At 64.7% G+C, this 45,610-nt stretch carries 51 protein-coding genes; 46 read left to right on the top strand and 5 right to left on the bottom strand.

Going from position 1 to position 45,610, the window contains the following annotated elements; genetic code table 11:
• Positions 1-237: 237 nt before the first annotated feature.
• From G6N77_RS16540 to glmM, 39 genes are all read left to right on the top strand, one after another.
• The gene (locus G6N77_RS16540) at positions 238-4,329 is read left to right on the top strand and encodes a hypothetical protein (RefSeq protein WP_165183265.1); all 4,092 of its coding nucleotides are present in this window, start codon (positions 238-240) and stop codon (positions 4,327-4,329) included.
• A 435-nt stretch (positions 4,330-4,764) separates the two neighbouring features.
• Entirely contained in the window at positions 4,765-5,073 is a 309-nt protein-coding gene (gene rpsJ / locus G6N77_RS16535) for a 30S ribosomal protein S10 (protein WP_003803825.1), read from the top strand.
• A gap of 17 nt (positions 5,074-5,090) precedes the next feature.
• A complete protein-coding gene (rplC, locus tag G6N77_RS16530; RefSeq protein ID WP_165183264.1) occupies positions 5,091-5,741 on the top strand; it encodes a 50S ribosomal protein L3 in 651 nt (216 codons plus the stop codon).
• A gap of 4 nt (positions 5,742-5,745) precedes the next feature.
• Positions 5,746-6,576: a 50S ribosomal protein L4, sunset domain variant gene (rplD, locus tag G6N77_RS16525; protein ID WP_165183263.1), complete on the top strand. Its 831-nt coding sequence runs from the start codon at positions 5,746-5,748 to the stop codon at positions 6,574-6,576.
• Complete coding sequence (gene rplW, locus G6N77_RS16520; protein ID WP_038464693.1) at positions 6,573-6,878, top strand: 50S ribosomal protein L23; 306 nt, start codon at positions 6,573-6,575, stop codon at positions 6,876-6,878. Before rplD ends, rplW begins: the two co-directional genes overlap by 4 nt.
• 30 nt (positions 6,879-6,908) lie before the next feature.
• Positions 6,909-7,748: a 50S ribosomal protein L2 gene (rplB, locus tag G6N77_RS16515; RefSeq protein ID WP_165183262.1), complete on the top strand. Its 840-nt coding sequence runs from the start codon at positions 6,909-6,911 to the stop codon at positions 7,746-7,748.
• 12 nt (positions 7,749-7,760) lie between these two features.
• Positions 7,761-8,042: a 30S ribosomal protein S19 gene (rpsS, locus tag G6N77_RS16510; RefSeq protein ID WP_003803803.1), complete on the top strand. Its 282-nt coding sequence runs from the start codon at positions 7,761-7,763 to the stop codon at positions 8,040-8,042.
• 39 nt (positions 8,043-8,081) lie between these two features.
• Complete coding sequence (rplV, locus tag G6N77_RS16505; protein WP_044576432.1) at positions 8,082-8,447, top strand: 50S ribosomal protein L22; 366 nt, start codon at positions 8,082-8,084, stop codon at positions 8,445-8,447.
• Positions 8,448-9,287, top strand: coding sequence for a 30S ribosomal protein S3 (rpsC, locus tag G6N77_RS16500; protein WP_165183261.1), 840 nt, complete (start codon positions 8,448-8,450; stop codon positions 9,285-9,287).
• Positions 9,288-9,704, top strand: a complete 417-nt coding sequence (gene rplP, locus G6N77_RS16495; protein WP_165183260.1) for a 50S ribosomal protein L16 — start codon at positions 9,288-9,290, stop codon at positions 9,702-9,704.
• A 2-nt stretch (positions 9,705-9,706) separates the two neighbouring features.
• The gene (gene rpmC, locus G6N77_RS16490) at positions 9,707-10,030 is read left to right on the top strand and encodes a 50S ribosomal protein L29 (RefSeq protein WP_165183259.1); all 324 of its coding nucleotides are present in this window, start codon (positions 9,707-9,709) and stop codon (positions 10,028-10,030) included.
• Complete coding sequence (rpsQ, locus tag G6N77_RS16485; RefSeq protein WP_370875213.1) at positions 10,027-10,323, top strand: 30S ribosomal protein S17; 297 nt, start codon at positions 10,027-10,029, stop codon at positions 10,321-10,323. Before rpmC ends, rpsQ begins: the two co-directional genes overlap by 4 nt.
• 512 nt (positions 10,324-10,835) lie before the next feature.
• Entirely contained in the window at positions 10,836-11,204 is a 369-nt protein-coding gene (gene rplN, locus G6N77_RS16480) for a 50S ribosomal protein L14 (protein WP_054013196.1), read from the top strand.
• Between the two features lie 3 nt (positions 11,205-11,207).
• On the top strand, positions 11,208-11,570 hold the full coding sequence (rplX, locus tag G6N77_RS16475; RefSeq protein WP_165183258.1) for a 50S ribosomal protein L24: 363 nt from the start codon (positions 11,208-11,210) through the stop codon (positions 11,568-11,570).
• Entirely contained in the window at positions 11,567-12,151 is a 585-nt protein-coding gene (gene rplE / locus G6N77_RS16470; RefSeq protein WP_165183257.1) for a 50S ribosomal protein L5, read from the top strand. The genes rplX and rplE overlap by 4 nt, the downstream gene beginning before the upstream one ends.
• 103 nt (positions 12,152-12,254) lie before the next feature.
• Positions 12,255-12,653: a 30S ribosomal protein S8 gene (gene rpsH / locus G6N77_RS16465; RefSeq protein WP_165183256.1), complete on the top strand. Its 399-nt coding sequence runs from the start codon at positions 12,255-12,257 to the stop codon at positions 12,651-12,653.
• 20 nt (positions 12,654-12,673) lie between these two features.
• Positions 12,674-13,210, top strand: coding sequence for a 50S ribosomal protein L6 (gene rplF, locus G6N77_RS16460; protein WP_165183255.1), 537 nt, complete (start codon positions 12,674-12,676; stop codon positions 13,208-13,210).
• Between the two features lie 2 nt (positions 13,211-13,212).
• Positions 13,213-13,584 (top strand): 50S ribosomal protein L18, encoded by a 372-nt coding sequence (gene rplR / locus G6N77_RS16455; protein WP_165183254.1) that lies wholly within the window; start codon positions 13,213-13,215, stop codon positions 13,582-13,584.
• Positions 13,585-13,610: 26 nt separating this feature from the next.
• Positions 13,611-14,291, top strand: coding sequence for a 30S ribosomal protein S5 (gene rpsE / locus G6N77_RS16450; protein ID WP_262453050.1), 681 nt, complete (start codon positions 13,611-13,613; stop codon positions 14,289-14,291).
• A complete protein-coding gene (gene rpmD, locus G6N77_RS16445; protein ID WP_165183252.1) occupies positions 14,291-14,503 on the top strand; it encodes a 50S ribosomal protein L30 in 213 nt (70 codons plus the stop codon). The genes rpsE and rpmD overlap by 1 nt, the downstream gene beginning before the upstream one ends.
• Position 14,504: 1 nt before the next feature.
• A complete protein-coding gene (rplO, locus tag G6N77_RS16440) occupies positions 14,505-14,975 on the top strand; it encodes a 50S ribosomal protein L15 (RefSeq protein ID WP_262453052.1) in 471 nt (156 codons plus the stop codon).
• Positions 14,976-15,184: 209 nt separating this feature from the next.
• Positions 15,185-16,510, top strand: a complete 1,326-nt coding sequence (gene secY, locus G6N77_RS16435) for a preprotein translocase subunit SecY (protein WP_165183250.1) — start codon at positions 15,185-15,187, stop codon at positions 16,508-16,510.
• Between the two features lie 5 nt (positions 16,511-16,515).
• Positions 16,516-17,076, top strand: a complete 561-nt coding sequence (locus G6N77_RS16430; RefSeq protein ID WP_205678357.1) for an adenylate kinase — start codon at positions 16,516-16,518, stop codon at positions 17,074-17,076.
• Positions 17,077-17,175: 99 nt separating this feature from the next.
• Positions 17,176-18,012, top strand: a complete 837-nt coding sequence (gene map / locus G6N77_RS16425; RefSeq protein WP_165183248.1) for a type I methionyl aminopeptidase — start codon at positions 17,176-17,178, stop codon at positions 18,010-18,012.
• Between the two features lie 217 nt (positions 18,013-18,229).
• A complete protein-coding gene (locus G6N77_RS16420; protein ID WP_165183247.1) occupies positions 18,230-18,961 on the top strand; it encodes a glycerophosphodiester phosphodiesterase in 732 nt (243 codons plus the stop codon).
• Between the two features lie 19 nt (positions 18,962-18,980).
• On the top strand, positions 18,981-19,901 hold the full coding sequence (locus G6N77_RS16415; RefSeq protein ID WP_306987525.1) for a carbohydrate ABC transporter permease: 921 nt from the start codon (positions 18,981-18,983) through the stop codon (positions 19,899-19,901).
• 116 nt (positions 19,902-20,017) lie between these two features.
• A complete protein-coding gene (locus G6N77_RS16410) occupies positions 20,018-20,839 on the top strand; it encodes a carbohydrate ABC transporter permease (RefSeq protein ID WP_205678355.1) in 822 nt (273 codons plus the stop codon).
• A 52-nt stretch (positions 20,840-20,891) separates the two neighbouring features.
• A complete protein-coding gene (locus G6N77_RS16405; protein WP_165183245.1) occupies positions 20,892-22,250 on the top strand; it encodes an ABC transporter substrate-binding protein in 1,359 nt (452 codons plus the stop codon).
• A gap of 60 nt (positions 22,251-22,310) precedes the next feature.
• The gene (locus G6N77_RS16400; RefSeq protein ID WP_165183244.1) at positions 22,311-23,303 is read left to right on the top strand and encodes a P1 family peptidase; all 993 of its coding nucleotides are present in this window, start codon (positions 22,311-22,313) and stop codon (positions 23,301-23,303) included.
• 233 nt (positions 23,304-23,536) lie between these two features.
• Positions 23,537-23,758 carry a translation initiation factor IF-1 gene (gene infA / locus G6N77_RS16395; RefSeq protein ID WP_009358723.1) on the top strand — a complete coding sequence of 74 codons (222 nt, stop codon included), beginning with the start codon at positions 23,537-23,539 and terminating at the stop codon, positions 23,756-23,758.
• A 29-nt stretch (positions 23,759-23,787) separates the two neighbouring features.
• Positions 23,788-23,901: a 50S ribosomal protein L36 gene (gene rpmJ / locus G6N77_RS16390; protein ID WP_011775570.1), complete on the top strand. Its 114-nt coding sequence runs from the start codon at positions 23,788-23,790 to the stop codon at positions 23,899-23,901.
• Positions 23,902-24,093: 192 nt separating this feature from the next.
• Positions 24,094-24,471, top strand: coding sequence for a 30S ribosomal protein S13 (rpsM, locus tag G6N77_RS16385; RefSeq protein ID WP_054012280.1), 378 nt, complete (start codon positions 24,094-24,096; stop codon positions 24,469-24,471).
• Positions 24,472-24,576: 105 nt separating this feature from the next.
• Complete coding sequence (gene rpsK / locus G6N77_RS16380; RefSeq protein ID WP_054012279.1) at positions 24,577-24,978, top strand: 30S ribosomal protein S11; 402 nt, start codon at positions 24,577-24,579, stop codon at positions 24,976-24,978.
• A gap of 154 nt (positions 24,979-25,132) precedes the next feature.
• On the top strand, positions 25,133-26,143 hold the full coding sequence (locus tag G6N77_RS16375) for a DNA-directed RNA polymerase subunit alpha (RefSeq protein ID WP_165183243.1): 1,011 nt from the start codon (positions 25,133-25,135) through the stop codon (positions 26,141-26,143).
• An 85-nt stretch (positions 26,144-26,228) separates the two neighbouring features.
• Positions 26,229-26,927 carry a 50S ribosomal protein L17, sunset domain variant gene (gene rplQ / locus G6N77_RS16370; RefSeq protein ID WP_165183242.1) on the top strand — a complete coding sequence of 233 codons (699 nt, stop codon included), beginning with the start codon at positions 26,229-26,231 and terminating at the stop codon, positions 26,925-26,927.
• Positions 26,928-26,959: 32 nt separating this feature from the next.
• Entirely contained in the window at positions 26,960-27,877 is a 918-nt protein-coding gene (locus tag G6N77_RS16365) for a tRNA pseudouridine synthase A (protein WP_165183241.1), read from the top strand.
• Positions 27,878-28,136: 259 nt separating this feature from the next.
• Positions 28,137-28,580: a 50S ribosomal protein L13 gene (rplM, locus tag G6N77_RS16360; RefSeq protein ID WP_165183240.1), complete on the top strand. Its 444-nt coding sequence runs from the start codon at positions 28,137-28,139 to the stop codon at positions 28,578-28,580.
• A gap of 37 nt (positions 28,581-28,617) precedes the next feature.
• Positions 28,618-29,133, top strand: a complete 516-nt coding sequence (gene rpsI / locus G6N77_RS16355) for a 30S ribosomal protein S9 (protein WP_165183239.1) — start codon at positions 28,618-28,620, stop codon at positions 29,131-29,133.
• 212 nt (positions 29,134-29,345) lie between these two features.
• Positions 29,346-30,692 (top strand): phosphoglucosamine mutase, encoded by a 1,347-nt coding sequence (gene glmM, locus G6N77_RS16350; RefSeq protein ID WP_165183238.1) that lies wholly within the window; start codon positions 29,346-29,348, stop codon positions 30,690-30,692.
• A 121-nt stretch (positions 30,693-30,813) separates the two neighbouring features.
• On the opposite strand, the gene mscL is transcribed toward glmM, so the two are convergent.
• The 3 genes from mscL to coaA all read right to left on the bottom strand — a co-directional run bounded on the left by mscL (position 30,814) and on the right by coaA (position 33,228).
• Positions 30,814-31,206 carry a large conductance mechanosensitive channel protein MscL gene (gene mscL / locus G6N77_RS16345; protein ID WP_165183237.1) on the bottom strand — a complete coding sequence of 131 codons (393 nt, stop codon included), beginning with the start codon at positions 31,204-31,206 and terminating at the stop codon, positions 30,814-30,816.
• Between the two features lie 72 nt (positions 31,207-31,278).
• Positions 31,279-32,259 (bottom strand): M15 family metallopeptidase, encoded by a 981-nt coding sequence (locus G6N77_RS19675; protein WP_240902348.1) that lies wholly within the window; start codon positions 32,257-32,259, stop codon positions 31,279-31,281.
• On the bottom strand, positions 32,260-33,228 hold the full coding sequence (coaA, locus tag G6N77_RS16335) for a type I pantothenate kinase (RefSeq protein ID WP_262453067.1): 969 nt from the start codon (positions 33,226-33,228) through the stop codon (positions 32,260-32,262).
• A gap of 142 nt (positions 33,229-33,370) precedes the next feature.
• Here coaA and glmS point away from each other — a divergent pair, with 142 nt between their 5' ends.
• From glmS to G6N77_RS16305, 6 genes are all read left to right on the top strand, one after another.
• A complete protein-coding gene (glmS, locus tag G6N77_RS16330) occupies positions 33,371-35,293 on the top strand; it encodes a glutamine--fructose-6-phosphate transaminase (isomerizing) (RefSeq protein ID WP_165183235.1) in 1,923 nt (640 codons plus the stop codon).
• Between the two features lie 120 nt (positions 35,294-35,413).
• Entirely contained in the window at positions 35,414-35,761 is a 348-nt protein-coding gene (locus G6N77_RS16325) for a holo-ACP synthase (RefSeq protein ID WP_165183234.1), read from the top strand.
• A gap of 1 nt (position 35,762) precedes the next feature.
• On the top strand, positions 35,763-37,418 hold the full coding sequence (locus G6N77_RS16320; protein WP_165183233.1) for a bifunctional ADP-dependent NAD(P)H-hydrate dehydratase/NAD(P)H-hydrate epimerase: 1,656 nt from the start codon (positions 35,763-35,765) through the stop codon (positions 37,416-37,418).
• Between the two features lie 52 nt (positions 37,419-37,470).
• Complete coding sequence (gene glgX / locus G6N77_RS16315) at positions 37,471-39,576, top strand: glycogen debranching protein GlgX (protein WP_165183232.1); 2,106 nt, start codon at positions 37,471-37,473, stop codon at positions 39,574-39,576.
• Between the two features lie 79 nt (positions 39,577-39,655).
• Positions 39,656-40,693 carry an L-glyceraldehyde 3-phosphate reductase gene (gene mgrA / locus G6N77_RS16310; RefSeq protein ID WP_165183231.1) on the top strand — a complete coding sequence of 346 codons (1,038 nt, stop codon included), beginning with the start codon at positions 39,656-39,658 and terminating at the stop codon, positions 40,691-40,693.
• A gap of 149 nt (positions 40,694-40,842) precedes the next feature.
• A complete protein-coding gene (locus G6N77_RS16305) occupies positions 40,843-41,928 on the top strand; it encodes an inositol-3-phosphate synthase (RefSeq protein ID WP_165183230.1) in 1,086 nt (361 codons plus the stop codon).
• A gap of 118 nt (positions 41,929-42,046) precedes the next feature.
• On the opposite strand, the gene G6N77_RS16300 is transcribed toward G6N77_RS16305, so the two are convergent.
• Entirely contained in the window at positions 42,047-42,934 is an 888-nt protein-coding gene (locus G6N77_RS16300; protein WP_240902346.1) for a DUF559 domain-containing protein, read from the bottom strand.
• 239 nt (positions 42,935-43,173) lie between these two features.
• Positions 43,174-44,859: a glycoside hydrolase family 13 protein gene (locus G6N77_RS16295; RefSeq protein ID WP_165183228.1), complete on the bottom strand. Its 1,686-nt coding sequence runs from the start codon at positions 44,857-44,859 to the stop codon at positions 43,174-43,176.
• Positions 44,860-45,052: 193 nt separating this feature from the next.
• On the opposite strand from G6N77_RS16295, the gene G6N77_RS20480 reads away from it, so the two are divergent.
• On the top strand, positions 45,053-45,607 hold the full coding sequence (locus tag G6N77_RS20480) for a hypothetical protein (RefSeq protein WP_370875212.1): 555 nt from the start codon (positions 45,053-45,055) through the stop codon (positions 45,605-45,607).
• The last annotated feature ends 3 nt before the right edge of the window (positions 45,608-45,610 follow it).

Below are 45,610 nucleotides of genomic sequence, written 5' to 3'. Positions count from 1 at the left end.
CCGCGATGCATGGGATCGTTTTCAACGACCTAGCGAACCGCCGTATGCGAGGCCCGCACGTACGGTGGTGTGAGAGGAGGGGCGGGAAACCCGCCCCTCCTACTCGATTGTCTTCGCTGTCCCCCACGGGTGGCAGCTGGAACGTTATCCACAATTGATGGATTTACTATCCCCTGTCGTCTCAACTTGGCCTAGGCTGGAATTCGCCGCCAGTTCGCCCGCCAGCTAAGGATGAAGATGGGAAACTCCCAGCCTCCGCCGTTTCCTCCCGCAGTGCCCTGGGCTCAGCAGCTTGATGGTGCCTACCAGCAGGGGTTTCGCGACGGACACCTTGCCGGCTGGCACGACGCCGTGGCAGGGGGTGCTGCAGGCGCGGCGGCGGGGAATTCGGGAGCCGTGGGCGCTTCCGCATCGCCGCCTGCAGCTGTGCCGGCAGAACCCGTTTCATCTCCTGTGCAGCACCCCGGCCCTTCGCAGTGGCTCGGCGGGCCGGCTGTGCCGGCGGCTCCATTCGCCCACTTTGGGCCCGCGGTTGTTCAGCGGGCGCCAGCCGCGGGTCCCGGCGCCACCCTGAGTGCCCCGCCGGCGCCCCCTCAGCCGCTGGATCCTGCGGAGCTTGCCCGGAGGAAGGCGCGGCGCGAAGCCCAGAACATCAACATCACCCTTTACATTGCGAGCATGCTGCTGGTTGCCGCCTCCGCCCTGTTCGTGGCCAGCGCAGCGCCGGTGCCTGTGCGCCTCATCGGCGTCTGGCTTGTCACCGGCCTGCTGTATGGGGCCGGGCTGCTGCTCCATGGTGCCGTTGACCGGCTGAGGCCCGCGGCCCTGGCATTTGCCGGAACCGGACTGGCGATTGTGCCGTTCGCCGGGCTCGCCACCTTCAGCCTTGGCTTCCCGGATGCACCCGCCGTCTGGCTGGCAACGTCGCTGATCGGCACCATTGCCTACGTTGTGGCTGCCGTCAGGCTTTCGAGCCGCCTGGTTGTGTACCTCTCGATGGCCTTCCTGCTGTCCACCGCCTGGTCGTCCGTGGCGGTTCTGGGAGCTGCGCTGGCCTGGTATTTCACGGCCCTGGTCATCTTTTCCGCCGTACTGTTGCTGGCCGGACACCTTCTTCACCGGCGCGAGGTCCGCCCGGACGGACGGCCCAGCCTGTTCGCCCGGCCGTTGGCGGAGCTGGGACCCTGGTTTGCCCCAGTTGGGCTCGTTGCTTCGCTATTGTTCGCGCTGCAGCTCAACGCAGCCGACCATGCCATGGTGCTTGCATCCGGTGTGATCTTCTACGCGGTGATGGCATGGCTGGATGTTCCAGGGCCCCGTCGGTGGAATTTCCTCGGCCTGCAACTTTCGCTCGCATTGGCGGCGCCCTTCGCGGGCTGGATGGTGGGCGAATCCATGGCTTGGTCAGCCGGCTCCATGACGGTGGTGCTGTCCGTCCAGGCAGTGGCGCTGGCTTTCACCCGCACCGCGATGGGCAGCTGGCTGCGCAGTCCGCTGTGGGTGGACAGGGACGTCTTCATTGCCGTTTCCGCGGTGGCTGTGGCAGCAGTGCCATGGTCATATGGACTGGTTCCCGGTGCTGACGGTTCGGGGGGATGGGCATGGAGCCCCGCCGTTCCCATCGTCGTGGGGCTGGCCACCGGAATGGCAGTCGTTCCGGCGTTCCTGCCGAAAGGGGAGTGGCTGCCGCTCCCGGCTGTGGGTGCGGCCATCGTGGCGGCCTCCTTCCTCAGCGCCGAAGCCTGGACGGTGGTGCTGGCCGTGGTCCTGGCCTACCTGGTGTTTCGGCTGCTAACCAGCAGCACACCCCTGCTGCGCCGGTTCATGGCGGCAGCGGCAAGGTTTGCCGCCACAGCGCTGGCAGCTTCAGCCCTGGCCGCCTGGATTCCGGCGCAACCGGTGAAACTGGCCGCAATTCTTGCCGTGACGGCCGTCATTTCCGCCGGCCAGCTATTGGTGGACACCTTGATGGGGCGGATCGGCGTCCCCAACCCGGTGACCGACTGGTCGGGCCGCGCCTGGGCTGCCGTGGGCCTGGCGATGGCCCTGGCCCTCGCCAACCTCCACATGATCCAGGAATTCGGTGGAGGCCACCCCACGGATTCTGCCGTGGATCCTGCCTTTGCCCTGGCCGCGGCGGCCCTGACCGCAGCGGCATGCATCCATTCATTTGCCATGCTGCCGCGCATGGGGCCCTATGTTGCCGCGGAACTGGTCGCTCCCAGCGTCCTGTTGGTTGGGGCCCTCAGCGCAGAGTCTGTTTTCGGGGCCCCTGGCGCTGCTGCCGGCTGGGGCCTTTTGGTGCTTTTCCTGGCGGCCATGGGCCTGCGCCTTCGATTGCGTCAGGACCGCATGCACCGGTGGATCTATTGGTGGGGTGCCCGGGCGGCCTCCTTGATGGCTGCCGCAGCCTTGTACCGGACATGGGCAGCACACGTGTCCGGGCCGGCGTTCGGGGGCGGTCCGGTAACGATCGGGCAGGTCGTCCTCGTGGCACTGGTGCCGCAACTTCTTATTCTGGCTTGGGCCCACTGGCACGGATACGGCCCCCGGGGACTGTCCGTGGACATGCTGGCCACGCTGTGCCTGACAGTGCTGGCAGCCGGGCTGGGGGCGATGGATGGCCAGGACGGTTCATGGCCGGAGATCACGGCCGTTGCACTGGTGGTGGCCGCTGTGGCTGTGCTGGGGCACGTCGTGGCCGTGCGGCCCGACGGCGCACTGGCTGTGGCGTGGGCTTCGTCGGGCGCCATGTCCCTTGTCGCACTGTTCCACGTGGGGGACAGGCGCACGCTCGAAGCCGCCCTGGCCCTGATTGTGGTGGCTGCCGCAAGCTGCGCAGCCCGGGCGGTCCAGGCCACCCTGCGCGGAGCACATTTCCTGCTGGCCAGAATTGCCGCCACCATCCTGGCCGGTGTGCTCGTCACTGAATTCACCAAGAGTCCCGCCGTGCTGAGCCTGGCCATGGCGGCCATCCTGCTGCTGCAGTGGATTGCGCAGTGGGTGGCGATGCGCAGCACCTTCGCTGCCGGGGGAGAACCGCACATTCTGCGCTCCAGCGTGTGGCTGCTGCTGGCTGCACAGGCGGCCTTGCCCCTGACATACCTCCTGGAGGCCGGGGGACTGGGCGCCCCCGCCGGACACCGTTGGGTGGTGGTCCTGGAACTGGGACTGCTGGCGGGAACGTCCGTCGTGGCCCGGCAGGTGTTCCGCGCCCGCGGTGCATCCTACCTGGCCATCGCCGTCGTCGTGGGCGCCTCCGCCACCGTTGCTCCGGTGCTTTGGCCGGGTGCCACTGCCCTGATGCTGACGGGGCTGAGCGCAGCTGCCGTCGCTTGGCGGTGCGTCCACACCCCGCGGACAGCGGAATTCCGCTGGTACTGGGCGGCCGCCGTGGCTGCCTTCCTCCTGACGGCAGGCGCAGTGGACAGTGGCGCAGGGGTGGGGATCTTTGCCATCGTCTGGCTGGTGGCAGGTCTGGCACTTATATCCGGTGCCCAGCTGGAGCGACTGCCGTGGATGGCTCTTCCGGGTGCTCTTGCGGTCCTTTGGGCAGGGGTGCTGGTCCAGGCCCAGGTCTTTGACCTGACAGGACGGGCAGGGCTTTCCGCCCTGGCCGGGTTTGTGCTGGTCGTGGGGGCCCTCTACCTGGTCCGCCTGGTGTTGTGGGACCTGGTGCCGGCGTCGCCCAAACAACTTTGGAGCATTGTTGGCGTGGCGCTTGGTGGGGGTGTGCTGTTCTCGCTCGAGTCCATGGTCGATTCGGATGTCGTACTGGTTGGCGCCGCCGCCTTCACCGGCGTCGCAGCGTTGGCCTGCGTCGAGTCGCCTCCCCGCTGGCGGCCCCACGTTGTTGACGCAGCCGTGCTGGCGTCCGCGCTGGCCTGGTTCAGGGCAAGCTCGGTGCATGTCGACCTGGGGCTGTTCTGGTTTGTGGAGTGGGTGGCACTCGCCGTGGGTGCCCTCGCGGTGCTTCGCTTTGCGGGGAAACGCGCGGAGCATGGACGCTATCTGCTGATTGCCTCGGCGTCCTTTGCCAGCCTGGCCGGGCTCCTGACAGTCTTCAGCGGTAACACCCTGCAACAACTGCTGTCGCTACTGCTGTTCGTGGCACTGCTGGTGGGCGGCCTGGCGCTGGGGGAGCGCATCTTCACGGTCTGGGGTGCCATCGGGGTGGCAACAGCAGTCCTGTGGTACCTCCGGGGGTACACCTACGTATTACTGGCCCTTTTGGCCCTGGGACTCATAGCCCTTGCAGTGTGGCGCCTGAACCGGAAGAAGCCGTCGGAAGGTGCAGCCCAGCCCCGACAGGCACAGGAACTGCCGTGACATTCCCCACAGCAACAGCCGGCGGGCGCCCGCTGCGGCCGCGCAGCGCCGCCGGCTGCAGGATCCGGACGCGTCGGCCGGGGCCGACCCCGACTCCCCGGTTGGCAATTGTGGGCATATTCCGGCATACTTATTGAGTTGTTCAAGTGCCTTTTCGCGTCCCGGTCGAGATAATGCTCGATGCAGGGTCCAAGCTGAGGACCAAACATAACCCACCCTCGCAAGTTTTGCGGGTACGTGCGTGGCTTGTCCGCGACACGCCCGACCGCGGGGGTCGGAGCTTCGGCGGATTGAGGAACCCGGAACTGTCCGGATTCAGTTCGTTGGGAGCGCGGCACGAGAGATGCCGCTTTGAACAGGAAAAGTAAACAGTGTTTACGTCAACAGCATCGCTACTACAGGTTGCTTCGTTACAGGAAAGAGAGTCACGACGCCATGGCGGGACAAAAAATCCGCATCCGGCTGAAGTCATATGACCACGAGGTCATTGATGTTTCGGCTCGGAAGATCGTTGAGACGGTCACGCGCGCAGGCGCAACGGTAGTCGGCCCGGTGCCGCTGCCCACCGAGAAGAACGTTTACTGTGTAATTCGTTCCCCTCACAAGTACAAGGACAGCCGCGAGCACTTTGAAATGCGCACGCACAAGCGTCTGATCGACATCATCGACCCCACGCCCAAGGCGGTGGATTCGCTTATGCGTCTCGACCTGCCGGCTGACGTGAACATCGAAATCAAACTGTAGGGAGGTGCTGAGAAACTATGACCGCGACCCGAAACACTAAGGGCATCCTGGGCACGAAGCTCGGCATGACCCAGGTCTGGGACGAGAACAACAAGCTTGTTCCCGTAACCGTCGTCCAGGCCGACTCCAATGTCATCACCCAGCTGCGCAACGCAGAAGTTGATGGCTACACCGCAGTTCAGATCGGCTACGGCCAGATCGACCCGCGCAAGGTGACCAAGCCGCTGGCCGGCCACTTTGAAAAGGCAGGCGTCACGCCTCGCCGCCACGTGGTGGAACTGCGCACCGCAGACGCTGACAGCTACACCCTCGGCCAGGAACTCTCCGTTGAGATCTTCGAAGCCGGCCAGAAGGTCGACGTCGTCGGCACTTCCAAGGGCAAGGGCTTCGCCGGTGTCATGAAGCGTCACGGCTTCAAGGGCGCCCCGGCCTCGCACGGTGCACACAAGAACCACCGCAAGCCCGGTTCCATCGGTGGCGCCTCCACCCCAGGCCGCGTCTTCAAGGGCATGCGCATGGCAGGCCGCATGGGTGCCGAGCGCGTAACGACCATGAACCTGACGGTTCACGGCGTCAACGCCGAGAAGTCGCTGCTGCTGATCAAGGGTGCCGTCCCCGGTGCCCGCGGCTCGGTCGTCCTGGTACGCACCGCCGTGAAGGGAGCATAAGTAAATGGCTACTGTAAGAGTTGACCTGCCCGCAGAGATCTTTGACGTACAGACCAACGTGCCGTTGCTGCACCAGGTCGTCGTTGCCCAGCTCGCTGCTGCACGCCAGGGTACGCACAAGACCAAGACCCGCGCCGAAGTTTCCGGTGCCGGCCGCAAGCCGTTTGCCCAGAAGGGCACCGGCCGCGCCCGCCAGGGTTCCATCCGCGCCCCGCACATGACCGGCGGTGGCGTTGTCCACGGCCCGACCCCTCGTGACTACAGCCAGCGCACACCCAAGAAGATGAAGGCTGCAGCCCTGCGCGGCGCCCTCTCCGACCGGGCGCGCAACGGCCGCATCCACGTTGTTGCTGAACTCGTTGCTGGCACCACGCCGTCCACGAAGGCTGCCAAGGCAGTTCTGGCCGGCGTGTCCGACCGCAAGAACCTGCTGGTTGTCATTGAGCGCGCCAACGACGTTGCCGCACTGAGCGTTCGCAACATCACCAACATCCACGTCCTCTACGTTGACCAGCTCAACACCTATGACGTGCTTGTTTCCGATGACATTGTGTTCACGCAGGCTGCCTACGATGTCTTCGTTTCCGGCCGCGCCGCTGCCGAGGCTTTTGCCTCCAGCATGCTGTTGGTTGAAGATTCCGTGGACGCTGCCGATGCTGCCGAAGGCACCATCAAGGGCAACAAGGACTCGATGAAGTACCACGTGCCTGGTTCACGCTGGTACGACGCCACGGTGGCCGAGGTTTGGTTCGCAACGGTTGAGGAAGCCAAGGCCGCAGGCTTTGTTCCCGCCGGTGGCGAGTCGGCCCAGACAATTGAGGAGGACGCCAAGTGAGCGCCGTCACCATCAAGGATCCGCGCGACGTAGTGCTTGCACCCGTCGTCTCGGAAAAGAGCTACGGCTTGATCGACGAAGGCAAGTACACCTTCCTGGTCGACCCCCGCTCGAACAAGACCGAGATCAAGCTGGCCGTGGAGAAAATCTTCTCCGTCAAGGTCGACTCGATCAACACCATCAACCGTGCCGGCAAGCGCAAGCGCACCAAGTTCGGATGGGGACAGCGCAAGAACACCAAGCGCGCAATTGTTTCCCTTCGCGAAGGCACAATCGACATCTTCGGCGGTCCGCTTTCCTAAGCGGAGACCACTTTAACGAGGAAATAAACTATGGGAATCCGTAAATACAAGCCGACAACCCCGGGCCGTCGCGGCTCGAGCGTTGCCGACTTCACTGAAATCACGCGGTCGACGCCGGAGAAGTCTCTGGTCCGTCCCCTGCCCAAAAAGGGTGGCCGCAATAACACCGGTCGTATCACGACTCGTCACAAGGGTGGTGGCCACAAGCGCCAGTACCGCCTGATTGACTTCCGTCGCCACGACAAGGACGGCGTCAACGCACGCGTTGCTGAGATCGAATACGATCCCAACCGCACCGCACGCATTGCCCTCCTGCACTACGTTGATGGCACCAAGCGTTACATCATCGCCCCGAACAAGCTCAAGCAGGGCGACTTCGTCGAAGCCGGCCCCGCAGCTGACATCAAGCCTGGCAACAACCTGCCGTTGCGCAACATCCCCGTGGGTACTGTTATCCACGCTGTGGAGCTGCGTCCCGGCGGCGGTGCCAAGATGGCCCGTTCAGCAGGTGCGTCTGTTCAACTCGTCGCCAAGGAAGGCAAGTTCGCCCAGCTGCGTCTGCCCTCCGGTGAAATCCGCAACGTTGATGCGCGCTGCCGCGCCACCATCGGTGAAGTGGGCAACGCTGAGCAGTCCAACATCAACTGGGGCAAGGCAGGGCGCATGCGCTGGAAGGGCGTCCGCCCGACCGTGCGTGGTGTCGTGATGAACCCTGTCGACCACCCGCACGGTGGTGGTGAGGGCAAGACCTCCGGTGGACGTCACCCGGTCAACCCGAACGGTAAGCCGGAAGGCCGTACCCGCCGTCCCAACAAAGAGAGCGACAAACTGATTGTTCGTCGCCGTCGTACTGGCAAGAACAAGCGATAGGAGCCTGGAGACATGCCACGTAGCCTGAAAAAGGGTCCCTTCGTAGACCAGCACCTCTTTGTGAAGGTAGCTAGGGAAAACGAAAAGGGCACCAAGAACGTCATTAAGACCTGGTCCCGCCGCTCGATGATCATCCCGGACATGCTGGGTCACACGATCGCCGTGCACGATGGTCGCAAGCACATCCCCGTGTTTGTCACCGAGTCGATGGTCGGGCACAAGCTCGGCGAATTCGCCCCCACGCGGACATTCCGCGGCCATGTCAAGGACGACCGCAAGGGCAAGCGCCGCTAGGCGCTTAGCTTTTACGGCTAAGACGAGAGAAGGATAGCAATGGAAGCCAAGGCAAGTGCGCGTCATCTGCGCGTCACGCCTATGAAGGCCCGGCGCGTCGTCAACCTGATTCGTGGCAAGCAGGCGAATGAGGCATTGGCGATTCTGAAGTTTGCCCCCCAGGCAGCTTCAGAGCCGGTATTCAAGGTAGTCCAGTCCGCAGTGGCTAACGCCCGCGTTCTGGCAGATCGCGACAGCATCGCGTTCAACGAAAACGATCTGTACATCAGCGAAATCTTCGTTGACGAGGGCCCGACCATGAAGCGGTTCCAACCGCGTGCACAGGGTCGCGCCTTCCAGATCAAGAAGCGCACCAGCCACGTCACCGTGGTTGTCGCTACCCCCGAGAAAGAGGAGGCTCGCTAAGTGGGACAGAAAGTAAACCCGCACGGGTTCCGTCTCGGGATCACCACGGACCACCGTTCACACTGGTTCGCGGACAGCAACAAGCCCGGGCAGCGGTATAAGGACTTCGTAAAGGAAGACATCCAGATCCGCGCACTCATGTCCACGGGCATGGACCGGGCCGGCATTTCCAAGGTTGAGATCGAGCGGACCCGCGACCGTGTACGTGTGGACATCCACACCGCACGTCCGGGCATCGTCATCGGCCGCCGCGGAGCTGAAGCAGACCGCATCCGCGGCGAGCTCGAAAAGCTCACCGGCAAGCAGGTTCAGCTGAACATCCTGGAAGTGAAGAACCCGGAAGCAGACGCTCAGCTTGTTGCCCAGGGCATCGCCGAGCAGCTGACTTCACGTGTGGCCTTCCGCCGCGCCATGAAGAAGGCCATGCAGTCCGCACAGCGCACCGGCAGCGTCAAGGGCATCCGTGTCGCTTGTGCCGGTCGACTGGGCGGCGCTGAAATGTCCCGCACCGAGTTCTACCGCGAAGGTCGTGTGCCCCTGCACACCCTGCGCGCCAACATCGACTACGGCTTCTTTGAAGCCAAAACCGTGTTCGGCCGCATCGGTGTCAAGGTCTGGATCTACAAGGGCGATGTCACGAGCAAGGAACTGGCTGCCCAGGCAGCCGCAGCTCCCGCCCGTGGCCGTGGCCCGCGTCGTGACGGCGATGACCGCGGTCCCCGCGGCCCCCGCGCCGGTGGCGACCGTCGTCGCAACGACCGTCCCGAGCGCACCGAGGCTGCTGCCCCGGTGGAGGCTCCCGCAGCTTCAGCTCCGGCAGTAGAAGGAGGGCAGGCTTAAATGCTTATCCCACGTCGAGTAAAGTTCCGCAAGCAGCACCACCCGGGTCGTTCCGGGCAGGCTACTGGCGGAACCACGGTCACGTTTGGTGAGTGGGGCATTCAGGCCCTGACGCCCGCCTACGTCACCAACCGCCAGATCGAGTCCGCTCGTATCGCCATGACCCGCCACATCAAGCGCGGTGGAAAGGTGTGGATCAACATCTACCCCGACCGCCCGCTGACGAAGAAGCCTGCTGAAACCCGCATGGGTTCCGGTAAGGGTTCCCCCGAGTGGTGGATCGCGAATGTCAAGCCCGGCCGTGTTCTCTTCGAACTCTCCGGTGTATCAGAAGAGGTAGCTCGCGAGGCACTGCGCCTGGCAATCCACAAGCTGCCGTTGAAAGCACGCATCGTGCGTCGCGAAGGTGGTGAGTAGAGATGTCAGTTGGTTCCAAGGAACTTGCCCCTGCACAGCTTGACGGGTTCGACAACGAGCGTCTTGTTGAAGAACTCCGGAAGGCCAAGGAGGAACTGTTCAACCTGCGTTTCCAGTCCGCCACCGGTCAGCTGGAAAGCCACGGTCGCTTGCGCGTTGTAAAGCGCGACATCGCCCGCATCTACACAGTGCTGCGCGAACGCGAGCTGGGCATTCGCCCGGACGTCGCCGCTGCCGCACCGGTGGAGAAGGCCTCCAAGAAGGCTGACAAGGAAGCCAAAAAGGCCTCCAAGAAGGCTGAAAAATCTGAGGAGGACGCCAAGTGAGCGATTCTGTGAACAACATTGAAGAAGGCGTCACGGCGCCTGTCCGCAACGAGCGCAAGAAACTGCGCGGCTACGTCGTCTCCGACAAGATGGAAAAGACCATCGTCGTCGAGGTCGAGGACCGCGTGAAGCACGCACTCTATGGCAAGGTTCTGCGCCGCACCTCCAAGGTGAAGGCCCACGATGAAGAGAACAGCGCCGGCATCGGCGACCTGGTCCTCATCAGCGAAACCCGGCCGCTCTCCGCTACCAAGCGGTGGCGCCTGGTCGAGATCCTCGAGAAGGCCAAGTAAACCTTCAGCTTCGTGCTGATTGATTACCCCTGTGGTGGGCCCGTCACCGTTCGCGGTGGCGGGCCCACGCTGCGTTAATGCCCGACGGCGGCCGGCCGTGGAGCCGGCCCCAGCGGCCGGTCCCGCAGCACCTGGCCGAGCGGGCACTTAACGTGGATGTGCCGCTGCAACACCCCCGTTAAGTGCCCGTTGGGCCGGGGTGGGCGGCAAGCGCAAGGTGTGGTATCGCCGTCGTGCTAGGATTGTCTATTGCTGCGCCTTTTCTGTGCCGCCGTTTTCGGCAGTGGCAGTGGGTGCGCAATTACCTCGTAAATGCTCGTGCCACTACAAACTGCCGTTCGAATCATGGATCAGTCCATCAACCGGTGCGGAAAGTGCAGTTGGCATGAGGCATTTAGGCGTGTGCTGGCAAAATCCAGGCACGTCGAGAGACATCCCGATCAATACGTTCCGCAAGGCTTGTCCACAGCTGGATTGTGGCCAAGAACCGGCGCGACGAACAGGAGACACTAGTGATTCAGCAGGAGTCGCGGCTTAAGGTCGCCGACAACACGGGGGCCAAGGAAATCTTGACCATCCGCGTTCTCGGTGGGTCTGGGCGCCGCTACGCAGGCATTGGCGACACAATTGTCGCTACCGTCAAGGACGCAATTCCCGGCGGAAACGTAAAGAAGGGTGACGTCGTCAAGGCTGTCATCGTTCGTACCAAGAAGGAACGCCGCCGTGCGGATGGTTCCTACATCAAGTTCGACGAGAATGCAGCAGTGCTTCTCAAGAACGACGGGGACCCCCGTGGAACCCGTATCTTCGGCCCGGTTGGCCGTGAACTTCGTGACAAGAAGTTCATGAAGATCATCTCGTTGGCTCCGGAGGTGCTGTAACTGATGGCAAAAATCAAGAAGGGTGACCTGGTTCAGGTCATCACAGGCGGCAAGCCCGAACGTGGCGGCGACCGTGGCAAGCAGGGCAAGGTCCTGAAGGTTTTCCCCGAGACCAACCGCGTGTTGGTTGAAGGCATTAACCGCGTCACCAAGCACACCAAGGCCGGCCAGACGGAACGTGGCACCAACACCGGTGGCATCGAAATCGTTGAGGCACCCATTCACATCTCAAACGTTGCCGTGGTGGACCCGTCCACCAAGAAGCCGACCCGCGTTGGCTACCGCATCGAGACCGTTGAGCGCGATGGCCGCGAGCGTCAAGTACGCATCCGCGTTGCCAAGGCCTCGGGGAAGGATCTGGCATGAGCGCCGCAGTTGCAGAGAACACGCCCAAGATCACGCCCCGCCTGAAGACCCGCTACGCAGCGGAAATCAAGGCGGCGCTGGTTGAGGAATTCAAGTACGCGAACGTCAACCAGGTTCCGCGCCTGGTCAAGGTCGTTGTCAACATGGGTGTTGGAGATGCCGCCAAGGACTCCAAGATCATTGACGGCGCCGTCCGCGACCTCACCGCCATCACCGGCCAGAAGCCCCAGGTTTCCAAGGCCCGCAAGTCCATCGCACAGTTCAAGCTGCGCGAAGGCATGCCGATTGGTTGCCACGCAACCATTCGCGGTGACCGCATGTGGGAATTCCTGGACCGCCTGGTCACGCTGGCACTGCCCCGCATCCGCGACTTCCGCGGCCTGAGCGACAAGCAGTTTGACGGCAATGGCAACTACACCTTCGGCTTGACCGAGCAGGTTATGTTCCACGAGATCGACCAGGATTCCATTGACCGCGTACGCGGCATGGACATCACTGTCGTGACCACCGCCAAGACCGATGACGAAGGCCGCGCGCTGCTCAAGGCGCTTGGCTTCCCGTTCAAATCCGAAGATAAATAATCTACGTAAAAGGTCCGTTCCGTTGGTTCAGCCTGTCGAAGCCTGATTTCGACAAGTTCCGCCCACGTGAAGGAAACCGTTACGAGGAAGGGCAAGCGCCCAAATGACAATGACAGATCCTGTCGCAGACATGCTTACGCGTCTGCGCAACGCAAACTCGGCACACCACGATTCCGTGACCATGCCGTTTAGCAAGCTTAAAGGCCACATCGCCGACATCCTCAAGGCCCAGGGTTACATCGCTGGCTGGAAGGTTGAAGACGCCGAGGTTGGCAAGAAGTTGACCATCGACTTGAAGTACGGCCCCAGCCGCGAGCGTTCAATCGCCGGCCTGCGCCGCATCTCCAAGCCCGGGCTGCGCGTTTACGCAAAGTCCACGAACCTCCCCAACGTGTTGGGTGGTTTGGGTGTCGCCATCCTGTCGACGTCCTCCGGTCTTTTGACCGACCGTCAGGCTGCCAAGAAGGGCGTGGGTGGGGAAGTCCTCGCCTACGTCTGGTAGTAGAGAGAAGGGAAAGAATAATGTCACGTATTGGACGTCTCCCCATCTCCGTGCCTGCCGGCGTCGAGGTCAAGGTTGAAGACAACCTGGTCTCCGTCAAGGGCCCGAAGGGATCGCTTGAGCACACTGTGCCCAGCCCCATCCTGGTCGCTCTCGAAGAGAACACCATCACGGTTACCCGCCCCAACGATGAGCGCGCCTCGCGTTCACTCCACGGCCTGACCCGCACCCTCATCGACAACCTGATCATCGGTGTCACCAAGGGCTACGAGAAGAAGCTGGAAATTGTTGGTACCGGTTACCGCGTCGTCGCCAAGGGCGCCAACCTGGAATTCGCCTTGGGCTTCAGCCACCCGGTTGCCGTTGAGGCACCCGAGGGCATCACACTGACCGTTGAGAGCCCCACAAAGCTCTCCGTGTCAGGCATTGACAAGCAGCAGGTGGGCGAAGTTGCTGCCAACATCCGCAAGCTGCGCAAGCCCGACCCGTACAAGGGCAAGGGCGTTCGCTACGCTGGCGAGATCATCCGCCGCAAGGTCGGAAAGGCTGGTAAGTAACCATGGCACTGTCCGTAAGAGGAAAGTCCAAGGCCGCAGCACGCGGCCGTCGTCACCTGCGCGTTCGCAAGCGCGTCAGCGGCACCACCGTGCGTCCGCGCCTGGTGGTCAACCGCTCAGCCCGCCACGTATTCGTGCAGGTCATTGACGACACCCAGGGTGTAACCCTGGCGTCGGCGTCGACCCTGGAAGCAGACCTGCGCTCCTTCGAGGGCGACAAGACTGCCAAGGCAAAGCGCGTCGGCGAGCTCGTAGCCGAGCGCGCCAAGGCTGCCGGCATCGACGCTGTTGTGTTCGACCGCGGTGGCAACCGCTACCACGGCCGTGTCGCAGCCATTGCCGACGGCGCACGTGAAGGCGGTCTGGCACTGTGACCGAAAACATTAACAAGGAGAACACTGTGTCAGAAGCAACTGCAGCTGACGGTTCCGCCGCGACGGCTGACGCCGCAGCAGCAACCACCGGCCGTGGTGGCCGAGACGGTGCACGCGGGGGTCGCGATGGCGGCCGTGGCGGTCGTGACGGCGGCCGTGGCCGCGGTCGTGACGGTGGCCGCGAGGCCGAGAAGAACCAGTTCATCGAGCGTGTTGTCAACATCAACCGCGTCGCCAAGGTGGTCAAGGGTGGCCGTCGCTTCAGCTTCACCGCCCTTGTGATCGTCGGCGACGGCAACGGCATGGTTGGCGTCGGCTACGGCAAGGCCAAGGAAGTGCCCGCGGCCATCGCCAAGGGTGTTGAGGAAGCGAAGAAGTCCTTCTTCCGCGTTCCCCTCATTGGCAAGACCGTTCCGCACCGCGTCCAGGGTGAAGCCGCTGCCGGCGTCGTCCTGCTGCGTCCGGCTGCTGCCGGTACCGGTGTTATCGCCGGTGGCCCGGTCCGCGCCGTACTGGAATGCGTTGGTATCCACGATGTGCTGTCCAAGTCACTCGGTTCTTCCAACGCCATCAACATTGTTCACGCAACCGTTGATGCACTGAAGCGCCTGGAAGACCCCAAGGCTGTTGCGGCCCGCCGCGGACTGCCCTTGGATGAGGTTGCTCCGGCCGTGCTGTTGCGCAATATGCAAAAGGCAGGTCTGTAATGACTACACCGAAGAACATTCAGCCTTCCGACGCGAAGCTGAAAATCACCCAAATCAAGGGCGTCGTTGGCGCCAAGCAGAATCAGAAGGACACCCTTCGGTCCCTGGGTCTCAAGCGCATCGGTCACACCGTTGAGCGCTCTGCCGACGCAGTGACTGCAGGCATGGTCAACACGGTTCCGCACCTGATCAAGGTTGAGGAGACTAAGTAAAGTGGCTGAGAAGAATACTGCTGAAAAGCAGAACGCACTGAAGGTTCACCACCTTCGCCCGGCACCGGGTGCCAAGACGGCCAAAACCCGTGTTGGCCGTGGTGAAGGATCCAAGGGCAAGACCGCTGGCCGCGGCACCAAGGGCACCAAGGCCCGCTACCAGGTCAAGGCCGGCTTTGCCGGCGGCCAGCTGCCGCTGCACATGCGCCTCCCGAAGCTTCGCGGCTTCAAGAACCCGTTCCGCGTCGAGTTCCAGGTTGTCAACCTGGACAAGCTGAACGAGCTCTTCCCCGAAGGCGGCGTTGTCACGGTCGACACCCTGGTTGAGAAGGGCGCCGTTCGCAAGAACCAGCCCGTGAAGGTGCTGGGCACCGGCGACATCACCGTCAAGGTTGACGTCACCGCCCACGCATTCTCCACCAGCGCAGCAGAGAAGATTGCTGCTGCCGGCGGATCGACCACCGAACTCTAATAAGTTCGTGGATGCGCACATCTAGCGATTAGACTCTTGGTGGGCGGAGCACTTGTTCCGCCCGCCAGGAGTCTTTTGCGTAACTGGCCCCGCGGCGCCCGGTTTCCGTGTTGCCGGCCGCGGTTTCAGTGCGAGCCAGATCACCCACTAGAATCAATCCTTGGGTTTCACTTGAAAACCCACCTACTTACTACATATCAGGAGGACGCTTGCTTACCGCATTTGGCCGCGCCTTTCGCACGCCTGATCTGCGACGCAAGTTGTTGTTCACGCTGGGAATCCTCGCCATCTTCCGCTTGGGTGCATTCATCCCCTCGCCCGGAATCGACTACCGCAATGTCCAGCAGTGCGTGAACTCGGCTAACACAAGCCAGGGGATCTACCAGCTTGTCAACTTGTTTAGTGGCGGCGCCCTGCTGCAGGTTTCCATCTTCGCACTGGGAATCATGCCCTACATCACTGCCAGCATCATCGTCCAGCTCCTGCGCGTGGTCATTCCCCGCTTCCAGGAACTGCACCTTGAAGGCGCACAGGGACAGGGCCAGCTGACGCAGTACACGCGTTACCTCACCATTGCCCTGGGCCTGCTGAACGCCACCACCCTGGTGACGCTGGCCCGGTCCGGACAGCTGTTTGCCGGCTGTGGTGCAGCAGGAACGTCCGGAGCATTGATTCCGCATGACAACCTGATCACCATCAGCCTGCTGATAGTCACCCTGACGGCCGGCTCCGGCCTGATCATGTGGATGGGCGAACTCGTCACCGAGCAGGGCGTGGGCAACGGCATGTCCCTGCTGATCTTCGTGGCCATCGCCGCCCAGTTCCCGACTTCCCTCGGCGCCATCTTGAAGACCCAGGGTGTGGGCACGTTCTTGATCGTGATGGTCCTCGGCCTGGTGGTCATGGGACTTGTCGTATTCGTGGAGCAGTCCCAACGCAGGGTGCCGGTCCAGTACGCCAAGCGCATGATCGGACGGCGCACCATGGGAGGGACCAGCACCTACATTCCCATCAAGGTGAACATGGCCGGCGTCATCCCCGTCATTTTCGCCTCCTCGATGCTGTACCTGCCGGCCCTGCTGGCGCAGTTCGCTACACCCAAGAACAGTACGAACATTCCTGCGTGGATTGAGTGGATCAACAACTACCTCACGCGTGGCGACCACCCCATCTACATGCTCATGTACTTCCTGCTGACTGTTGGCTTTACGTACTTCTATGTCGCAATCACTTTCGATCCTGAAGAAGTCTCTGACAACATGAAGAAGTACGGTGGGTTCATCCCCGGCATCCGTGCCGGCAAGCCCACCCAGGATTACCTGCAGTACATCATTTCGCGCGTCACGCTGCCGGGAGCCCTCTACCTGGGCATCGTCGCCCTGATTCCCCTCATCGCACTGGTCATGGTCGGGGCAAACCAGAACTTCCCGTTCGGCGGGACGTCCTTGCTGATTGTGGTCGGCGTCGGGTTGGAGACGGTCAAGCAGATCGACGCGCAGCTACAACAACGGCACTACGAAGGGTTATTGCGATGACAAGAATGCTGATCATTGGGCCTCCCGGGTCTGGAAAAGGTACGCAGGCGGAGCGGATCTGTTTGGAGCTGGGCATTGTGGCCATCTCCACCGGTGACATCTTCCGGGCCAACGTCAAGGGTGAAACACCCCTGGGCGTGGAAGCCAAGAAGTTCATCGACAACGGTGACTTCGTCCCTGACAGCGTCACCAACCGGATGGTCCGTGACCGGCTTGCCCAGGACGATGTGGCGGAGGGATTCCTGCTTGACGGCTACCCCCGCACCACCGCCCAGGTGGACGAACTGGACAACATTCTGGCCACGGCCGGAGTCCAGCTCAATGTGGTCGTGCAGCTGACGGCGGACGACGAGGAACTCGTCAAGCGCCTTCTGGGACGGGCCCGTGACACGGGACGCAGCGATGACAACGAATCTGTCATCCGCCACCGCCTGGACCTGTACCGTGAACAGACCGAAGTTGTGGTTGCCCGCTATGCGGAGCGCGGCATCCTCGCCAAGGTGGACGGGCTGGGCGACATGGACGATGTCACCGCCCGCATCATGGATGCAATCAAGAACGTTTAGCACCACCCGGCACGCACTGTTGGTGCCATCTTAATTGCCAGGGCTCCTTCCCGCAGTGTGGGGAGGAGCCCTGGAACGTTTCCAGCGAAGGGATCCGCCATGGCCATGGGCCAGCAAAGGATTGAGTACAAGACCATCGACCAGATGCGCACCATGCATCGCAGCGGGCTCATCCTTGACGACGCGCTCAACCAGACAGTGGCCGCCGCGGCCCCCGGTGTGACCACCGGGGAGTTGGACGCCCTGTTTGCCTCACTGATCAAGCGGGCTGGCGCCACCTCCAATTTCCTGGGCTACTACGACTACCCGGCGTCGATCTGCACCTCGGTCAACGAAGAAGTGGTCCACGGGATCCCCGGGGCGCGCGCACTGCAGGCCGGGGACGTGCTGTCCATTGACGGCGGGGCCATCGTGGAGGGCTGGCATTCCGACTCCGCCCGCACCACCATTGTGGGCGGACCGGATGCCGAGGACCCCCAGGACCGCCGCCTCAGCGACATCACGGAGGAAGGCATGTGGTGCGGAATTGCCGCCATGGCCTCCGGCAAGTACGTGGGCGACATCGGCAACGCCATCGACGACTATGTCACCTCGCAGCCAGGCCAGGCGCTGGGCATCCTGGAGGACTATGTGGGGCACGGCATCGGATCGGCCATGCACATGGCCCCGGACGTGCTCAATTACCGGGCCCGGCACCGCGGACCCAAGCTGAAGCCGGGCATGTGCCTGGCCCTGGAACCCATGCTGGTCCGCGGGAAGCTGGAGACCAAGACCCTGGCCGACGACTGGACTGTGGTGACCCTGGACAAGGCGCGGGCTGCCCATTGGGAGCATTCCGTGGCCCTGCACGCCAAGGGCATCTGGGTGCTCACCGCGGCCGACGGCGGTGCGGAGCGGCTTGCACGCTACGGCGTCACCCCGGTGCCGGTGGGCTGATCCGGCCCCTACGCCACGGCACTTTTTGCCTTTGTGCCCCCTCCCGCCACTTCGTGGCCGGGTGGGGCACAAGTGTTTAAGCCGCGTTTCCCCGGCGTCCACCTTTGCGCCACCCGGGATGCGGAATGACTGCATAACTTGGTGGTTGACACGGCAGCGGACCCGCCCACAGGGCGTGCGGACCGGCCTGCCCCACCAGCAAAAGGAGTGCAGCCACATGCGCATTTATGCCCACCGCGGGGTCTCAGCACACTATCCAGAAAACACGCTGGCGGCCTTCGCCCGCGCCGTGGAGCTCGGGCTTGACGGCATTGAACTGGACGTCCACCTCTCGGCCGACGGGGTCGCCGTCGTCATTCATGACGAAACAGTTGACCGCACCACCAACGGCATCGGCGTGATTGCAGACTTTACGGCACGGCAGCTGAACCTGCTCGACGCCGGCCACCGCCAGCATGTGCCCACGCTGGCCCAGGTGCTTGAGCTGGCGGCCGGCAAGGTGCGGGTGAATATTGAGATCAAGGACGCGGCCGCGGCCGGGCCAGTCCTGGAGGCCGTGGGCCGCCACCCCGAACTTGACTGGTTTGCCTCCTCCAGCAACTGGCAGGCACTGGCCGCGATGAAGCAGCAGGCCCCGGGCAGCGACTGCTACCCGCTCACCCTCGGCCGCTTTGCCGGCCCTGAGGCGCCCGGCGCCGTGGCGGAGGCACTGGATTTCGCGGTCCTGCACGGCAGCTCAGGCGTGTCCGTCTGGGAGGCCGCCCTGGACCAGGACATGGTGGACATGATTCATTCCCGCGGGCTGGAGGTCTGGGCCTGGACGGTGAACGACGAGGACCGGGCCCGGGAGTTGGTGCTGCTCGGCGTGGACTCGCTCTGTGTTGACGATCCCGAGCTGATCCGCAACGCCGTGTCGAGGGCAGGGCTGGCCGGTGCAGCTAACAAGTAGCCGGGCTGCGGCGGCTGCCGTGGTGAAGGGCAGCCCGCGCCCAAAGGCGGCAAACAAGCGCTGGACGCCACGCGCACGCCGTGATGCCTGGGTGTTCCTGGCCCTGGCGCTGCCCAACCTGGTGTTGATTGCCTTCTTCACCTACCGGCCGCTGTTTGTGAACATGTACTACTCCACGCTGGATTGGACCCTGGGTTCCATGGACGCCACCGTGGTGGGCCTGGGGAACTACATTGAATTCTTCACCTCGGGCGACGCCCCGGCCGTGCTCGGCGCCACCGCCATCTTCACGGCGGCGACAGTGGGCGGGTCCATGGTGTTGGGCCTGCTGGTGGCCGTGGCGCTGAACCAGAAGGTGCCGGGGCGGACCATTGCACGGTCGGCCGTCTTTGCCCCCTACGTGCTGTCCGGGGTGGGCGTCGGCATGGTGTGGCTGTTTATCTTCGACCCGGTCTATGGGGCACTCGCGTGGATGCTGCGCGGCGTGGGGCTGGCCAGTCCGCAGTGGATCAACAACCCCAACCTGGCGCTCGCCATGGTCATCATCGTGTATGTGTGGAAAAACCTGGGGTACTGCGCTGTCGTGTACCTGGCGGGGCTCCAGTCGATGCCCCGGGATGTCCTGGAGGCTGCCGCCCTGGACGGGGCGGGGGCCCTGCGCCGCTTTTGGTTCATTTCCTTCCCGCTGCTGTCCCCGACCACGTTCTTTCTGCTGATCACCACCCTGCTCAGCTCGCTGCAGGCCTTCGACATCATCAAGATCATGGCGCCCACCGGCAACGGGACGGGCACGCTGATCTTCGAGTCCTACCTGCAGGCCTTCGGCGCCTACAACCGGGCCGGGTATTCGGCGGCCATCTCGGTGGTGCTGTTTGTCCTGCTGCTGGTCATGACCGGATTGCAGCTGCGCTTTGTTGAACGAAAGGTCCACTACGCGTGAGTACCCAAACAGCTGAATCCTTTGATGAACGCGCCACACGGTTCGACCCTGCGGGCGGAGCTCCGCCGTCGGGCAGCCAGGGCGATTCCCGGGACCGGCCCCTCTCCTGGCGAAACCTGGCCCGCACCGCCGCCACGGGCTACCTGCCCTTGCTGCTGGCCACGCTGGTGGTGGTGGCCCCGCTGGGCTGGATGGTGCTTTCCTCCCTGAAGGCCCCGGGCGAAATCATTACGACCAGCCTGAGCGTGCTGCCGCACAGCCCCACCCTGGACAACTATGCGCAGGCGGCCACCACGGTGCCCTTTGCCCGGTTCTTCCTCAACAGCGTGGTGGTCACCGTCATTGGCTCCACCATCAAGTGCGTGCTGGCCGTGCTGACGGCCTACGCCCTGGTGTTTGTGAATTTTCCCTTCAAGAAGGCGATCTTCCTGGCCATCCTGGTGGCACTGATGGTCCCCCCGCAGGTTTCCGTGCTGCCCAACTACATTTTCATTGCCGGGCTGGACGGGCTGAACACCTACTGGGGCATCATCCTGCCGGGCCTGGGGACGGCATTTGGCACGTTCCTGCTGCGCCAGCACTTCCTAACCCTGCCGGCGTCCATCCTGGAGGCGGCGGAAATTGACGGCGCCGGGCACTTCCGGCGGCTGTGGCAGGTGGTGGTGCCCATCTCCGGCCCCAGCATCGCCACCGTGGCGCTGGTAACCATCGTGGGGGAGTGGAATGACTACATTTGGCCCCTCATCGTCACCGACAGGCCGGAGATGATGACCCTGCCCGTGGGCCTGACACTGCTGGCCAACAGCGACTCGACCTCGCAGGCCTGGGGCGTGCTCATGGCGGGCGCCGTCATCGTCATCATCCCCATCCTTGTTGTTTTTGCCGCCCTGCAGCGCTTCATCGTTGCCGGCCTGACCCAGGGCTCCGTCACCGGCTAGCCCCATCCGATTTCCTCTCCACTGAAGCTCCCTGAAGAAAGAGAAACCCATCATGTCATCATCACTGAACCGCAGACATTTCCTCTCCGTGGCCGCACTCGGCCTCGGTGCAGCCACCCTGGCGGCCTGTGGCGGCCCCAGCACCTCCGGTGCCGGCGCCACGGCGGCCACCACCGACTGGTCCAAGGTCAAGCCGGCCGCCAAGATCACGTTCATGTCCAGCCACCCCGGCAAGTCCGCTGACATTGAGGCCCAGCTCATCAAGGAGTTTCAGGCCGCCAACCCCGGCATCACCGTTGACCTGGTCACAGGCGGCGCCAACTACGAGGAAGTCGCCCAGAAGTTCCAGACCGCCCAGGCCGGCAACAACGTCCCGGACGTGGTTGTTGCCTCCGACGTCTGGTGGTTCCGGTACGCCATCGCGGACACCGTGGTGGCCAATGACGCGTTGTTGAAGGCTGTGGGGGATGCCACCGGCGGCTTCAACGCCACCCTGTTTGGCGACTACAGCTATGCCTCCAAGCACTGGGCTGTGCCGTACGCCCGCTCCACCCCGCTGTTCTACTACAACAAGGACCACTTCAAGGCCGCCGGCCTGCCGGACCGGGCACCCAAGACATGGGACGAATTTTCACAATGGGCGCCCAAGATCCAGGCTGCGAACGCCAAGAAGCCGGGCTACCAGCACGCCTACCAGTACCCGGCGCTGGCCGGATATGCCGGCTGGACGCTGCAAAACGTGCTGTGGGGCCAGGGCGGCGGCTGGTCCAAGGAGTGGACCCTGACGGCAAACTCGGCGGAATCCGTCAAGGCCATGCAGTGGGTCCAGGACACCATTGTGAAGGACGGCTGGGCGGGCGTCTCTTCCAAGGACGCCGTTTCCGACATGACTGCCGGGGCTGTAAGCGCCACCGTCAGCTCCACGGGCGACCTGGTGGGCACGCTCAAGGCGGCCAAGGCGGCCAACATGAACATTGGCGTGGGCTTCCTGCCCGGCGGCCCCGTCTCCGCATCGCCGGTGTGCCCCACCGGCGGGGCCGGGCTGGTCATTGCCTCGAAGACCTCCCCGGAGCGCCAGCTGGCCTCCGCAAAGTTCGTCTCCTTCATGACCAATGCCCAAAGCACAGCGAAGTTCTCGGCAGCAACGGGCTACATGCCTGTCCGCACCGACGCCGACATGGCTGCCGTGCTGGCCACCACCCCGCAGATCCAGGTGGCCCTGGACCAGCTGAAGGTGACGCGCAGCCAGGATTATGGCCGCGTGTTCCTGCCCGGAGCGGACCAGGAAATGGCGGACGCCGCGGCGAAGATCATGAACCAGAAGGCGGATGTCAAGGCCACCCTGACGGCGCTCCAGGACAAGCTGGATGGCATCTACACAAAGACGGTCAAGCCCAAGCTCAAGGCCTGACGCGGACGGGGAGGATAATCGGGGAAAAGAGGGCGGCGGCAGGACACCAGGGGGTACGGCATGGCGAACGGGAACGCAACGGCTGGGACGGGGGCCATCACCGATGTCCCCGGCATCCGGGTCGGGAACGCGCAAAGGCTCGACGGCGGCTGGCTGTCGGGCGTAACCGTGGTCCTGCCGCCGCCGGGCACCATCGGCTCGGTCGATGTGCGCGGCGGCGGTCCGGGAACCCACGAAACCGACGCGCTTGACCCCACCACCCTGGTCCCCACCGTGGATGCGGTGGTGCTGACGGGCGGCAGCGCCTACGGGCTCGCTGCCGCCGGCGGCGTCCAGCGTTGGTGCGAACAAAACGGGCTCGGCTTTGCCGTGCCGGGCGGGGTGGTGCCCATCGTCCCCGCCGCTGCAATCTTTGACCTGGGCCGCGGCGGCGACTTTGCCGCCCGGCCGGGCGACGCCATGGGGTACGAAGCGGCACTGGACGCAGCCCGCCCGGCCCGGGCTGCCGCCGTCGTGCGTGGCAACGTGGGTGCCGCCGTCGTGCGTGGCAACGTGGGTGCCGGCACGGGTGCGGCCATTGGCGGCGGGACGTTCAAGGGCGGGCTGGGGACCGCATCGGTGCGGCTCGCGGGGGACAACAGCGGTGTCGTGGTGGGCGCCCTGGCAGTGGTGAACGCGGCGGGGCTGCCGTGGCAGCCCGGGATGCAGGCTCCGCCCGCCGGGCCGGGCCTGAACACCACGCTGGTGGTGGTGGCGAGCAACGCCGTCCTGACCGTGGCGGAAGCCCACAGGACAGCGACAGCCGCCCACGCGGGAATGGCTAGGGCGCTGAACCCCGTCCACACCCTGGTCGACGGCGACACGGTATTTGCCCTTGCCACGTGCGAGCTCGAGCTGGTCCGCGACCCGCAGCTGCCCGTTGCCGCCATGGTTGAGCTGCAAAGTGCCGCAGCCGAGGCCGTGCGCCTGGCCATCCTCGACGGCGTGGCGAGTGCGGAAGCTGTGAAAACACCGGCCGGTGAATGGCTGCCGTTCCCACTTCAGGGCGCTTAAAGTCACAGCTGTTCCACCATTGCCCAATTTAACTTATTTGGCGCTTTGCCGTAGAGTGGGTTGTTGGTTGTCTGTGCCCGCCCTCGCGCGGGGTCCGCAGCAGGGAATGGCTGTGCGCCAAATCCCGGCTCAGCGGCAGCAGGCAAACAAACCATGAGTAGTAAATCCAATGCTGGCGGTGTTGGGCCCGGTCTGGGCCAGGCGGCGCCGGCGCAACAAAGTTAGCGGAGGATATGGCCAAGAAAGACGGGGTCATTGAGATCGAGGGCGTTGTGACTGAAGCGCTGCCCAATGCGATGTTTCGTGTTGAGCTGACGAACAAGCACATCGTTCTTGCCCATATCTCAGGAAAAATGCGCCAGCACTACATTCGTATCCTCCCTGAGGACCGGGTTGTGGTGGAGCTGAGCCCTTACGACCTCACCCGTGGTCGTATCGTCTACCGCTACAAATAACCACAACTGCAATCACGCAAAGGAATGCCATGAAGGTCAAGCCGAGCGTCAAGCAGATCTGCGACAAGTGCAAGGTGATTCGCCGTAACGGGCGCGTCATGGTGATCTGCGAGAACCCGCGCCACAAGCAGCGCCAGGGCTAATCCTCCTCAATTTCTTGAGGCAGGACCCGGGCAGCCGCTCACGTAAGTAAATAAATAAGGCAGCACAAGTTGGACGAAGGCGGAGCAATCCGCAACCGGCCAACGGACCCCCGGTCGGAGGCCGGGGCCGCATTGGAAGAAAATGCGGGTGTACTGTCTACGACCTCCGGTTTACCAAAGGAGCAGCCAGATATGGCACGTCTCGCTGGCGTAGACCTTCCCCGCGAAAAGCGGTTGGAAGTAGCGCTTACATACATCTACGGCGTGGGCAAGACCCGTGCAAAAAAAGTTCTTGCTGACACGGGAATCTCCCCGGACGTCCGCGTCAAGGACTTGACCGACGCTGAACTCGTTCAGCTGCGTGACAACATCGAAGGCAACTACAAGGTTGAGGGTGACCTTCGCCGCGAGGTGGCCGCCGACATTCGCCGCAAGGTTGAAATCGGCAGCTACCAGGGTATCCGCCACCGTCGCGGAATGCCTGTGCACGGCCAGCGCACGAAGACCAACGCTCGCACCCGCAAGGGCCCGAAGCGCACCGTCGCAGGCAAGAAGAAGGCCGGCCGCTAGTCCCCACTTGCCGGCCTGGAAAATTGCTTCGCAATTTTTTCAGGAACCTGGCAAGCGTGGGCCCAAGCGCCCGCCGCCCAAATAAAACTTTCGTAGGAGAATAAAATGCCCCCAAAGACTCGTGGAGCGGTTCGTAAGCCGCGTCGCAAGGATAAAAAGAATATTGCGCTGGGCCAAGCCCACATCAAGAGCACTTTTAACAACACCATCGTTTCCATCACGGATCCCAACGGTGCAGTCATCTCGTGGGCCTCGGCCGGCGAGGTTGGCTTCAAGGGCTCGCGCAAGTCAACTCCGTACGCTGCACAGATGGCTGCCGAGGCAGCTGCCAAGCGCGCCCAGGAGCACGGCCTGCGCAAGGTTGACGTGTTTGTAAAGGGTCCGGGCTCGGGCCGCGAAACGGCAATCCGTTCGCTGCAGGCTGCTGGTCTCGAGGTTGGCTCCATTCAGGATGTCACCCCCAGCGCCCACAACGGCTGCCGTCCGCCCAAGCGCCGTCGCGTCTAACGGCATATTGGCGGCGCCAAGTTGGCCTTTCCCCCCTTCCGCTCAAACCGGAGGGTGCGGGGGAGGGCCAACTTCGCCGCCGTTAAGTCGTCAGCCGCCATTTCCACTACCTGTGTTGCGTCATATAGCGGATGCTCGCTGAAAGGAAACCCCAGTGCTCATTGCACAGCGCCCCACCCTATCTGAAGAAGTAGTTTCCGAAAACCGGTCCCGGTTCGTCATCGAACCGTTGGAACCCGGCTTCGGTTACACCCTGGGAAACTCCCTCCGCCGGACCCTGCTGTCCTCCATTCCCGGCGCTGCTGTCACCAGCATCCGCCTCGATGGCGTCCTGCATGAGTTCACCACGGTTCCCGGTGTCAAGGAAGATGTCACCGAGATCATCCTGAACATCAAGGGCCTTTCCGTGTCCTCGGAGCATGACGAGCCCGTCGTTGCCTACCTGCGCAAGCAGGGCCCCGGCACCGTCACGGCTGCAGACATTGCCCCGCCGGCCGGGGTGGAATTCCACAACCCCGACATGCACATTGCCACGCTGAACTCGAAGGGCAAGTTCGAGCTCGAACTGACCATTGAGCGCGGCCGCGGCTACGTTTCGGCAGCCCAGAACAAGAGCGCGGATTCAGAGATCGGCCGCATCCCGGTTGACTCCATCTACTCTCCCGTCCTGAAGGTGACCTTCCGCGTGGAGGCCACCCGTGTTGAGCAGCGCACCGACTTCGACAAGCTCATTGTTGATGTGGAGACGAAGCAGGCCATCTCCCCGCGCGATGCCATCGCCTCTGCAGGAACCACGCTGGTTGAGCTCTTCGGCCTGGCCCGCGAGCTGAACACGGCCGCCGAAGGCATCGAGATCGGCCCGTCCCCGACGGACGCCGCCCTCGCCGCCGACATGGCCCTGCCGATCGAGGACCTGGACCTGACCGTCCGCTCCTACAACTGCCTCAAGCGTGAGGGCATCCACTCCGTGGGTGAACTCGTTGCTCGCTCCGAGGCTGACCTGATGGACATCCGCAACTTTGGTGCGAAGTCCATTGACGAGGTCAAGGCAAAGCTGGTTGAACTGGGCCTCTCCCTGAAGGATTCCCCTCCAGGATTTGACCTGGCCGCCCGTGCCGCTGCCATCGACGAAAACGACGACGCCTACGGCGACGACGAAGTCTAAAGACGAACAACCAACTTTGGTTGCCAGGGCGGCCGCGCCATTGCCGGCGTAGCCGCCCTGCGACCGACACTTGAGGAGAAACACCATGCCTACCCCCACAAAGGGTCCCCGCCTCGGCGGCGGAGCGGCTCACCAGCGCCTGATGCTCGCGAACCTGTCCGCTTCACTGTTCGAGCACAAGCGGATCACCACCACCCTGACCAAGGCCAAGCGCCTGAGCCCCTACGCAGAGCGACTGGTCACCTTCGCCAAGCGCGGGGACCTCGCCTCACGCCGCCGCGTGCTCGGCCTGATCAGCGACAAGGGCATTGTCCATGAGCTGTTCACCGACATCGCCAAGGCTGTCGAGAACCGCGACGGCGGCTACACCCGCATCACCAAGATCGGCAACCGCAAGGGCGACAACGCCCCCATGGCCGTCATCGAACTGGTGCTGGAGCCCGTCAGCCCCAAGCAGGCCGTTGTGAAGGAAGCCACCGCAGCTGCTGCTAAGGCTGCCCCGGTTGAAGAAGCTCCGGTTGAGGAAGCTGCTGCCGAGGAAACCGCCGTCGAGGAGGCCGCCGAGGCCAAGTACGCCGGCTCACGCCCCGCCACCGCCGACAACGAAGCCCCCGAGGGCTTCGAGGTCAAGGGCAACGAGGACTCCATGAAGTTCCACGTTCCCGGCTCGCGCTGGTACGACGCCACGGTTGCCGAAGTTTGGTTTGACACGGCCGAGTCCGCTGAAGCTGCCGGCTTCGCCCCGGCCGGCGGCGAAGCTGCCCAGGCTGTTGAAGCTGAGTAATCACGCTCCAACGCCACGGTAGACTTGTGGCCATGAACGAACAAGAACCCGCTGTCCCCACTCCTGGGGGCGGCGGGTTTTTGCGCGTCCGCCTGGACATCGCCTACGACGGCGGCCCGTTCAGCGGGTGGGCTGTCCAGCCGGGACGCCTCACCGTCCAGGGCGTGCTCGAGGAGTCGCTGGCCCTGCTACTCCGCCGGCCCGTCCGCCTCACCGTGGCCGGACGGACGGATGCCGGCGTGCATGCCCGCGGGCAGGTCGCCCACTTGGACGTCACGCCCGGGGAGTGGGAAGGGTTGCGGCGGGGGCACGACGTCGACCCTGCTGTTTCGTTGCGCCGTCGCCTCAACGGGGCGCTGGGCCGGGTGCTGGGGGCGCTGCACGGGACCGTGGAGGTTGCGGCCGCGAGCAAGGCCCCGGACGGCTTTGACGCGAGGTTCTCCGCCCTCTGGCGCCGGTACAGCTACAGGATTGCTGACGCCTCCGTGCGCCGGGACCCCCTCCAGCGCGCTGTCACACTGTGGCACAACCATGAGCTGGACGAGGCCTTGATGAACCAGGCTGCCCGGCCGCTGCTGGGCCTGGCGGACTTCCGGGCATTCGCCAAGCCGCGCGAAGGATCCACCACGGTCCGCACCCTGCAGCGGCTTGACTTTGAACGCGGACCGGACGGTGTGATTAATGTCAACGTCCAGGCGGACGCCTTTTGCCACAACATGGTCCGCGCCCTGGCCGGGGCCGCCATGAGGGTGGGCGACGGCCGCGAGCACCCGGGATGGATGCACCAGCGGCTGGTGGCCGGAATCAGGGATGCAAAGTCTGTTTTGGCGGCCCCGCATCCCCTGATTCTGGAGGAAGTCCACTACCCGGACGACTCCCTCATGTTGGAACGGGCCGAGCTGACGCGGGCACGCAGGTCGGTTCCGGAAGCCGCGGACAAGGGCTGCTGAGCCTTGGCCGCGACCGGCGTTCGTCCGCTTTGACCAGCGGGGCACTTTAACGCTATTGTTGGTAGTCGTTGTGCGTGTCCCATCTCGATACCACACGCCCTTGAAGGTCCGGTTGCAGGACTGCCAACTCAATGGGCGTCATCGAGTGGTGGATGGATAACTGGTGTTAGAGCCCTCACCTCTGTTCCGGTAAACGCATAGATAGCAGGTGTCAACCATCTGTGACACCACCTAAGAACAAGAAACGAAGGCAAAAACCGTGCGTACGTATACCCCGAAGCCCGGCGATATCAACCGTCAGTGGCACATCATTGATGCCAACGACGTTGTCTTGGGCCGTCTTGCCAGCCAGACCGCAACACTGCTGCGTGGAAAGCACAAGCCGACCTTCGCTCCCCACATGGACATGGGCGATTTCGTCATCATCATCAACGCCGAGAAGGTGGCCCTGACCGGCGCCAAGCTCGAGCAGAAGCGCGCCTACCGCCACTCCGGCTTCCCGGGCGGCCTCTCAAGCGTGAACTATGCAGAACTGCTGGAATCCAACCCGGTCCGCGCCGTGGAGAAGGCCGTCGCCGGCATGCTCCCGAAGACCAAGCTGGGCAACGCCCAGATTTCCAAGCTGAAGGTCTACCGCGGTGCCGAGCACCCGCACGCCGCCCAGCAGCCCCAGACGTTCGAAATTACCCAGGTCGCCCAGTAGTCCTGGCCACCAACCCAAATATTTATCAAGGAGAATCGTGGCTCAGAACACTGAAGAGCTGAACACCGAGGCCGTTGTGGCCGAGGAAGAAGTTTTGACCAGCTACACCAGCGAAAGCGCACCCGCCGCCGACGCAGCCCCCAAGAAGGAACGCCCGGCCCTGACGGTCTCCGGCGCAGCCGTTGGACGCCGCAAGCAGGCCATTGCCCGCGTGCGCGTGATCCCCGGCACCGGCAAGTGGGTCGTGAACGGCCGCGAGCTGGCCGATTACTTCCCGAACAAGCTGCACCAGCAGGAAGTCAACGACCCGTTCCGCATCCTCGACCTCGACGGTGCCTACGACGTCATCGCCCGCATCCACGGCGGTGGCCCGTCCGGCCAGGCCGGTGCACTGCGCCTGGGCGTGGCCCGTTCACTGAACGAGATCGACATTGACAACAACCGCGCCACCCTCAAGAAGGCCGGCTTCCTGACCCGTGACGCCCGCGTCATCGAGCGCAAGAAGGCAGGCCTCAAGAAGGCCCGCAAGGCATCGCAGTACTCCAAGCGCTAGAAACTCGCGCTCCCAAAAGGCCGGTCGCCCCGCGACCGGCCTTTTGGGTCCCCTGCGCGGTTTCCAGCGCTTGGCTCCATCCGCGCTGGCGTTGGACGCCCACCAAAAGTCCCCGGTTCGCAACGCGAACCGGGGACTTTTGCGTAACCACCCCCCCGCGCCCTGGACGCCCCTGGGCGGCTTTCCCAGTTGCATGATTTAGACTGGGCGGGATGTCTAGATTATTTGGAACAGACGGTGTCCGCGGATTGGCCAATGGCCTCCTGACGGCAGAACTCGCATTATCGCTGGCCCAGGCCGCCGCGGTGGTGCTCGGCCACGATCAGATGAGCGAGGGCAAACGGCCACGGGCAGTGCTGGCGCGGGACCCTCGCGCCAGCGGCGAATTCATCGGTGCGGCAGTCGCGGCGGGCCTCGCCAGCGCCGGCGTGGACGTCTATGACGCAGGCGTGCTGCCCACACCGGCCACGGCCTTCCTGATCGCCGATCTTGGCGCAGACTTTGGCGTGATGATTTCCGCCTCGCACAACCCCGCCCCGGACAATGGAATCAAGTTCTTCGCCCGCGGCGGCACCAAGCTGCCGGATGACGTTGAGGACGCCATTGAGTCACAGCTCCAACAGGACGCCTTCCGTCCGGTGGGCGTGGACGTGGGACGGATCCAGCGTTTCTCCGATGCCGAGGACCGCTACATCGTGCACCTGCTCGGCACGCTGCCGCACAGGCTGGACGGGCTGAAGATTGTGCTGGACTGCGCCAATGGAGCTGCCAGCGGCTGTTCACCCCAGGTCTTTACCGACGCCGGCGCCCATGTCACGGTCATCGGTGCGGAGCCGGACGGGCTGAACATCAACGCCGGGGTGGGGTCCACCCACCTGGAACTGCTGCAGGCAACCGTGCTGTCCACCGGGGCAGACCTCGGCATAGCGCACGACGGCGACGCCGACCGCTGCCTGGCCGTGGACCACGACGGCAACATCATCGACGGCGACCAGATCATGGCTGTGCTGGCCCTGGCCCAAAAGGAAGCCGGGGAGCTGAAGGACAATGTCCTGGTGGCCACCGTGATGAGCAACCTGGGCCTGAAGATCGCCCTCCGCGACGCCGGCATCACGGTCCGGGAAACCGCCGTGGGTGACAGGTACGTGCTGGAGGAAATGCGCCGCGGCAACTACACGCTCGGCGGCGAGCAGTCCGGCCACGTTATTTTCTCCGAGTACGCCACCACGGGAGACGGGCTGCTGACCGGCCTGCAGCTCGCCGCGCAGGTTGCCAAGACCGGCAGGCCCCTTCAGGAGCTGGTCCGTGCCATGACCAAGCTGCCCCAGGTGATGGTCAACGTCAAGGGCGTGGACAAGAGCCGGGCGAACATTGTGCCTGCCGTCAAGGCGGCCGTGGCCAAGGCCGAGGCCGAGCTGGGCGAGAGCGGCCGTGTGCTGCTGCGCCCCTCGGGCACGGAGCCGCTGGTACGGGTCATGGTGGAAGCCGCGGACGTTGACACGGCCAAGCGCATTTGTGACGAGCTGGTCACCGTGGTGCGCACCGAATTGGCGCTTTAGGACCGCTACGCGGGGATCGGCGGATCCCAAAGATCGGCTGATCGCGGCACAACTTTAAGGACGTGAGGGCGGCAACTCCGGTGGAGTTGCCGCCCTCAGTGGATGTTAGGGAATGTGGAGCCTATTGGCGCGATCGGAGCGAATCGCGGATTTCGGTCAGGAGGACGATCTGCGGATCCTCGGCGGCTTCTTCTTCCGTAATGCCGAGCTTGGCATTGCGGCGGGCAATGATGTGGTTCATCGGGACGACCACTGCAAAGTAAATGGCGGCGGCAACCAGGATGAAGTTCACAAGCACGGTGAGGAACACACCGAACTTGATCGCGTTACCGTTGAGGGTAACGAGGGCAAAGCTGTCGAAATTGGGGGAACCAAAAAGTGCTGCAATAAGCGGCATGAGTATGTTGGCTACGAGTGAGTTGACGACTGCACCGAATGCGGTACCCATGACGACGGCGACGGCAAGGTCTACGACGTTGCCCTTCATGATGAAATCTCTGAATCCCTTTAACATGCCACCAAAATACCTCAGATATTCCGAATGGGGCTGCAGACGTTAAATTAATATTATTTCGTGTCCCCGTCGTTATTTGTAGCCGGGCGCTCCCTGCAGGCCGAGGTATTGCTCATAGGTGGGGATGCCGCGGGCGCGCATGTCCAGGGCGGCTGCCGTGCCCACATAGCGCAGGTGCCAGGGCTCGTACAGGTACCCGGTGACGGCCTGCAGGCCTGGCGGGTAGCGGACCACGAAGCCGTAGTCCGCCGCATGGGCGGCCACCCAGCGCCCGGCAGCTGTTTCCTCCACGCAAATCGTGAATTCACAGTCGGCCCCAACGTTGGCGTCGCCTATGTCCAGGGCCAGGCCCGTCTGGTGCTCGGAATAACCGGGCCGGGCGGAGGAGGTGTCTGCGGACTCCTGCCCTTTTTGGGCCACATAGCTGCCGTAGAGGGACACTTGCGTGGCATAGGACCTGTAGCTGCTTTGAACAGTGATGGACACTCCATTGCTGCCGGCCGCGGCAAACATGCGTTCCACGGCGGCGGCCGCCTCCCGGCGCAACAGGACCAGCTCACCTGGGCCCGCCGGGACGTTGGGTGTCACCAGGTCCGGCGGCTGGTAGTCCAGCGGGTTCAGCGGGTGGTGCTTGTTGACCAGCACCAGCACGCTGGCGGGATTGGACCTGTTGTGCACGGCGGCGGCCTGGGGCCCCGACGCGACCGGGGGCACGGGTGCGGCAGTGGCGGGTGCGCCGCCGGGGATGGACGACGGCGGTGTCCCGGCGTGGGCGGCCAGCCCGGCTGCCGCCGTGGGCAGGACAGGCGGTGCGCCTGACGCCGGCCCGTTTCCGGCCACAGCGGCAGGTTCGGGGGAGCGCTGGGCGGGCGCCGCCGTCGTGCTTTGGAAAGGGTAGGCGGACTGCACGCCCACCGCGGCGGCCAACACCACTGCGGCGCCGGCCGCGGAGAGCAGCATGCCGCCCGGGCGCGGCCAGGACAGGGCCTGCACCGTCCGCTGCCACCGGGATAGGGGAGCCCTGCGGGCCTGGTGGAAGCCAAGCAGCGGCATCTACACCTTCCTTAGGAGCATCCGGCGGATCGAGTGGTCGGATTCCTTGGTGAGCACCAGCTGTGCCCGGCCCCGGGTGGGGAGCACGTTTTGGAGCAGGTTGGGCTCATTGATCGATTTCCAGATCCGGGTTGCCGTTTCCACGGCCTGGGTGTCGGAGAGGTCGGCGTAGCGGCGGAAGTAGGACTCCGGGTTGGCGAACGCGCCCGTGCGCAGTGAGCGGAAGCGGTCGATGTACCACTGTTCGATGTAGCGGGTCTTGGCGTCAACGTAGATGGAGAAGTCGAAGAAGTCGCTCACGGCCAGCCCAGAGCGGCCGTCCTGGCGGGGGCGGGCGGCGGCCAGGACGTTGAGCCCCTCCACGATGAGCACGTCGGGGCGCCGGACCACCACCTGCTTGTGCGGGAGGATGTCGTACGTCAGGTGCGAATACATGGGCGCCCTGACCTCCTCGGCGCCGCTCTTGACGGCACTGACAAAGCGCAGCAGGGAACGGCGGTCGTAGGACTCGGGGAAGCCCTTGCGCGCCATGAGCCCCCGGCGCTCCAGCTCGGCGTTGGGGTACAGGAAACCGTCTGTGGTCACCAGTTCCACATTGGGGGTGTCGGGCCACCGGCGCAGCATCTCACGCAGCACGCGGGCAGTGGTGGATTTCCCCACAGCCACGGACCCCGCCACGCCAATGACGAACGGGGTGCGCTTGCCGTGCTCGCCCAGGAATGTGGTGGTGGCGTTGTGCAGGTGGCCGGCGGCGCCCACGTACAGGTTCAGCAGCCGGGACAGGGGGAGGTAGACATCGCGGACCTCCCTCATGTTAAGTTGGTCACCCAGACCGCGGAGCCGCAGGATGTCCTCTTCGTTGAGGGGCTGCTCTATCTGGTTGGCAAGCCTTGACCAGGTCTGGCGATCCAGTTCCACGAACGGGGAGGCGCCTTCGCCAGTGCTGGACTCGGATCTTTGCGATGTCACAACCCTGATTCTGCCTTGTTTGCGGTTCAGCACGAAATGGCCCGGCCGCCATGGCGGGGCGCCGCGGCGCAATTTTTGGGGCCGCCTTTGGGGTAGGAGGTAGAACGTCCTGCCCATTGGCAAGCGATTATGATTGGTTTTCATGTGTGGAATTGTTGGCTATGCCGGAACTGCCCCGGCCATTGGAACGTCGGGAACAGGCTCGCACCAGGCACTGGATGTGCTGATGGAGGGGCTGCGGCGGCTCGAATACCGCGGCTATGACTCCGCAGGCGTGGCCGTGGTGGCCGACGGCGGCATTGCCATGCGCAAGAAGGCCGGCAAGCTGGCCAACCTGACCGCCGAGCTGGAGGCCAACCCGCTGCCCAGCTCCATGACCGGGATTGGCCACACCCGCTGGGCAACCCATGGCGGGCCCACCGACAAGAACGCACACCCGCACGTGGTGGACGGAGGCCAGCTGGCCGTGATCCACAACGGCATCATTGAGAACTACGCACCCCTGAAGGCCGAGCTGCTCAAGCAGGGCTACAGCTTCATCTCCGACACCGACACCGAGGTGGCCGCCGTGCTGCTCGGCAGCATTTACCGGAAATTGACCACGACGGCGGGGGCCGCGCTGGGTGCCAAGGATGCCCAGTCCGCATTGACCCGGGCCATGCAGCTGGCGGCCCAGCGCCTGGAGGGCGCCTTCACCATCCTCGCCACGCACGCCGAGCAGCCGGGCGTGGTGGTGGCCGCGCGCCGCAACTCGCCCCTCGTGGTGGGACTGGGCGACGGCGAGAACTTCCTGGGCTCGGACGTGTCCGGGTTCATTGACTACACGCGCCGCGCCGTGGAGCTGGGCCAGGACCAGGTGGTCACCATTACGGCCGGCACCGTGGACATCACCGACTTCCACGGCCAGCCTGCCGAGGGCAAGGAATACCTGGTCGACTGGGACGCCGCCGCGGCGGAAAAGGACGGCTACCCGTCCTTCATGGAAAAAGAGATCCACGACCAGCCCGAAGCCGTTGCCGCAACCCTGCTGGGCCGCTCCGACATTGACGGCAAGCTGACGCTGGACGAAATGCGCATTGACGCCGATGTCCTGAAGACCGTGAACAAGATCATCGTGCTGGCCTGCGGCACCTCCGCCTATGCCGGCCAGGTGGCCAAGTACGCCATTGAACACTGGTGCCGCATCCCCACCGAAGTGGAACTCTCCCACGAGTTCCGCTACCGGGATCCGATTGTCGATGAAAAGACGCTCATCGTTTCCCTGTCCCAGTCCGGCGAGACCATGGACACGCTCATGGCCGTCCGCTACGCCCGGGAGCAGGGGGCCAAGACGGTGGCCATCTGCAACACCAACGGCTCCACCATCCCGCGCGAATCCGATGCCGTGCTGTACACCCACGCCGGACCGGAGATCGCCGTCGCCTCCACCAAGGCGTTCCTGGCCCAGATCACGGCCGCCTACCTGCTCGGCTTGTATTTGGCACAGTTGCGCGGCAACCTGTTCCAGGGCCAGATCAAGGACATCCTGGCCGACCTGGCCAAGGTGCCGGCGAAGATCGCCCAGGTTCTGGACAACGACCAGCAGATCAAGGACCTGGCCCGCAGCATGTCGGACGCCCGCTCCGTGCTGTTTTTGGGCCGCCACGTGGGCTTCCCGGTGGCCATGGAAGGCGCCCTGAAGCTGAAGGAGCTGGCCTACATCCACGCTGAGGGCTTTGCCGCCGGTGAGCTCAAGCACGGGCCCATTGCCCTGATTGAGGAAGGGCAGCCGGTGTTTGTGGTGGTCCCCTCGCCCCGCGGCCGCGACTCGCTCCACGCCAAGGTGGTCTCCAACATCCAGGAAGTCCGGGCCCGCGGCGCGAAGACCATCGTCATTGCCGAAGAGGGCGACGAATCGGTGCGCGCCCACGCCGAGCACGTCTTCTACATCCCGGAAACAACCACGCTGCTCGCGCCCCTGCTGGCCACCGTCCCCCTGCAGATCTTCGCCTGCGAGCTGGCCACCGCGAAGGGCTACGACGTGGACCAGCCGCGCAACCTGGCCAAGTCCGTCACCGTCGAGTAGTCCGTGGCGCCCGGCCGCCCGCCGGGCCGCCGAAGGTTTTTGCCGCCGCTCCCGCTTTTTGCCACCGCTATTGCGGCGACAAAAGGCGGGAGCGGCGGCATTTTTGGTTAGGCTGGGGACATGATTATTGGCATTGGTGTGGACGTTGTTGACATTGAACGCTTTGGCCGCCAGCTCGAACGCACCCCGGGGCTGCGCGACAGGCTGTTTGTGCCGGCCGAGCGCGGGCTGAACACGCAGTCGCTGGCCGCCCGCTTCGCCGCCAAGGAGTCCGTGGCCAAGGCGCTCGGTGCCCCGGCCGGCATGAACTGGCAGGACTGCTGGATCGGCCTGGACGAACACGGTCCCACCATCAACGTCAAGGGCACCGTGGCCGCCGTCGCCAAGGCCAAGGGAATCCGGCACTGGCACCTGTCCATGAGCCACGACGGCGGCATCTCCACAGCCATGGTGATCGCCGAGAGCTGACGTGCTGCGCGCCTACACCGCCGCCGCCGTCCGGGCCGCGGAACAACCGCTGCTTGACGCCGGACTAGGGCCCGAGCTGATGATCCGCGCCGCCCACGGCCTGGCAATGGGGGTGCGGCGAGTCCTGCGGGAGCGGGGGCAGGGGGTGTACGGCGCCCGGGTGGTGCTGCTGATCGGCTCCGGCAACAACGGAGGGGATGCACTCTTCGCCGGCGCGCACCTGGCTGCAGGCGGGGCCCGGACGACGGCGCTGCTCACCACCGCGCGCACCCACCCCGACGCGCTGGCCGCGTTCCTCAAAGCCGGGGGCAGGGTTATGAGACTGTCCGCGGCTCCGGTGCCAGCGGCTGCCTCGGTTGGGACGGCGTCCAAGGATACGGGTCCCGGGGGCGCTGCTCCTGCGCCGGAGGCGGATGGCCGGCTGGCCTTTCTTGCCGAGGCGGGCGCGGCCGACATCGTCGTGGACGGATTGCTGGGCACGGGCGGCCGTGGCGGCCTGCGGGAACCTGCAGCCAGTGTGGTGGCACGATTGTGCGAAATAACGATGGGCGGCGCGGGGCCATCAGTGGTGGCGTGCGATGTGCCCAGCGGCGTTGACGTCAGCACGGGCGAAGTGCACGGGCCGGTGCTGGCAGCACGTCTCACTGTGACATTCGGGGCCGCCAAGACGGGCCTGCTGTGTTCGCCGGGGGAGCAGCTGTGCGGCGAGGTGGAAGTGGTGGACATCGGCCTGGGCAAGATGCCCGGCCCCCCGGACGTGTGCCGGCTGGAAACCGCCGACCTAACTGCGCTGCTCCCGCATCCGGAGGCTGCGGCCCACAAATACACTCGGGGGGTGGCAGGGATCATTGCCGGCTCCGCCCGCTACCCCGGTGCGGCGCTGCTGGCGGTTGCCGCAGCGTCCGCCTGCGGGCCCGGCATGGTCACCTACCTTGGCGACGGCGCCGTCTCCGCGGCTGTGCACCTGCGCAACCCCGAGGTGGTGTGCTCGGCGCAACAGCCGGGCGAACTGCACGTGCAGGCCTGGCTTGCCGGCCCGGGCATTGACGGCCCCGGAGAGCAACTGGACCGTGCCCGTGCGGCGATCGCGTCAGGGCTGCCCACCGTGGTGGACGCCGGCGCGCTGCGCCTCGTGGGCCGGGCAGCCCATGCGGCCTTGAACCAGCCCGGGCCCGCGGCATCCGGACGCTTGGGGGACCCCTCCCATGCAGGCGGCCAGTCCAATCTGCTCCTGACCCCGCATGCCGGCGAGCTGTCCGCCCTGCTCGCCAGGCTGGGGACGCCCATGGGGCGGGAAGCCATCGAGGCCGCGCCGCTGGCAGCCGCCCGCGAGGCGGCCAGGATCACGGGCGCCACGGTACTGCTCAAGGGTCCCACCACGGCGGTGGCGGCACCCAACGGAACCGCATTCACCCAAGCCGACGGAACGGCGTCGTTGGCCACAGCCGGCAGCGGGGACACGCTGGGAGGCATCCTGGTGGCGCTGCTTGCCATGGGCGCAGCCGGCGGCGGCCCGGGGGAGCCGGACCTGGCACGGACCGCCGTTCTCGGCGCCGCCCTGCATGGCAGGCTGGCCCGTGAGGCCCCCGGGCAGCCCCTGAGCGCAGGGGTCCTGGCGGCCCGGATTCCGGTGGTCTGGGCCGCACTGCTCGGGTGAATCCGGGCCACAGATCAGTTTTTGGCAAGCAACGGCAACATGAGGAGAGCACGTGGAACTTTGGCCAGGCAGCCCCCACCCGCTGGGCGCCCACGCGGACGCAAACGGCACCAACTTTGCCTTGTTCAGCGACGGGGCGGAGGCGGTCCACCTGTGCCTGTTTGACGCCGACGGCACGGAAACCCGCCTGCAGCTGACTGAGGTGGACGGCTACGTCTGGCACGGCTACCTTCCCGGCGTGGGGCCTGGGCAGCACTACGGCTACAGCGTGGACGGGCCCTGGGACCCGGCCAACGGACTGCGTTTCAACGCCAACAAATTGCTGCTGGATCCGTATGCACGGGCCATTGCGGGCGCGGTCACGTGGGGCCAGCCGGTGTACGCCTACCAGTTTGGCGAACCACTCACCCGCAATGACGACGATTCCGCGTCGCACACCTACCGGTCCGTGGTGGTGGATGCCGGCTTTGACTGGCAGGGCGATGCCGGCCCCGACACCCCGTACCACCAGAGCGTCATCTATGAGGCCCACGTCAAGGGGCTCAGCAAGCTCCACCCGGACGTCCCGGAACACCAGCGCGGCAGCTATGCCGCCGTGGCCCACCCCGCCGTGGTGGCCCACCTCAAAAACCTGGGCGTGACCGCCGTCGAACTCATGCCGGTGCACCAATTTGTGCAAGATGACTCGCTTGCCGCCAAGGGCCTGCGGAACTATTGGGGCTACAACACCATCGGCTTCTTTGCCCCGCACAATGAATACGCTTCGACCGCGGACCCCTGCGATCAGGTGCGCGAGTTCAAGGGGATGGTCAGGGAACTGCACCGCAACGGGCTGGAAGTGATCCTTGACGTGGTCTACAACCACACGGCCGAAGGCAACCACCTTGGCCCCACGCTTTCCTTCCGCGGCATCGACAATGACGCGTACTACCGGCTGATGGACGGGGACAAGGAGCACTACCTGGACTACACGGGCACCGGGAACTCCCTCAACGTCCGCCAGCCGCACTCGCTGCAACTGATCATGGATTCCCTTCGGTACTGGGTGACCGAGATGCACGTGGACGGCTTCCGCTTTGACCTGGCCGCCACCCTGGCCCGCGAATTTTACGACGTCGACAAGCTCTCCAGCTTCTTCGAAATGGTGCAGCAGGACCCGGTGGTTTCGCGCGTGAAGCTCATTGCGGAGCCATGGGACCTGGGTCCGGGCGGCTACCAGGTGGGCAATTTCCCGCCGCAGTGGACGGAATGGAACGGCAAGTTCCGGGACACCGTGCGCGACTTTTGGCGCGGCGAATCGGCCACCCTGGGCGAGTTTGCCTCCCGGCTGACCGGCTCCTCCGACCTCTACGAACATTCCGGCCGTCGCCCTGTGGCGTCCATCAACTTCGTCACCGCCCATGACGGCTTCACCCTGGCGGACCTGGTCAGCTACAACGATAAGCACAACGAGGCGAACGGGGAGGAAAACCGGGACGGCGAATCCAACAACCGCTCCTGGAACCTTGGCGTGGAGGGGCCCACGGAGGATCCTGCCGTGAACGCCCTGCGCGCCAGGCAGCAGCGAAACTTCCTCACCACGCTGCTGCTGTCCCAGGGCGTGCCAATGATCCTGCACGGGGATGAGCTGGGCCGGACGCAGCACGGCAACAACAACGCATATGCCCAGGATTCGGCCCTCACGTGGATCAACTGGGACGCAGCCGACACGGGGCTGGTGGAATTTGTGGCGCAACTGGCCAGGCTGCGGGCAGGCCACCCCGTGTTCCGCCGTCGTCGTTTCTTTGACGGGCGACCCGTGGAGCGCGGGGACGACGGCGCCCTGCCGGACATTGCCTGGCTGCGCCCCGACGCGGCGGCCATGACCGGCGCGGACTGGGACAGCGGATTTGGGCGCAGCATCGGCGTGTTCCTCAACGGCGACGGCCTGCCCGAATGCGATGACCGGGGCCGGCCAGTGGTGGACGACTCCTTCCTGATGCTTTTCAACGCGGGGGACGACCCCGTGGACTTTACCCTGCCGGACAGCGGCTACGCCGAGACGTGGGTGGTGGAGATCCACACCGACGGAGTCAGCGCCGACACTTTCACGGCCGGTAACGTGGTGGTGCTCGCCGCCCGGTCCACGCTGGTGCTGAGGGCGCCCGGGCGAAGCTAGCTTCTGGGGGGTGTGGGGGTGTCTGGGAGGGCCACCCACATGGCCGTGGCGGGCCGCATCCAGATGGCAGGATGGAGGCATGACTTTTCACGCCGCGGAAAACCGCTATGAAACCATGCCCTACCGCCGAGTCGGCCGCAGTGGACTGAAACTGCCCGCCGTCTCGCTGGGACTGTGGCACAACTTTGGGGACGACAAGCCGTTCGAGGTCCAGCGCGCCATTTTGCGCCGCGCCTTTGACCTGGGCGTCACCCACTTTGACCTGGCCAACAACTACGGTCCGCCGGATGGCAGTGCCGAAACCAACTTTGGCCGCCACTTCAAGGACGACTTTGCCGCACACCGGGATGAGCTGGTCATTTCCACTAAGGCCGGCTACTACATGTGGCCCGGCCCGTACGGGGAGTGGGGCTCCCGCAAGTACATGCTCTCCAGCCTGGATGCCTCCCTGGACCGCATGGGCGTGGACTACGTGGACATCTTTTACAGCCACCGCCCGGACCCGGAGACGCCGATGGAGGAGACCATGGGCGCCCTCGACACGGCGGTGCGCTCCGGAAAGGCACTGTACGCAGGCATTTCCTCCTACACGCCCGCCCAGACGCTGGAGGCCGCGCGCATCCTGAAGGAGATGGGCACGCCCCTGCTCATCCACCAGCCGTCCTACTCCATGCTCAACCGCTGGACGGAAAACGGCGAGCCGAACCTATATGAAGCCCTCGACGCCGTCGGCGCGGGCTCCATTGCCTTCTCACCTCTCGCACAGGGCATGTTGACAGACAGGTACCTCAACGGAGTTCCGGCCGATTCCCGCGCCGCCAAGGAGCGCTTCCTGCACGAGAACGACCTCACCGAGGACAAGATGGCCCGCGTGAGGGCGCTCAACGATATTGCGGCCTCGCGCGGGCAGTCGCTGGCACAGATGGCCATTGCGTGGATCCTGCGCGAGCAGGTCAAGGGCAGCCCCGTCACCTCCGCCCTTGTGGGAGCCTCAAGTGTCAAGCAGCTGGAAAACAACGTGGCCGCCATCAACAACCTGGCCTTCGCTGGGGAAGAGCTGAAGGCAATCGATCAGTTTGCTGTGGAGTCTGACATCAACAGATGGGCCCAAAAGTAGCGAAGAATCCCCCAATGGCGCCTCGAATGTGACATTTTGACGAGACAATCCTGCCCAAAAGGAACAATTTAGGCGCAGGAGGCGTTGACTAGAATGGTCCGTAGGCGCCATTGGGGCGCCATGCCCTTGTGAATTTTAGAAGGAGTTCTGTGTCCAATCATCCAATTCGGGTTGCCATAGTCGGCGTGGGAAACTGCGCCTCATCGTTGGTCCAGGGCGTCCAGTACTACCGCGATGCCGATCCCACCGTCAAGGTTCCGGGCCTGATGCATGTCGAGTTCGGCCCGTACCATGTCAATGACGTCACCTTCGTTGCCGCTTTCGACGTGGACAGCAAGAAGGTGGGGCTGGATTTGTCCGACGCCATCGGTGCCAGTGAAAACAACACCATCAAGCTAGCCGATGTGCCGCCGCTGGACGTGCCCGTGCTGCGCGGCCACACCTTGGACGGCCTCGGCAAGTACTACCGCGAAACCATCGTCGAATCCGACGCCGAACCGGTGGACGTGGTGGCCACGCTCCAGGACCTCAAGGTTGACGTCCTGGTGTGCTACCTGCCGGTGGGTTCCGATGCCGCCGCCAAGTTCTACGCGCAGTGCGCCATCGACGCCGGCGTCGCATTTGTCAACGCATTGCCGGTCTTCATCGCCGGCACCAAGGAATGGGCGGACAAGTTCACCGAGGCCGGGGTGCCGATCATCGGCGACGACATCAAGAGCCAGCTGGGCGCCACCATCACGCACCGCGTCATGGCCAAGCTGTTTGAGGACCGCGGCGTGGTCCTGGACCGCACCTACCAGCTCAACGTTGGCGGGAACATGGACTTCAAGAACATGCTGGAGCGCGACCGCCTCGAGTCCAAGAAGATTTCCAAGACCCAGGCCGTCACGTCCAACACCTCAGCGGTGCTGGCAGCCGACGACGTCCACATTGGCCCGTCCGACTACGTCGCCTGGCTGGATGACAGGAAGTGGGCGTTTGTCCGCCTCGAGGGCCGCAACTTTGGCGACGCGCCGGTGTCGCTGGAGTACAAGCTGGAGGTGTGGGACTCGCCGAACTCGGCCGGGGTGATCATCGACGCGATCCGTGCCGCGAAGATCGCGCTGGACCGCGGCATTGGCGGACCCATCCTCTCCGCCGCCAGCTACTTCATGAAGTCCCCGCCGGTCCAGCACAACGACGACGACGCCCACCAGCTCGTGGAGGCGTTCATCCGCGGCGACATCGAGCGCTAAAACCGACCCTCGGTTGCAATCGGGGCACTTTTCCCCGACCCTCGGTTGCAAATGGGCGTAAAAGGGCGGACGCTCCTGCACTTTTGTGCGGGAGCGTCCGCCCTTTAGTGTGTCTCGGTCAGCCGGAGGCCGCGAATCCGGCTACGACGGCAGGGTCGGTCCATGCACGTCGCATGGCCGCCTTAATCTGCCGGACTGCGCTGTCGAAACCGTCGGCGAGGTGGTCCCTGTCAAAAATGAGCACGTCCCAGCCCGCATTGCGGAACGCCGCGTTTCGACGCGCGTCGCTTTTGGCCTGCAACTCATCGTTGTGGGTTCCGCCGTCGTACTGGATGGCGATCCGCCGTTTCCGGTAGCCGAGGTCGGCGGACGGCGCATTCGGGGTGGACCACAAGGCAAGTTGCAATTCCGGTTCTGGCAGTCCGGCGTCGAGCATGGCCAGGCGAAGCATGGTTTCGGGCCCGGAATCGGAGCCCACGCGCATCAATTCAAGTGCCGCCCTGGCGCGCACGATCCCCTGCAAATTTCCGTGCCTGGCCATCATGTTCCGCAGCGACGCAATTGTGGCGTACGGTTCGCTGCGCCCTTCAAAGACGATGCGGGGGATGCGGATGAGCTGGTCGCCCATGCAGACGAGGTTGGGCAGGGGCAGGACGCGGGCCAAATCCAGCCATGTCCGGGCGGGGGTGCTTACCGCCAAGCCGTCAACCGTTTCGATTTCGTCCTCGAACGCGAGCAGCGTGTGCCCTGTAATGCCCTTTCGACGGGTTTCGGGCAGTTTTCGGGGCTTGCTCAGGTGCAGTTCCGTTGAATCCTCCAACCAGGGTGGGAGGATCAGCCCGTGCAGTTGTGCCGCCGTCGTATGGGAGATCCACGCACCGGGCGTGGCCGCGCAGAGCGCCCGGGCCGCTTCGGGCAGTGTGAACTCCCACGAAGTGGGCCGGTACAGTCCATACCCGGCACCCGCGAAATTTGCTCCCCGGAGCTTGTCCCTGGTGAAACCCATTGATTCGGCCTCGCTGAGAGTGAAGGGCGAGTTAGGAATCGGGTGGTCAGCTGGCGTGTCCATTCCTACATTATGTCCGCCAATCAAATACCGCACCGGAAGTTATCCACAGGCCGGGGCGCTTCACAGTTGTTCCGGCACGGAGCGACGGCGGACAGTGCGGGAGCGTTGGGAAAATGTGCCCCGGTTGCAACCGAGCGTCGGGGAAAAGTGCCCCGATTGCAACCGAGCGTCGGGTTTTAGGGGGCGAGCCAGAGGGTTGTTTCTGCTGCGATCGTTGCTCCCGTCCCTGCTGGGTCACCGGAGGTGAGGACCACCTTGGCGAGGTCGACGCCGGAAGGCAGCGGGGCGGGCGTGGCGGCAAAGTTGCTCAGCACCTCCCAGCCGTTCGGGCGCCGGTAATGCACCACCTCGGCGCCGGGCTCGCTGAGCCATTCCAAGGATTCTTCCGCCTGCAGCTTCCGCCGCCAGGCCAGCGCGGAGCGGTACATTTCCAGGGTGGACCCGGCCACGCCGTCCTGCCCGGCAGCCGCAAGGGAAGCAAACCAGGCCGGCTGGGGCAGCCACGGGGTGCCGCCGAAGCCCAGGTTTGCCTGTGCGGCATCCCACGGCAGCGGAACCCGGCAGCCGTCGCGCCCCTTGACTTTGTGTCCCGTGCGGAACCAGGTCGGATCCTGCAGGGACTCCTTGGGCAGGTCTGCGACCTCAAAAAGCCCCAGTTCCTCGCCCTGGTACAGGTAGGCGGAACCGGGCAGCCCCAACATGAAGAGCGTTGCGGCCCGGGCCCTGCGCAAACCCTGCGCCAGCTCGGGGACGGGAGCGGCGCCGTCGGCCATCAGCCAGGCCTCCAGGTCCGCAAGGGTGCTGCCGTCGGGCAAGGCATAGCGGGAGGGATGGCGGACGACGTCGTGGTTGGAGAACACCCAGGTCGAGGAGGCGCCGGAGGACGCGGCCTCGGACAGGCACTTCTCGGCAATGGAGCGGAATTCGACGGCATTGAAGGGCGCCTGGAGCAGGTCGAAATTGAAGGCTTGGCCCAACTCCGAGGGGCGGGCGTACTTCAGCCGCCGGTCGGTGAACGGCACCCAGGCCTCGGCGACGGCGGCCTTCGGCGGATCATATTCGTTGAGGACGCCACGCCAGCCGGCGAAGATTTCGTGGACGGCGTCGCGGTCAAAGAGGGGATCGGAGCCGTCGTCGACCAGGATTTCCAGCTCCGGCTTGGAACGCAGCGGCAGGGACATGTCCTTGGCCAGGCCGTGCGCCACGTCCACGCGGAAGCCGTCCACCCCGCGGTCCGCCCAGAACCGCAGCGTGGTGTGGAAGTCCTCGCGGACCTCCGGGTGGTCCCAGTTGAAGTCCGGCTGTTCCGTGGCGAACAGGTGCAGGTACCACTGGCCGGGCTGGCCCGCGTTGGGCCCTGCCTGCTCCACCACGCGAGTCCAGGCGGCGCCGCCAAAGTGGGACGGCCAGTCCGACGGCGGCAGCTCGCCGCGGTCCCCGAGCCCGTCGAGGAAGTGGTACCTGGCGCGCTCGGGGGAACCGGGGGCGGCGGCAAGGGCGGCCTTGAACCATTCGTGCCGGTTGGAACTGTGGTTCGGGACCACGTCCACGATGACCCGGATTCCGGCGTCGTGGGCGGCCGCGACCATGGCATCGAAGTCGGCCAGCGTGCCCAGGCGGGGGTCGACGTTGCGGTAGTCGTCGACGTCGTAGCCGCCGTCGGCCAGTGCCGAGGGGTAGAAGGGGCTCAGCCAGATGGCGTCGATGCCCAGGGCCGAGAGGTATCCCATGCGGGCCGTGACGCCGGGAAGGTCGCCCATGCCGTCGCCGTTGGCATCGGAGAAGGACCTCGGGTAGATCTGGTAGACGGCGGCCTGGCGCCACCACTGGGCGTCCGGGCTGGGCAGGCTGGGGGTTGTCATGATGCGTGGATCCTCTCATCACTGGCACAAGGCCACTGGGCCGGGCGGGCAGCTGCACGGCAGCACGGGCGCCGACGGCCCGGCGAGCCGCCGCCCGCACCTACTGGTGAGGATACCAACAGTTGCCGGAACCGCGGTCCAGGCGGGGCGGCAGGGCCGTGGGATAGCATGGCAGGAACGCGAGGAGTTGGTGATGATCAAGCGGCCAGGCCGTCCACATTTCCGCCACGGGCCAGCCGTGAAAGGCCACGTTCGCATTGCCTCGGCCGTCCTGCTCATGACCGTGTTGACCGCCGTCACGGCGTGCGGCCAGCTCACTCCGCCGGGCCCGGCGGGCGCCCCTGACAGCTCGGGCGCCCCTGATGCGTCGAGCAGCTCGGGCGCCTCGCATTCTCCCGACGCCGTAGACCTGTCCATTTCCCTCACGGAAGCCCCGGGCGCCCCGGTGCACCATTTTCGCCTGCTCGCGGAGGGAACCACGGTGTCCGGCGGGTCCACGCTGCCGGATCCTGCAGCCGCGCTCGCCGCCGTCAGGCTCCACGGCACCGACATTTTCTTCCCCGTCCCGGGACCTCCGCGCGCCTGCACGCAGCAATACGGCGGACCGCAGGTGGCCGTTGTCACGGGCTGGTTCGGAGGCCGCGCTGTCCACTCCACTTTCACGCGGACCGACGGCTGCGAGATTGCGCGCTGGCAGGCCCTGGCCCCGCTGCTCGGCGCCCTGGCCGGAGGCACGGGCGCCGTCTAGGCC

The organism is Arthrobacter silviterrae, assembly GCF_011045165.1.
Taxonomy (GTDB): Bacteria; Actinomycetota; Actinomycetes; order Actinomycetales; family Micrococcaceae; genus Specibacter; species Specibacter silviterrae.
This window is presented reverse-complemented; position numbering and strand designations above follow the sequence as displayed.

Excerpts from the sequence above, each read along its gene's own strand:
- G6N77_RS16540 (WP_165183265.1), top strand. The coding sequence starts at position 238 with ATGGGAAACTCCCAGCCTCCGCCGTTTCCTCCCGCAGTGCCCTGGGCT.
- rpsJ (WP_003803825.1), top strand. The coding sequence starts at position 4,765 with ATGGCGGGACAAAAAATCCGCATCCGGCTGAAGTCATATGACCACGAG.
- rplC (WP_165183264.1), top strand. The coding sequence starts at position 5,091 with ATGACCGCGACCCGAAACACTAAGGGCATCCTGGGCACGAAGCTCGGC.
- rplD (WP_165183263.1), top strand. The coding sequence starts at position 5,746 with ATGGCTACTGTAAGAGTTGACCTGCCCGCAGAGATCTTTGACGTACAG.
- rplB (WP_165183262.1), top strand. The coding sequence starts at position 6,909 with ATGGGAATCCGTAAATACAAGCCGACAACCCCGGGCCGTCGCGGCTCG.
- rpsS (WP_003803803.1), top strand. The coding sequence starts at position 7,761 with ATGCCACGTAGCCTGAAAAAGGGTCCCTTCGTAGACCAGCACCTCTTT.
- rplV (WP_044576432.1), top strand. The coding sequence starts at position 8,082 with ATGGAAGCCAAGGCAAGTGCGCGTCATCTGCGCGTCACGCCTATGAAG.
- rplP (WP_165183260.1), top strand. The coding sequence starts at position 9,288 with ATGCTTATCCCACGTCGAGTAAAGTTCCGCAAGCAGCACCACCCGGGT.
- rpmC (WP_165183259.1), top strand. The coding sequence starts at position 9,707 with ATGTCAGTTGGTTCCAAGGAACTTGCCCCTGCACAGCTTGACGGGTTC.
- rplX (WP_165183258.1), top strand. The coding sequence starts at position 11,208 with ATGGCAAAAATCAAGAAGGGTGACCTGGTTCAGGTCATCACAGGCGGC.
- rplE (WP_165183257.1), top strand. The coding sequence starts at position 11,567 with ATGAGCGCCGCAGTTGCAGAGAACACGCCCAAGATCACGCCCCGCCTG.
- rpsH (WP_165183256.1), top strand. The coding sequence starts at position 12,255 with ATGACAATGACAGATCCTGTCGCAGACATGCTTACGCGTCTGCGCAAC.
- rplF (WP_165183255.1), top strand. The coding sequence starts at position 12,674 with ATGTCACGTATTGGACGTCTCCCCATCTCCGTGCCTGCCGGCGTCGAG.
- rplR (WP_165183254.1), top strand. The coding sequence starts at position 13,213 with ATGGCACTGTCCGTAAGAGGAAAGTCCAAGGCCGCAGCACGCGGCCGT.
- rpmD (WP_165183252.1), top strand. The coding sequence starts at position 14,291 with ATGACTACACCGAAGAACATTCAGCCTTCCGACGCGAAGCTGAAAATC.
- G6N77_RS16430 (WP_205678357.1), top strand. The coding sequence starts at position 16,516 with ATGCTGATCATTGGGCCTCCCGGGTCTGGAAAAGGTACGCAGGCGGAG.
- map (WP_165183248.1), top strand. The coding sequence starts at position 17,176 with ATGGCCATGGGCCAGCAAAGGATTGAGTACAAGACCATCGACCAGATG.
- G6N77_RS16420 (WP_165183247.1), top strand. The coding sequence starts at position 18,230 with ATGCGCATTTATGCCCACCGCGGGGTCTCAGCACACTATCCAGAAAAC.
- G6N77_RS16405 (WP_165183245.1), top strand. The coding sequence starts at position 20,892 with ATGTCATCATCACTGAACCGCAGACATTTCCTCTCCGTGGCCGCACTC.
- G6N77_RS16400 (WP_165183244.1), top strand. The coding sequence starts at position 22,311 with ATGGCGAACGGGAACGCAACGGCTGGGACGGGGGCCATCACCGATGTC.
- infA (WP_009358723.1), top strand. The coding sequence starts at position 23,537 with ATGGCCAAGAAAGACGGGGTCATTGAGATCGAGGGCGTTGTGACTGAA.
- rpmJ (WP_011775570.1), top strand. The coding sequence starts at position 23,788 with ATGAAGGTCAAGCCGAGCGTCAAGCAGATCTGCGACAAGTGCAAGGTG.
- rpsM (WP_054012280.1), top strand. The coding sequence starts at position 24,094 with ATGGCACGTCTCGCTGGCGTAGACCTTCCCCGCGAAAAGCGGTTGGAA.
- rpsK (WP_054012279.1), top strand. The coding sequence starts at position 24,577 with ATGCCCCCAAAGACTCGTGGAGCGGTTCGTAAGCCGCGTCGCAAGGAT.
- rplQ (WP_165183242.1), top strand. The coding sequence starts at position 26,229 with ATGCCTACCCCCACAAAGGGTCCCCGCCTCGGCGGCGGAGCGGCTCAC.
- G6N77_RS16365 (WP_165183241.1), top strand. The coding sequence starts at position 26,960 with ATGAACGAACAAGAACCCGCTGTCCCCACTCCTGGGGGCGGCGGGTTT.
- glmM (WP_165183238.1), top strand. The coding sequence starts at position 29,346 with ATGTCTAGATTATTTGGAACAGACGGTGTCCGCGGATTGGCCAATGGC.
- mscL (WP_165183237.1), bottom strand. The coding sequence starts at position 31,206 with ATGTTAAAGGGATTCAGAGATTTCATCATGAAGGGCAACGTCGTAGAC.
- G6N77_RS19675 (WP_240902348.1), bottom strand. The coding sequence starts at position 32,259 with ATGCCGCTGCTTGGCTTCCACCAGGCCCGCAGGGCTCCCCTATCCCGG.
- glmS (WP_165183235.1), top strand. The coding sequence starts at position 33,371 with ATGTGTGGAATTGTTGGCTATGCCGGAACTGCCCCGGCCATTGGAACG.
- G6N77_RS16325 (WP_165183234.1), top strand. The coding sequence starts at position 35,414 with ATGATTATTGGCATTGGTGTGGACGTTGTTGACATTGAACGCTTTGGC.
- mgrA (WP_165183231.1), top strand. The coding sequence starts at position 39,656 with ATGACTTTTCACGCCGCGGAAAACCGCTATGAAACCATGCCCTACCGC.
- G6N77_RS16300 (WP_240902346.1), bottom strand. The coding sequence starts at position 42,934 with ATGGGTTTCACCAGGGACAAGCTCCGGGGAGCAAATTTCGCGGGTGCC.
- G6N77_RS16295 (WP_165183228.1), bottom strand. The coding sequence starts at position 44,859 with ATGACAACCCCCAGCCTGCCCAGCCCGGACGCCCAGTGGTGGCGCCAG.
- G6N77_RS20480 (WP_370875212.1), top strand. The coding sequence starts at position 45,053 with ATGATCAAGCGGCCAGGCCGTCCACATTTCCGCCACGGGCCAGCCGTG.